This window comes from Nocardia altamirensis NBRC 108246, from assembly GCF_001612685.1.
Classification (GTDB): Bacteria; Actinomycetota; Actinomycetes; order Mycobacteriales; family Mycobacteriaceae; genus Nocardia; species Nocardia altamirensis.
Window position 1 is genome coordinate 1 of the sequence record NZ_BDAY01000088.1, and the last position, 52,935, is coordinate 52,935.

Annotated in this window: 55 protein-coding genes, 1 tRNA gene and 1 pseudogene; 24 read left to right on the forward strand and 33 right to left on the reverse strand. The window is 64.4% G+C overall.

Annotated features, from left to right (window positions below; translation table 11 throughout):
- The 3 genes from NA11_RS35545 to NA11_RS35555 form a co-directional block, all read left to right on the forward strand.
- Window positions 1–1,021, forward strand: a 1,021-nt coding sequence (locus NA11_RS35545) for a sensor histidine kinase (RefSeq protein WP_141718028.1), incomplete at its 5' end; no start/stop codon positions are given.
- Window positions 1,018–1,452, forward strand: a complete 435-nt coding sequence (locus tag NA11_RS35550; protein ID WP_084655335.1) for a DUF742 domain-containing protein — start codon at window positions 1,018–1,020, stop codon at window positions 1,450–1,452. The genes NA11_RS35545 and NA11_RS35550, both read left to right, overlap by 4 nt.
- A 100-nt stretch (window positions 1,453–1,552) precedes the next feature.
- On the forward strand, window positions 1,553–2,809 hold the full coding sequence (locus tag NA11_RS35555) for a cytochrome P450 family protein (RefSeq protein WP_245746434.1): 1,257 nt from the start codon (window positions 1,553–1,555) through the stop codon (window positions 2,807–2,809).
- Between the two features lie 12 nt (window positions 2,810–2,821).
- Here the strand turns inward: NA11_RS35555 and NA11_RS35560 are convergent, their stop codons facing one another.
- Entirely contained in the window at window positions 2,822–3,730 is a 909-nt protein-coding gene (locus NA11_RS35560) for a PI-PLC domain-containing protein (protein WP_218023439.1), read from the reverse strand.
- A 281-nt stretch (window positions 3,731–4,011) separates the two neighbouring features.
- On the opposite strand from NA11_RS35560, the gene NA11_RS35565 reads away from it, so the two are divergent.
- A complete protein-coding gene (locus NA11_RS35565) occupies window positions 4,012–4,926 on the forward strand; it encodes a hypothetical protein (RefSeq protein ID WP_069166468.1) in 915 nt (304 codons plus the stop codon).
- 20 nt (window positions 4,927–4,946) lie between these two features.
- On the opposite strand, the gene xylA is transcribed toward NA11_RS35565, so the two are convergent.
- Together xylA and NA11_RS35575 are read right to left on the reverse strand one after the other, a co-directional pair.
- Window positions 4,947–6,125, reverse strand: a complete 1,179-nt coding sequence (gene xylA / locus NA11_RS35570; protein WP_069166469.1) for a xylose isomerase — start codon at window positions 6,123–6,125, stop codon at window positions 4,947–4,949.
- Between the two features lie 87 nt (window positions 6,126–6,212).
- A complete protein-coding gene (locus tag NA11_RS35575) occupies window positions 6,213–6,431 on the reverse strand; it encodes a hypothetical protein (RefSeq protein WP_069166470.1) in 219 nt (72 codons plus the stop codon).
- 944 nt (window positions 6,432–7,375) lie between these two features.
- Here NA11_RS35575 and NA11_RS35580 point away from each other — a divergent pair.
- Together NA11_RS35580 and NA11_RS35585 are read left to right on the forward strand one after the other, a co-directional pair.
- Window positions 7,376–8,800, forward strand: a complete 1,425-nt coding sequence (locus tag NA11_RS35580) for a vWA domain-containing protein (RefSeq protein WP_069166471.1) — start codon at window positions 7,376–7,378, stop codon at window positions 8,798–8,800.
- 13 nt (window positions 8,801–8,813) lie between these two features.
- Entirely contained in the window at window positions 8,814–11,900 is a 3,087-nt protein-coding gene (locus NA11_RS35585; RefSeq protein ID WP_069166472.1) for a tubulin-like doman-containing protein, read from the forward strand.
- Here NA11_RS35585 and NA11_RS35590 read toward each other — a convergent pair.
- Window positions 11,875–12,501, reverse strand: a complete 627-nt coding sequence (locus NA11_RS35590) for a TetR/AcrR family transcriptional regulator (protein ID WP_069166473.1) — start codon at window positions 12,499–12,501, stop codon at window positions 11,875–11,877. The two genes, NA11_RS35585 and NA11_RS35590, sit on opposite strands and share 26 nt — an antisense overlap.
- Before the next feature lie 95 nt (window positions 12,502–12,596).
- Here NA11_RS35590 and NA11_RS35595 point away from each other — a divergent pair, with 95 nt between their 5' ends.
- Window positions 12,597–13,130 carry a GNAT family N-acetyltransferase gene (locus NA11_RS35595; RefSeq protein WP_084655337.1) on the forward strand — a complete coding sequence of 178 codons (534 nt, stop codon included), beginning with the start codon at window positions 12,597–12,599 and terminating at the stop codon, window positions 13,128–13,130.
- A 22-nt stretch (window positions 13,131–13,152) separates the two neighbouring features.
- Here the strand turns inward: NA11_RS35595 and NA11_RS35600 are convergent, their stop codons facing one another.
- On the reverse strand, window positions 13,153–14,829 hold the full coding sequence (locus NA11_RS35600) for a hypothetical protein (RefSeq protein ID WP_069166474.1): 1,677 nt from the start codon (window positions 14,827–14,829) through the stop codon (window positions 13,153–13,155).
- Between the two features lie 329 nt (window positions 14,830–15,158).
- Between NA11_RS35600 and NA11_RS35605 the strand changes: the two genes are divergently transcribed.
- Entirely contained in the window at window positions 15,159–16,112 is a 954-nt protein-coding gene (locus tag NA11_RS35605) for an LLM class flavin-dependent oxidoreductase (protein WP_069166514.1), read from the forward strand.
- A 9-nt stretch (window positions 16,113–16,121) separates the two neighbouring features.
- On the opposite strand, the gene NA11_RS35610 is transcribed toward NA11_RS35605, so the two are convergent.
- The 8 genes from NA11_RS35610 to NA11_RS35645 all read right to left on the reverse strand — a co-directional run bounded on the left by NA11_RS35610 (window position 16,122) and on the right by NA11_RS35645 (window position 23,149).
- Entirely contained in the window at window positions 16,122–16,472 is a 351-nt protein-coding gene (locus tag NA11_RS35610; RefSeq protein ID WP_069166475.1) for a hypothetical protein, read from the reverse strand.
- Window position 16,473: 1 nt separating this feature from the next.
- Window positions 16,474–16,938: a hypothetical protein gene (locus tag NA11_RS35615; protein ID WP_084655338.1), complete on the reverse strand. Its 465-nt coding sequence runs from the start codon at window positions 16,936–16,938 to the stop codon at window positions 16,474–16,476.
- Complete coding sequence (locus NA11_RS35620) at window positions 16,935–18,266, reverse strand: hypothetical protein (protein ID WP_069166476.1); 1,332 nt, start codon at window positions 18,264–18,266, stop codon at window positions 16,935–16,937. The genes NA11_RS35615 and NA11_RS35620 overlap by 4 nt, the downstream gene beginning before the upstream one ends.
- The gene (locus tag NA11_RS35625) at window positions 18,263–18,559 is read right to left on the reverse strand and encodes a hypothetical protein (protein ID WP_069166477.1); all 297 of its coding nucleotides are present in this window, start codon (window positions 18,557–18,559) and stop codon (window positions 18,263–18,265) included. Before NA11_RS35625 ends, NA11_RS35620 begins: the two co-directional genes overlap by 4 nt.
- Window positions 18,560–18,689: 130 nt before the next feature.
- Window positions 18,690–19,910 (reverse strand): family 2 encapsulin nanocompartment cargo protein terpene cyclase, encoded by a 1,221-nt coding sequence (locus NA11_RS35630; protein ID WP_069166478.1) that lies wholly within the window; start codon window positions 19,908–19,910, stop codon window positions 18,690–18,692.
- A 184-nt stretch (window positions 19,911–20,094) separates the two neighbouring features.
- The gene (locus NA11_RS35635) at window positions 20,095–21,231 is read right to left on the reverse strand and encodes a 2Fe-2S iron-sulfur cluster-binding protein (protein WP_069166479.1); all 1,137 of its coding nucleotides are present in this window, start codon (window positions 21,229–21,231) and stop codon (window positions 20,095–20,097) included.
- Window positions 21,232–21,248: 17 nt separating this feature from the next.
- On the reverse strand, window positions 21,249–22,736 hold the full coding sequence (locus NA11_RS35640; RefSeq protein WP_069166480.1) for a phytoene desaturase family protein: 1,488 nt from the start codon (window positions 22,734–22,736) through the stop codon (window positions 21,249–21,251).
- The gene (locus NA11_RS35645) at window positions 22,733–23,149 is read right to left on the reverse strand and encodes a nuclear transport factor 2 family protein (RefSeq protein WP_069166481.1); all 417 of its coding nucleotides are present in this window, start codon (window positions 23,147–23,149) and stop codon (window positions 22,733–22,735) included. Before NA11_RS35645 ends, NA11_RS35640 begins: the two co-directional genes overlap by 4 nt.
- A 122-nt stretch (window positions 23,150–23,271) precedes the next feature.
- On the opposite strand from NA11_RS35645, the gene NA11_RS35650 reads away from it, so the two are divergent.
- From NA11_RS35650 to NA11_RS35660, 3 genes are all read left to right on the forward strand, one after another.
- A complete protein-coding gene (locus tag NA11_RS35650; RefSeq protein ID WP_069166482.1) occupies window positions 23,272–23,835 on the forward strand; it encodes a PadR family transcriptional regulator in 564 nt (187 codons plus the stop codon).
- Between the two features lie 172 nt (window positions 23,836–24,007).
- Window positions 24,008–24,433 (forward strand): pyridoxamine 5'-phosphate oxidase family protein, encoded by a 426-nt coding sequence (locus NA11_RS35655; RefSeq protein WP_069166483.1) that lies wholly within the window; start codon window positions 24,008–24,010, stop codon window positions 24,431–24,433.
- A gap of 173 nt (window positions 24,434–24,606) precedes the next feature.
- Complete coding sequence (locus NA11_RS35660) at window positions 24,607–24,918, forward strand: hypothetical protein (protein WP_069166484.1); 312 nt, start codon at window positions 24,607–24,609, stop codon at window positions 24,916–24,918.
- 213 nt (window positions 24,919–25,131) lie between these two features.
- On the opposite strand, the gene NA11_RS35665 is transcribed toward NA11_RS35660, so the two are convergent.
- The 3 genes from NA11_RS35665 to NA11_RS35675 all read right to left on the reverse strand — a co-directional run bounded on the left by NA11_RS35665 (window position 25,132) and on the right by NA11_RS35675 (window position 27,846).
- The gene (locus tag NA11_RS35665) at window positions 25,132–25,803 is read right to left on the reverse strand and encodes a response regulator (RefSeq protein WP_069166485.1); all 672 of its coding nucleotides are present in this window, start codon (window positions 25,801–25,803) and stop codon (window positions 25,132–25,134) included.
- On the reverse strand, window positions 25,800–27,014 hold the full coding sequence (locus tag NA11_RS35670; protein WP_141718029.1) for a sensor histidine kinase: 1,215 nt from the start codon (window positions 27,012–27,014) through the stop codon (window positions 25,800–25,802). The genes NA11_RS35665 and NA11_RS35670 overlap by 4 nt, the downstream gene beginning before the upstream one ends.
- 79 nt (window positions 27,015–27,093) lie before the next feature.
- A complete protein-coding gene (locus tag NA11_RS35675) occupies window positions 27,094–27,846 on the reverse strand; it encodes a hypothetical protein (RefSeq protein ID WP_218023440.1) in 753 nt (250 codons plus the stop codon).
- 362 nt (window positions 27,847–28,208) lie between these two features.
- Between NA11_RS35675 and NA11_RS35680 the strand changes: the two genes are divergently transcribed.
- From NA11_RS35680 to NA11_RS35690, 3 genes are all read left to right on the forward strand, one after another.
- A complete protein-coding gene (locus NA11_RS35680; protein WP_069166487.1) occupies window positions 28,209–29,009 on the forward strand; it encodes an MBL fold metallo-hydrolase in 801 nt (266 codons plus the stop codon).
- Window positions 29,010–29,019: 10 nt separating this feature from the next.
- A complete protein-coding gene (locus NA11_RS35685) occupies window positions 29,020–29,916 on the forward strand; it encodes an NmrA/HSCARG family protein (RefSeq protein ID WP_069166488.1) in 897 nt (298 codons plus the stop codon).
- Window positions 29,917–30,090: 174 nt separating this feature from the next.
- The gene (locus tag NA11_RS35690; RefSeq protein ID WP_069166489.1) at window positions 30,091–30,810 is read left to right on the forward strand and encodes a hypothetical protein; all 720 of its coding nucleotides are present in this window, start codon (window positions 30,091–30,093) and stop codon (window positions 30,808–30,810) included.
- Window positions 30,811–30,864: 54 nt separating this feature from the next.
- Here NA11_RS35690 and NA11_RS35695 read toward each other — a convergent pair whose 3' ends face one another.
- From NA11_RS35695 to NA11_RS35705, 3 genes are all read right to left on the reverse strand, one after another.
- The gene (locus tag NA11_RS35695) at window positions 30,865–31,278 is read right to left on the reverse strand and encodes a hypothetical protein (protein ID WP_069166490.1); all 414 of its coding nucleotides are present in this window, start codon (window positions 31,276–31,278) and stop codon (window positions 30,865–30,867) included.
- 206 nt (window positions 31,279–31,484) lie between these two features.
- Window positions 31,485–32,888 carry a cellulase family glycosylhydrolase gene (locus NA11_RS35700; RefSeq protein ID WP_167837798.1) on the reverse strand — a complete coding sequence of 468 codons (1,404 nt, stop codon included), beginning with the start codon at window positions 32,886–32,888 and terminating at the stop codon, window positions 31,485–31,487.
- Between the two features lie 208 nt (window positions 32,889–33,096).
- The gene (locus NA11_RS35705; protein ID WP_218023441.1) at window positions 33,097–33,645 is read right to left on the reverse strand and encodes a type III PLP-dependent enzyme domain-containing protein; all 549 of its coding nucleotides are present in this window, start codon (window positions 33,643–33,645) and stop codon (window positions 33,097–33,099) included.
- Window positions 33,646–33,962: 317 nt separating this feature from the next.
- On the opposite strand from NA11_RS35705, the gene NA11_RS35710 reads away from it, so the two are divergent.
- The 3 genes from NA11_RS35710 (at window position 33,963) to NA11_RS35720 (ending at window position 37,777) form a co-directional block, all read left to right on the forward strand.
- Window positions 33,963–34,907 carry a GlxA family transcriptional regulator gene (locus NA11_RS35710; RefSeq protein ID WP_069166493.1) on the forward strand — a complete coding sequence of 315 codons (945 nt, stop codon included), beginning with the start codon at window positions 33,963–33,965 and terminating at the stop codon, window positions 34,905–34,907.
- Window positions 34,908–35,208: 301 nt separating this feature from the next.
- Window positions 35,209–36,012 carry an acyl-CoA thioesterase gene (locus NA11_RS35715; RefSeq protein ID WP_084655340.1) on the forward strand — a complete coding sequence of 268 codons (804 nt, stop codon included), beginning with the start codon at window positions 35,209–35,211 and terminating at the stop codon, window positions 36,010–36,012.
- A 166-nt stretch (window positions 36,013–36,178) separates the two neighbouring features.
- Window positions 36,179–37,777 carry a hypothetical protein gene (locus NA11_RS35720; protein WP_069166494.1) on the forward strand — a complete coding sequence of 533 codons (1,599 nt, stop codon included), beginning with the start codon at window positions 36,179–36,181 and terminating at the stop codon, window positions 37,775–37,777.
- Window positions 37,778–37,843: 66 nt separating this feature from the next.
- Here the strand turns inward: NA11_RS35720 and NA11_RS35725 are convergent, their stop codons facing one another.
- Window positions 37,844–38,077, reverse strand: coding sequence for a hypothetical protein (locus NA11_RS35725; RefSeq protein ID WP_141718030.1), 234 nt, complete (start codon window positions 38,075–38,077; stop codon window positions 37,844–37,846).
- 259 nt (window positions 38,078–38,336) lie between these two features.
- Window positions 38,337–38,696: a winged helix-turn-helix transcriptional regulator gene (locus NA11_RS35730; RefSeq protein WP_069166496.1), complete on the reverse strand. Its 360-nt coding sequence runs from the start codon at window positions 38,694–38,696 to the stop codon at window positions 38,337–38,339.
- 145 nt (window positions 38,697–38,841) lie between these two features.
- Here NA11_RS35730 and NA11_RS35735 point away from each other — a divergent pair, with 145 nt between their 5' ends.
- Complete coding sequence (locus tag NA11_RS35735) at window positions 38,842–39,711, forward strand: NAD(P)-dependent oxidoreductase (RefSeq protein ID WP_069166497.1); 870 nt, start codon at window positions 38,842–38,844, stop codon at window positions 39,709–39,711.
- Between the two features lie 138 nt (window positions 39,712–39,849).
- A tRNA-Leu gene (locus NA11_RS35740) sits at window positions 39,850–39,934 on the forward strand.
- Window positions 39,935–40,137: 203 nt separating this feature from the next.
- On the opposite strand, the gene NA11_RS35745 is transcribed toward NA11_RS35740, so the two are convergent.
- Window positions 40,138–40,668 carry a hypothetical protein gene (locus tag NA11_RS35745; RefSeq protein WP_141718031.1) on the reverse strand — a complete coding sequence of 177 codons (531 nt, stop codon included), beginning with the start codon at window positions 40,666–40,668 and terminating at the stop codon, window positions 40,138–40,140.
- Window positions 40,669–40,749: 81 nt separating this feature from the next.
- Window positions 40,750–41,046, reverse strand: a complete 297-nt coding sequence (locus NA11_RS35750; protein WP_069166499.1) for an MTH1187 family thiamine-binding protein — start codon at window positions 41,044–41,046, stop codon at window positions 40,750–40,752.
- A 239-nt stretch (window positions 41,047–41,285) separates the two neighbouring features.
- Between NA11_RS35750 and NA11_RS35755 the strand changes: the two genes are divergently transcribed.
- On the forward strand, window positions 41,286–42,158 hold the full coding sequence (locus tag NA11_RS35755; protein WP_069166500.1) for a glycosyltransferase family 2 protein: 873 nt from the start codon (window positions 41,286–41,288) through the stop codon (window positions 42,156–42,158).
- Between the two features lie 573 nt (window positions 42,159–42,731).
- Here NA11_RS35755 and NA11_RS35765 read toward each other — a convergent pair.
- The 3 genes from NA11_RS35765 to NA11_RS47250 form a co-directional block, all read right to left on the reverse strand.
- Window positions 42,732–43,391 carry an ABC transporter ATP-binding protein gene (locus tag NA11_RS35765; RefSeq protein WP_069166502.1) on the reverse strand — a complete coding sequence of 220 codons (660 nt, stop codon included), beginning with the start codon at window positions 43,389–43,391 and terminating at the stop codon, window positions 42,732–42,734.
- Between the two features lie 66 nt (window positions 43,392–43,457).
- Window positions 43,458–45,596: a bacteriocin-associated integral membrane family protein gene (locus NA11_RS35770; protein WP_141718032.1), complete on the reverse strand. Its 2,139-nt coding sequence runs from the start codon at window positions 45,594–45,596 to the stop codon at window positions 43,458–43,460.
- 191 nt (window positions 45,597–45,787) lie between these two features.
- Window positions 45,788–46,225, reverse strand: a complete 438-nt coding sequence (locus NA11_RS47250; protein WP_084655341.1) for a lactococcin 972 family bacteriocin — start codon at window positions 46,223–46,225, stop codon at window positions 45,788–45,790.
- 261 nt (window positions 46,226–46,486) lie between these two features.
- Here NA11_RS47250 and NA11_RS45215 point away from each other — a divergent pair.
- Window positions 46,487–46,576 (forward strand): annotated as a pseudogene (locus tag NA11_RS45215) (HNH endonuclease); the annotation flags it as partial.
- Between the two features lie 145 nt (window positions 46,577–46,721).
- Here NA11_RS45215 and NA11_RS35775 read toward each other — a convergent pair.
- Genes NA11_RS35775 through NA11_RS45970 form a run of 4 tightly spaced genes read right to left on the reverse strand, consistent with a single transcriptional unit; the run spans window position 46,722 to window position 49,002 of the window.
- Entirely contained in the window at window positions 46,722–47,114 is a 393-nt protein-coding gene (locus NA11_RS35775; RefSeq protein ID WP_141718033.1) for a DUF6188 family protein, read from the reverse strand.
- Window positions 47,115–47,117: 3 nt separating this feature from the next.
- The gene (locus tag NA11_RS35780) at window positions 47,118–48,371 is read right to left on the reverse strand and encodes a hypothetical protein (RefSeq protein WP_069166505.1); all 1,254 of its coding nucleotides are present in this window, start codon (window positions 48,369–48,371) and stop codon (window positions 47,118–47,120) included.
- 8 nt (window positions 48,372–48,379) lie between these two features.
- Window positions 48,380–48,682 carry a WXG100 family type VII secretion target gene (locus NA11_RS35785; RefSeq protein WP_069166506.1) on the reverse strand — a complete coding sequence of 101 codons (303 nt, stop codon included), beginning with the start codon at window positions 48,680–48,682 and terminating at the stop codon, window positions 48,380–48,382.
- An 8-nt stretch (window positions 48,683–48,690) separates the two neighbouring features.
- Window positions 48,691–49,002, reverse strand: a complete 312-nt coding sequence (locus NA11_RS45970) for a WXG100 family type VII secretion target (protein WP_167837800.1) — start codon at window positions 49,000–49,002, stop codon at window positions 48,691–48,693.
- A 99-nt stretch (window positions 49,003–49,101) separates the two neighbouring features.
- Between NA11_RS45970 and NA11_RS35795 the strand changes: the two genes are divergently transcribed.
- The 3 genes from NA11_RS35795 (at window position 49,102) to NA11_RS45220 (ending at window position 51,162) form a co-directional block, all read left to right on the forward strand.
- Window positions 49,102–49,848: a hypothetical protein gene (locus NA11_RS35795; protein ID WP_174567781.1), complete on the forward strand. Its 747-nt coding sequence runs from the start codon at window positions 49,102–49,104 to the stop codon at window positions 49,846–49,848.
- A 157-nt stretch (window positions 49,849–50,005) separates the two neighbouring features.
- Complete coding sequence (locus NA11_RS35800; RefSeq protein WP_245746436.1) at window positions 50,006–50,650, forward strand: SDR family NAD(P)-dependent oxidoreductase; 645 nt, start codon at window positions 50,006–50,008, stop codon at window positions 50,648–50,650.
- Between the two features lie 272 nt (window positions 50,651–50,922).
- Window positions 50,923–51,162 (forward strand): hypothetical protein, encoded by a 240-nt coding sequence (locus NA11_RS45220; RefSeq protein WP_141718035.1) that lies wholly within the window; start codon window positions 50,923–50,925, stop codon window positions 51,160–51,162.
- A gap of 92 nt (window positions 51,163–51,254) precedes the next feature.
- Here the strand turns inward: NA11_RS45220 and NA11_RS35810 are convergent, their stop codons facing one another.
- From NA11_RS35810 to NA11_RS46430, 3 genes are all read right to left on the reverse strand, one after another.
- Window positions 51,255–52,373: an epoxide hydrolase family protein gene (locus tag NA11_RS35810; protein ID WP_069166509.1), complete on the reverse strand. Its 1,119-nt coding sequence runs from the start codon at window positions 52,371–52,373 to the stop codon at window positions 51,255–51,257.
- A 64-nt stretch (window positions 52,374–52,437) separates the two neighbouring features.
- A complete protein-coding gene (locus NA11_RS47370) occupies window positions 52,438–52,692 on the reverse strand; it encodes a winged helix-turn-helix transcriptional regulator (protein ID WP_218023442.1) in 255 nt (84 codons plus the stop codon).
- A gap of 17 nt (window positions 52,693–52,709) precedes the next feature.
- On the reverse strand, window positions 52,710–52,935 hold a 226-nt coding region (locus tag NA11_RS46430), incomplete at its 5' end, for a hypothetical protein (protein WP_218023443.1).

Sequence of the window (52,935 nt, forward strand, 5' to 3'; positions counted from 1 at the left end):
GTCGGCCGACAGTGAGGGCCGCCGGGTCGCGGCGATGGCCGCCTTCGCCGTCGCGGCGGGCCGCCTGCAGGCGATGACCACCAGCATGCTTGCGGAGTTGCGGGAGATGGAAGACCGGCACGCCGAACCGAGCATGCTCGCCGACCTGTTTCTGCTCGACCATCGCTCCGCGCAGGCAGGCAGGCTCGCCGACAGCCTCGCCGTCCTCAGCGGGGGCAGGTCGGGGCGCCGGTGGGCCAATCCGATTTCCGTCGAGTCGATCCTGCGCGGCGCCATGGGGCGCATAGCCGGGTATCAACGGGTCCGGCTGCGAGTCGTGATCGATGTCGCGGTCGCCGGTCATGCGGCGGAAGGCATCATGCACACCGTCGCCGAACTACTCGACAATGCCTGCAACTTCTCGCCGCCGACCACCGAGGTGCAGGTGTACACGGCCGAGATTCCCGCCGGTCTGGTGATCACCATCGAGGACAGCGGACTGGTCATGAGCGAATCCGCGCTGCGGCGGGCCGAGCTGCTCGTCTCGGGTACGGACCCGGACGACAGCGGGCACGGTTCCGCGGCGGATCCCGCCCCGGTGATCGGCACCCGGCTCGGCCTCGCGGTGGTGGGATCGCTGGCACGCAAGCATGGGCTCACGGTGTCGTTCCGCCCCTCTGCCATCGGTGGGACGGCGGCAGTGCTGCTGGTGCCGCGGGATCTGACCACCCCGCTGAATCGCGCGCCCGCGTCGATCCCTGCGGCCGCCGCGTCGGAGTCGCTGCCGTCGATCGTCCCGCCGTACGCGGCGACCGAAGACGAACCCGAGGAAACCGATTCGAAGCAGCGGCGCGGTCGCACGCTGGTCGGGCTCAAGCCCGTAACCGCGGACGACGTGCCGAACCATCTCGCACCGAACCAGGCTGCGACGAACAAGCCCGCGGCGCCACCTGCAGAGTGGGGTGCCCTCCAGCGCCTGGTGGCCAGTCGTGAAAAGGGCGGCGCCCCTTCGCACGTCGGAAACGGGGAGGTTTCGCCATGACCGAACACGCGATAGAAACCGTCCCCGAGCCACGCTACGTCGAGCGCCCGCTCGGGCAAGAGGCGCGCAGGACCGTCCGCAATGATGTCCCCGACCGGCTGTATGTCCTGACGGGCGGACGGAGCACCCCGGACTCCACTGCCTTCGATCCGGCCACCCTCGTGGTCAGCATGGTCGAATCGGCGCCGGACATGCCGACCGAGCAGGTGGCGATCCTCGATATGTGCCAGACTCCGACCGTCGTTGCCGATATCGCGACCAATCTGAGGCTGCCGATCGGCGTCACCACGATCCTGCTCTCGGACCTGTTGCGCGCGTCGAAGATCACCATGCGCCAACCGCAGACTGCCCCGAACACTCTTGGTGCGCGGCGTAATACCCAGCGCGCCGCCGCTCCCGAGGAGGTGCCCAGTGGACTCCGCAACGTTTGATTCGCGAGCTATCCCACGCGATACCGCCACCCAGCAACGTCCGGCATGGGCTGACGACAGCGCGGCGCCAAGCGGGTGCCCAGTCCACCGGTCGACGCTGGTGTCATTGAGCGACAACGAGTTCCGCCCCGGCCACCACGATCGGTATCAGCAGATTCGCCGCGAGCACGGGCCGGTGGTCGGCGTCGAACTGCCAGGCGGCATTCCGGCCTGGTTGGTCATCGGCTACATCGAACTGCATCAGGTCACCAGCGATCCCGTGCTGTTCCCCCGGGACAGCGGTCTGTGGAACCAGTGGGCGAACATACCCAAGGACTGGCCTCTGCTTCCGATGGTCGGCAGGCCGAATCCGTCGATCATTTCCACCGCAGGCGCGGCGCAGCGCAGTCACGTTGCGACCGTGGAGCCCGCGCTGGAGTCGGTCGACCTCATCCGATTGCGACAGACCTGCGAACGCCTCGCCGACCGCCTCATCGACGGCTTCTGCGGCAGGGGCACAGCCGATCTCGTCGCGGACTTCACGGCACCGCTGCCGATGTTGGCGCTGGCCTGGATCTTCGGCTTCGCCGACGAGGAAGAGTCGCAATTCGTCGACATGATGAAGATGCTGGCCACCAGCGGTCCCGACGCAGAATCCCAGTACGCGAACGTCCTCAGGCGGATGGAGCAGTTGCTCGCCGCCAAAAGGACCAAGCCCGGCGCCGATCTGGTATCGCGGATGCTGACCCAGCCCACCCCGTTCAGCGACCCGGAGTATGCGCGAGACTTGTTGGCAGTCATCACCGCCGGGTATCTGCCGACCGTCGACTGGATCGGTAACTCGGTGCGGCTGATGCGCACCGACGAGCGATTCGCCGCGGCACTCGGCGGTGGCCAGCACAGCATCGAGCAGGCGATGATCGAGGTGCTCTGGGAAGACACCCCGATCCAGATCTTCCCCGGTCGCTGGGCAGCGTCCGATACCAGGCTCGGCGACAAGGACATTCGAGCAGGCGACATGCTGCTGCTCGGATTGGCCGCCGCCAACACCGACCCGCACGTCGGCCGCAATCTCACCGGAAGCGTCGAAACAGCCGGAAACAGTGCGCATTTCGCCTTCGGCTACGGCGAGTACCGGTGCCCGTTCGCAGCGCAGCAGATCGGCGAGATCATTGTGCGGTCCGGCATCGAAGTACTCCTTGACCGGCTGCCCGATCTCGATCTGGCCGTGCCCGCGGAGAGCCTGGTCCGGCGTCCGTCTCCGTTCGTGCGCGGGATCGCTTCGATGCCGGTCCGTTTCACGCCCGTACGCCCGGCCGGCTCCACCCCGGTGGCGAACGCCGCGCGCACATCGAGGCTGTGGAGGTCTGCCAAATAGCTCGGGCTCGGCCTAACTCGGTCGCTGGCGGAGGTACTCGGCGAGGTCGCTGAGGTGGTCGGTGGCGATGCGGTCTGCTCCGGTGTCGTACTGCACGTCCCACAAGGCTTTTCGGGCGGCACCTGGCTGATCCGGCACGCCCCAGAAACGTATCCGCTTGCCTTCTCGATGGGCGCGGTCGACCAGTTCGGTGAGCGTGCGCCGTTCGGCGTCCGGCATCGCGCCTTCGCCGCGCCAGCGGAACAGCTTGGCCCAGTCGGCGTTGATCTCCGGCATCAATGTCGCAGGGATGCCGGTGCCGAGGTCGTTGGGTGCGCCGACCACGAAAGCGCTGCGAGTGTTCTGCGCGGCCAAGGTCGCCCGTAGCTCGGTGCCGTCGGTGAAGGCAGTCAACAGGCCGATGGTGACGGGGCCGCGGACCACGCGGCCGTCCACGTAGCGGGTGAACAACCCGGCGTACCGCGGGTCCCGCACGAGGTCGTCCAGCACCCGATAGGCCGCTGGCGCATCCCATTTCATCTCGATCAGCAGCTGGAACTCGCCGCGGTAGCCGGGGAGCACCGTGCCGCCGTTCGCCGCGACCACCTGCTGTAGCGGATCCAAGTAGAGCGAGCGCAGCGTGCGCCCTGGACGAATCTCCCACGGTGTATGCGCCACCGACAGGTCGCTCGACTGCAGTCCCGGATACACATCGGCCTCTACACTCGTGAAGCCTTGCGCCAGAGCGTCATACAGCGGTCGATCATGCAGGTAGTCGTTGTGTGCATGCGCGCGCGGCAACGCCGCCGCCGAAGGCGCGGCCGCCGCAACCCCTGTTTGCGGGGCAATGAGCAGTACGGCGAACATGATCCACGCCGCCACTGTCCGCGCGAGCCCGCGCTTGCCGGGATTCTCCGAGAGATATCGATCGACACTGTGCATGCCGCTGAGCAAACCGCCGACTGTTGATCTTCGCAACACCAGCCGTCCGGACTTCACCGGTTGTTCGCGCAGCAGTTCCAGCCGAGGCTCTGGTTATCGTTGGTGCGGGACCATCTCGCTCCGGCCAAACGCCGGAACCACCGTTGCCCGGCGCGGTCAGCAACCGTAGGGCGGCGCACCACGGGTGAATCCCCCATCGGCTGGTTAGGCGGCGTAAGGATCAGTGACACCGGAACATTGGTGGTGGATGATCAGGGGGCATTCTGCGGGAGGGTGACATCATGCAAGACGAGTCGATTGCTTCGGCCGAAATCAATTATGCGGATTCGGTTTCCGAGAGTGAACGAGACAATATTCAGCGGTCGATAGCAACTCTCGTCGAGCGGTCCCGAAAGAGGACTGCCCGCGAACGCGCTCTCGCTGCGCAACGGACGCAGATCCGATCCGCTGCGAAGGAGGCGTACGGCAAACTATTAGAGCCTGCGACACCCCTGCCGAATATTGCACTCGATGAAGGCCTGTCCGAGCCTCCCGATTGGCAAGCGGAGATACCCGGCACTCCCGCGCTCACCGAACAGACGGCACGCGAGATCAGCGAACTCCGATTCGGTAACGCGACAAGGATCTTCGGTCCGCCCTTCCACTACGACTGGCGGTGGTCGAACGGAGGTGGGACATACGCGGTCACCAACGATGCGAGCAAAGCGGGCAGCGCTGGCTCATGGGCGGCCGTGAAGAAGGACGACGCCTGGGCCGACGTGCACGCAGGCGTCGGCGTAGTGATCTCGACCGAGACCGTGAACGCCACCGGCCCCGTGCTGGTGATGGGCCGCTCACTCAGCCACTCGTACAATTCCTGGGGCGTGCATGCGTCGATCAACAACGGCGATGGCACGAGCGAGGGCAGGGTCGAGCTCACGGTCATGGAGAACGGCAATTTTCTCACGGCCGCGTCGACCAGAATCTGGCGATGCAGGCTCAGCGACTCCGAACTCGACTCGCACTACGACCCCGACAGTGGCTACGCCCTCGACACGACTCCCGAAGTTGTGTGGACCATGCATCCCGGCCGCAGCTACACCCTCAACATCGGCGCCTGGGTTTACGTCGAATGCCACGACGGTTGGTGGGGAACGGACAGCAGCGCAAGTGGACTGCTCCAACTCGATATCAATCTATTGACCCTCTTCAAGTAGATCGGACACTCGGCAGGGTCTCAGCCGAGGAGATGCTCGACGGCCAACTGTTGTAGAGCGACGAATCCGAAGTCACGTTCGGCAGCTTTCTCCGGATCGAAATCGTCGGTGGCGGCCAGGAATTCCGCGACCGACTCGCCTGCGCCGAGAGTGGGCTCGGCGAGATCGAGCACGCCGGAGTAGATCAGCGCCTCTTGCACTCGCGGATCGGCGCGGAACGCGCGGGCTTTGTCGGCCAGCGCCAGGTAGGTAGCCATGCATGCCGCTGCCGACTCCCACACGCCGACCAAATGCTCTGTGCGAGACGGCTTGTAGTCGAAATGTCGCGGCCCGGTGTACCGGGGTGCGTCCGGGTGTCCGGGAAAGCCGTTCTCGAGGAGGTCGACGGTGAAGAAGGCCGACATCAGGTCGCCATGACCGAAGACCAAGTCCTGGTCGTACTTCAGACCGCGCTGACCATTCAGGTCGATGTGGAAAAGCTTGCCGCTCCACAGCGCCTGAGCCAGGGCATGGGTGTAGTTCAGGTTCGCCATCTGCTCGTGACCGGTCTCCGGGTTGAGGCCGACGATATCGCCGTGCTCCAGTTCGGCGATCAACGCGAGGGCGTGCCCGACCGTCGGCAGGAAGATATCGCCGCGCGGCTCATTGGGTTTGGGCTCCAACGCGATTCGAAGGTCGTAACCCTGCGCCTTGATGTGGGCAGCGACGGTATCCAGGCCCTCGCGGTAGCGCTCGAACGCGGCGTAAACATCTTTCGAGCCGTCGTACTCGCTACCTTCACGCCCACCCCACATCACGAAGGTGGATGCGCCGACCTGCGCGGCCAAATCCACGGCGCGCAGGATCTTCCGCAGGCCGAAGCGCCGCACCGACCGATCGTTGGAGGTCAGCCCGCCGTCCTTGAACACAGGGTGCGTGAAGGTATTCGTGGTCACCATCTCGACGGTCAGTCCCGCTTTGCCGGTGGCCGCCAGCAAGCGTCCGACAATCCGGTCTTTGGTGGCTTCGTCGGCGTCGAAGGGGAATACGTCGTTGTCGTGGAAGGTGATTCCCCACGCGCCGAGTTCGGCCAGGCGGTCGGCATACTCCCACGGTTCGAGGGCGGGGCGGGTGGCGTTCCCGAACGGATCGATCCCGGTCCATCCGACCGTCCACAGACCGAAGGAGAACTTGTCATCGGGGGTGGGTAGTCGTGTCATCGTGCTGCTCCTGATGCGCTGCTTCGGGTCCGGCGCCCGGGGACACAATCGTTGCTGCCCCGGCGCCACTCCAGCCCATCCTCGTCGTCAATCGACGTCCGCAGCACCCGATCCGCGTATTCGCCCTGCCGGTTGGCGTAGGTACCCCACCAGCGCGCCGAGCAGTGGTAGCTGGGTGAAGCCGTAGATGACGTGAAAGGCGTAGTGGTACAGCGTCTGTTCTGGATCGAAGGGCAGTATCGACAGCGGAAGGACACTCACCACAGCGCCGCCGAGTAGATGCAGCAGCCCCCAACCGAGAAGCACCCATGCCGTAACCCGCCGATACCGGCGCACGCACCAGAGAGCGCCCAGGAAGAGGTAAACAGCGGTGGGATAGGCAGATTCGGGACTGAGAAGCGTTTGCCCCGGCAGATCCGCGACATTGTGTACGAAGAACCCCAGCCAAGACAGTGCGAGCGCACCCGAGACGACGAGTGTGGTTATTTCACCCTCATACGGTCGGAAACTACTGTTGCGCATGGTTCTCTCACCGCCGTCGACATCGTTGCCGCCGATCAGTGTGCCGGAACGCGCACTGGCAGCGGTAACAACAGTTCGCTCAATGGACCGAGCTGACCGGAGGCAGCGCCGGTCAGCAGTGAGACGGCGAGGTCCGTGTCGCACCATCGGCGAGCCTTGCCGCATTCACGACCGAGCTGCTTCAGTCGGCAATCGAGACGCGGGACCGGTTGTCCTGCAAGCTGATCTGACAGATGCCCGAGCTGGATCAAGCACCGTCCTGATGCTGGATGACTGAGCCGGCCCAGCGAATCTCTATGTAGCCCAGTCAGTTCGCTCTGCCTCACAGAATCCGCTTACGCAAACGATGAGTGCCTTTGATGTCCGTTGTTCAGCCGACGCGTCGCGCACGAGGCGCTGGCTACACTCTCCTTGTAGAGATCGTGGTCAAACCTTCTCCTCGAAGCAGGAATTCATCGCGTGGGTGCGGCGCCATACCAACTAACCCCGTGTGCTCGTTTGGGTTTCGACCACCGGGTCCGCGCCTCCTTGCCAGCGTCGGCGTGCCCGGCTGATCAAATCGGCTGACGGCCATCAGGAAAGGCGCTTTCTCCGGTTATACAAAGGTTTGTCTTCTGCTCGATCGGAGAAATGTGCTTTGCCTGGTATTGAGGCTCTTGCTTGTCGGTCTCGGAGTCATGTGCACCGTCTGCCCGAGCATGCCGCTCGCTTCGGCAGCCGCTTGTAGCGTGCCACAAACTCGCCTGCCAACGGTCGTCGAGGAACTACAGCTCGACGCCGTATCGATCGACTATGTGGTGGTGGTCGACACTTCCGGCTCAATGCAGGAATCGGGTTTGTATCCGAGAGTAACGGGTGCGCTGCGCACGTTCTTTGCGGCAATGAAACCGTCAGATCACTTGTCGATCTTGACGTTTGACACCGCTCCCACGTTGCGTTACTCGGATCGTGTCGGCCCTGACCCCTCGACCGCCATCGGACAGCTGCCGCCCGTCGCCGATGGCCGAGGTACAGACATCGGCGCGGGCATCGCGGCCGGCCTAGCCGAGTTGGAACGCCCGGGCCGCGGCCAGGTCGGAGCTATCGTGCTCGTCACCGACGGCCAGATCCAGGCGGACGGATCCCCTTATGCCACTGCAGAGTCGCGGGCCTGGAATTCGCTTACCGACCGTGCAAACCGTCTAACCGCGAATCACCACATCGCGTCCTATGCTTACGCGCTTGCACCGACGACCGACGCCGCCCTGTTGAAGAAGGTCTTCCACGACACGGTGGTGGTGGCGATTCCACCCGCGCAGGTCGAGGGCTACCTGAATCGGGTAACCGAGGAGACCGTCCGGCACAAAGCAACTGGGGCACTGCAACGGGATGCACAGGCAGGAGTGGAAGCAACCTGGGGCACGGATGTTGCTCAGTTGAATCTGGGCGACGGCGAGGCCGACTTCCCCGTTGTCTTGCGCTCGACATTCTCCCGCGTCCCCATTGTCGTCTGCGACTTCAGTATCGAGATCAAGGGATTCGATGCACACGTCTCGGGAGCCGAGCAGCCGATAGACCTGCGGCCCGGCGAGTCGAAGGAGGTCCACGTTCATCTGTCCGTTGACAGCATGGGCGGGTTCGGCTTCGGCAAGAGAACAGAGACTCGAAGCGGCACTGTCGCATTCACAGGAACGGTCGGTACGCCGTGGTCTCACGCCATTACCGAGGATCTCGGCGTGCCGTTCGCGCCGAAGCTGACCAGCCCACCCGGTCCCATCAGCGTCGTTGGCACCACGGGCTGGAGTTGGGTGACGCTGGTATCCATCCCGTTAGCGGCCCTGCTGCTCGGAATTGCGCTGTGGACGGCTCGGCGGCTGAGGATGCCGAAGCTCACCGGCGCGCTGGAGCTGATGGACGAAGGCAGACCAGTCACCGAATTCGCGCTCGGCGGCAAGGTTTACGCGTTCGGCAAAGGAAAACACGCAATTCCGGGAAAGAACCTCGTCGGCAACGTCCGCGCTGTCCATCGGACAGACGACTACCAGGGCGGTCTCGAGCATGGTGTGCTTGTTGCTGCCAAGCTCGGCACCACACGTCGCAGTGCCCGGCTCTTCAGTGGTGATTCGCTGGACATCGACAGCGTAACAATCACTTACACGAATTATCGAAAGTAGAAGGGAGTCGGGCATGTACACCGCTGCCTTGGTAATTGGTGTCGGAGGAACTGGCCGGTGGGTGTTGACCCACTTGCGGTCGAGGCTGCTGGCCGACAACGGTCGGTTGGACGGTGCGGATCCTTCGACACTCGGCGCCGTCAAACTGCTCGGCTTCGATATCGACAGCCAGAACGTCTACGAGTTCGCCGGACACTCGCTCGCCGACTCGGAGCTGCAGTATTCGACGCCTGAGCTCGCCGAGGTCGTCCATAACATTCGAGATGAACGAGACAACGATCCGAGGGCACGCTACCAAGAGATCAGGGAATGGATCAGCCAGGAAGACGCCCAGGCATACGACCTTGCCCTGCTCAACGATTTCATGGCGTCGGGCGCCGGGCAGATGCGCCAGTGGGGGCGGCTCGGCGTCGTATTGGCTCAAGGCCTGTACGAACGTATCAGGACAATTGTCGGCGGCCTCGCTGCAGGCGGGCAGGTCAACGTCTTCGTCACCGGTTCGCTCTGTGGCGGAACCGGTTCCGCAACGCTGTTCGATGTGGGCGCGATCGTCCACGATGTTCTCCACTACGTAGCACCTGGCACGCCACGAAGTATGTGCGGTGTCTTCCTCCTGCCCGCCGGAATGACGAACACGGTGAGCGCAGCCGAGTTCCCGTGGCTCGAAGCTTGCGCGTACGCGTCGCTGCGCGAACTCGACCGATTCCAGCGCAGTTCGCTGCACAACACGCTCAAACACAATGGGCGCGAGATCACGCTGAGAACCCGATTGTTCTCGCCCTGCTTCCTGCTCGACGGCGTGCGGGAACAAATAGGCAACACGGTGCAAGACGTCATCAACACCCAGGCCAACCTCGGCGTCGATGCCGCCATGGGCGACTTCATCTACAGCTATCTGAACCCGGCCTCTGGTAGGCGCCTGGAATCGGACGCACCCAACGCGGTGACACACACGGGGGGAAACCACCCCTTCAAATACAGCAAGTTCGGTGTCCACACCCTGTGGTCACCCCTGCCGCTGGTGCAGCGGGCACTTGCGATCGACGATGCACTCGAGGTACTCGACACACTCATGGCGCCGGCGGCGCAGAAGGGTAGCGCGGGCTTGATCGCCACGCCGGAGATCAGCTTCGACGGGAAAAGCGGCAAACGCACCGTATTCAATGCCCAGGTCTTTCAAGCGACAGGTGCCTATCTCGGGAAGCAGGCTGCGCGCGCACCACGCTGGCCGGAAATCCTTCCCTGGCTGTTGCCAGCTGATCCGCAGCAGAAGCCGAAGATTCCGTCGAAGCCGGACTTTACCTACGAGTTTCCAAACATCCGCCGGGTCAAGACCCCGTATGAGAACGCGACGGTCAAGGAGCGGGTTGATCGCCTGTATCACAGGCATCTCGATGAGATCCGCGGCCTCACAGGGGAACACCGAGGGCCGCTCATCCGCGATTTCCGCACATATCTGCTGGTGCAGTGTCAACGGATCGCCAACGAGCCGTCTCGAAGAGGCGGTTTGGCGCGGGCACGCGCCGCACTGGTGGAGATGGAGACAGCGGCCAGGGCGCTGCGTGAGCGTTTCACCCGGCTCAATGAAATCGAGGCACAGGCCGGACGTTTGTCCGCGCTCCGGCTCTCTTACGCCGACGCTCGAACTGCCCTCGACAGCAGCAGCGCGCGGCGAGACGCGTCCAATCAGAAAGAACTGTTCGAGGCAACGTCCCGCTTGATCGACGCCGAGCTGGACGCTCAAACCCGCTCAGCTCTCATCGAATTCATGGAGGAACTCGAGCGCATCATCGCGACTGTGTGCGATGAGGAGATCAATACATGGCAGTGGAAGCTGGAGGAGCTCAACGCGTTCACCAGACAGGCATCGAGCGAACTCGATCGAATCTGGGCCGAGCACAAAGCCGTCGTGGTACGAACCGTCCTGTTGGACCGGCACTCTGGATTGGAACGCGAGGTACGCCAGAAGTTGACCGAGCAGATCCTCGATCGAGTGCCACAGGACCAGAGGAGCACGATAACTTCGCCAGCCACCGCGTTTGCCGAAGAACAGACGAACTGGACGGTGACGCTACACCCGCACCGCGGCACCGAGACCATCATGCTCCGCGGACCGTGGCGCCTCGAGTCCGGACGCAGGATCGAGCTGGTGGACCTGATCGCGGCGCTCGAAGCGCAATACGCCTTCGTTTTGGAGACACCCTTCGGCAAGGCACTCGATCATTCGGCAAAGTCGGTGGAATCATTGGCTTCTGAGCTGCGCGACAAATCGAGCCTGCTCGCTTCGGTTGCGCAGGAAGCGAAGCGACCGCCCGATCCGCTGCCGATCGACGATATCGAGCTGTTCGGACCGTGGGGCGATGGGACGCCGGCGATGAGCCTGCTTCGGACTGAGCTGGTCTCTCGCGGCGTTCCGGCTGCCGCATTCGATGATGTGTTGTCGCTGGGCGCCGGTGATCCCGAAGCCGCCCGCGGTGTGCCGTTGAACCAGAGTCTTTGGGCGCTACGCAGTTACCACGGCGTCAGTATCGACGGCTTCGGCAAGACAGACGGACTCCGCCGCCGCTACCTCGAGCTGCGCGGTGGCGAGAAGCCACTGCACATCTTCCCGGAAGAACGCGCTGCGGTGCTGTTGGAAAAGGAGATGCACGAGCTTGTCCGCAACGGCGAACTGTCATGGGACGGTGGACTGCTCGGCCCCGAGGCAGCCAGTCTTGCCAAGGGCAGACGCCTGTTGCGGCAGGTCGTATTGGTGCTCGCCAGCAACATGCTCAGATGGGTCTACGACCGCGTAGACGATATCGGCGAATGGCGACTCTACCGGACAGAAACCACACCACTCGTCGTTGCGCGGGGGTCGAAGGCTTCTATGCTGATTCCCACTCTGCTCGAACACGCCAGCGATCCGTCTCCGATGAATCAACGGGTGGTCGAGGCGATGGACTTGGCCGCGAAAGCCGCTCAGCAGCACCACGATGACAACACGACGGCCGCTATCGAGCACATCGCAGCCGGGAACGTCGCCAAATTCGGTCTCGACGGACTGAGCGACGACGTCGCTCTCATGCTGCGGATCACGGCGGCCGCACTGCTCCGGTGACCGCGCGGTCGAGGTCTGTGCTGCGAGTTGGGTAGCTGACCGCCCAGGCCGCCTCGATCATCCGGAAGATCTCGTCCACTGCGGCCGCTGGCTCATCCGCCTCGCGGGCGAGCGAAAAGGCGTCGACGACGAACCTCGCGAGCGCCCGGCACGCTGTCGTGCTCGGTGCCGGGACGAGAGCTGCGGCGATGGCCGCTGCCAGCGAGTCCGCATAGCGCAGCCGCATCGACTCCTCGTACTCGCGGAGGGCGGGCGTTTGGTTGATCATGCGCCAGATCGGCGTGCCGCTGTCGGCCGCGCAGTGTCGCACCATGGCGTGGATCTCGTGGCGCAGCGCGGGGATGAGGGGTTCGTCGGCCGCCCGGTCGGTGACCGCCCGGGTAAGGCGCTGCTCGAAGTTCTCGTCCTGCTCGAAGACCAGGGCCTCTTTCGAGGCGAAGTGGGAAAAGACCGTGGTGACAGCCACATCCGCTTCCGCGGCCACATCACGGATGCCCACCGCGTCGTATCCGCGGGCCAAGAACAGTCGCAAAGCGGTGTCGGCGATGTTCTGGCGGGTCGCGGCCTTCTTCCGCTCGCGACGCCCGGTCGGCACGGTCATGCGCTGATGCTATCAGGCACAAATAAGTACCTGTTCGGAAACCCTAACTGTTATGTTCCGAGCACGCTCCGCCACTACCGATCGGAACACCGCGCATGGCCGCACACTCGCGATACCAGCTAGATCTGCCCGGCGACGCGCTGTCGGATGTGCTCGCCGATGCCACGCTGTCCACCTTCGGCCCCGACGATCTCGCCGAACTCGTTGTCCTGCAACGCTGCTGCTGGGTGCCGGAGGCCGTGCTCAACAACATGCTCGACCTTCCCGCGCTGCGGGAAACACACGACGAGGTGCTGGCGTGGGCGACAGCATCGACGACTCTCGTTGTGCGGCAACGCGGACGTCTGGTGGCGGCGGTCCGCGGCCAGAGCCGCGACACCGACTGGCATATCGGCCGGCTCATGGTCGCACCCGACCTTGCCGGCCGCGGCCTCGGTTCGCAGCTACTACGCTTGATCGAAAGTCTCGCTCCCCCACATATCGAACAACTCGTCCTGTTCACCGGCGCCAACAGTGCACGCAACATCCGCATGTACCAGAACGCAGGCTATCGACTTCTTCCCACACCGGACCCGCTCTCGCCCAACTACATCAGCGGCGTCGTTCATCTGGCCAAGCCTCGGAGCTGAGCAACGATCGTGAGCAGGTGAGCTACTCCGGTGCCGGGGATCTCTGTTGTGCCAATACTGCTTCCACCGGAATGGCGACGAAACCGCCGCCGATCACGACGATTCGATCGGCGGCCCGGCTCCAGTACAGGGCCGAGTAGCTGTCCCTGTCGTCGAACAGTTCCGGCGGCAGCGGGATGTAGGTGCGGCTCTCCGGGAAGTAGAGCACGCCGACGTGGCCCTCGTCGTTGCCACCGAACTTCAGCAGCAGACCGCCATCCGGTCCCGGACGCACCGCCATCACATTCGTCCATGCCTCGACATGCCGGATCGGTGCGCCGCCTCGATGGATCTCGTGCAGGTCCCGATTCGACAGGTAGAAGAATCCGTCGTCTCCTGCAGGCACCGAGGTGTACTCCACGGACGACCTCCGTGCACCCATCTCGAACGCAAGCACGCAGCCGGTGCCCGCCGCGTCGAGCTCGTAACCGTTTCCGTCCCAGATCAATACGGTGCTACCGTCCGCAAGCCGCGCGGCCCCGGTCATCGGACGCGCGGCGTCGCCGAGCACGCTTTTCACCACGGCAGCATCCGGGATGCCCGGAATCTGCTCCCACGCACCGGATTCCGTGAGCCACAACGGACCGGGCAGCGGGTCGCCGACGTTCATGCCGCCGAATCGCAGCAGGTGCGTCTTCACCTCGTGCAGCACCACGGGACGTGCTCCGAAGAAGTAGCACTCGTGCGCGTAGAGATCGGCCGCACCCGGCCCCTTGGGCGGCAGGACTCGTGGCGCGTCGTCGTTGCCGTCCACCAGGATCGGCCCGAACAACCGCGGACGCGCCTTGGTGTCGACGGTGGACTGCGCGAGCCACCCACCCGTTGGCGACTGCGCCGCCGCTACCCAGAATTCGTTGCGCTGCAAGGACAAGCGTGGCGGCCACGCCTCGAGGTCCCACAGCTCCACCCGCGGGTTCTTGCCATCGCTGTGCGACAACAGGAATCCGTCGACAATGTCATCGAGGACGCTCGCGATCGGCGAGGCCGGTGCGGTCTCCACCGCGGCGGCCGGAGTTCCGTCGTTGCCCAGGTACTGCGCCCACATCAGGTCCGGGTCGCCAGGGAACTCCCCCGCCGCGGGCACCGCGAGATCGGTTGCCTCCCAATACCCGAGCTTGCGATCGACGGCCGCCCGCAGGGTGGCCACGATCCCACGGTACTTACGCTGCTCGCCTTTCGGCATCGGCGCGAGCTGCTCGTCCACCCACGCCAGCACCTCCGCCACATGATCGGCGGGCACATAGAGGCCGGTCGAGTAGTTCCCACTGAACCATCCCGACGAGAACCGCCCACCCAGTTGCGGATGTGCCGCAACAACTTCGGTGAACAACCCGTCCGGCGCATATTCGGCCTTCGGCACGAACACCGCGTCAGGGAACACCCGGCCCGCTTCGAACGCCAGGCTCAACGCCAGTCCCCGCTCGTACCGGTACGGCAGCATCGACGCGCTGAACATGACCGCCGCGACGGATACGGCCGCCGCCGCGGCGTGCCCGTCCGCCCCGGCCAGCAGCTCCCGCACCTGCCGCCAGAGGTCCTCGGCTCCAGGCCGCACCCGATCCAACGCCGTTGGCTCGGCGGAACTCCCGAGCAGCCGGGGCACGAACTGCTCCCGGATCGCGTCCTCGTCCACCAGATGCAATGTGCAGTCGTATCCCATGACCCTCCGCCTCGTCCTGCGTCCCCCTATGCAATCACGGGTACGACAGCGGCTCCCCTCGAGCATCCCCAGGCACGCGAACTCCGAGGTTGCTGCATCAGTTCCACGTCACAGCGCCATCAACCAGCCTGCCGGACCCCGAAGCTGCTACCTACTGAGAGCGTCGCCCAGGCCCAGCTCCGGGACAGTAAGTGCGCGAAAGTTGCCGTAGCGTAAACCCATTGATCATCGGTGCACCGAAACCGTCGTCGGACTCGCCTCCCGACTACGATTCCGGCTGCATGGAAGGTGCGCACGGCGAGTCGGCCTGCGCAGAAAGGCAGATCTTCATGGTTTCCACTGTCCCTGTCGGCATTGCGATATTCCCGCCGCCGGTACGCCCTGTGCTGGATGCGATTACCCGGGCGGAGGAAGCAGGCGTCAGCATGGCCTGGGTGCCGACGTGGCCGGTCGGCCCGGACGGGTTGAGCATTGTCACCGCGGCGGCCGCTCGTACCAGCAGCATCGGACTGGCAAGCGGCATCGCGATCACCTACCCCACTCATCCGCTGGCCAGGGCGAACGAGGCGCTGGTCGCGGCCGAGCTCGCGCCGGGGCGGTTTCGACTAGGCGTCGGAGCCAGCCACAAGGTAGCGATCGAAGGTATCTACGGTCTGCCCTACGGCAAGCCGCTCGGCCATTTGCGCGAATACATCGCGGTGCTGCGTGGCATGTTGTGGGACGGGCACATCGACCTGGACGGCGAGTACTACCAGGTGCACGCCAGCCTGCCTGCCGAGCTCACGCCGCCGCAGCCGCCGATTGTCCTGGCCGCTGTGCGCCAGAACATGATTCGCTTGGCGGGCGAGATCTCCGACGGCGCAATGCTCACCTGGGCGGGCCCGTCCTACGTGCGCTCGATCGCCAGGCCTGCACTGGAAGCGGGAGCACAACTCGCTCAGCGCCCGTGCCCACCGCTGATCGTCAGCGCACCCATCGTGCTCACCGACGATTTCGCCATCGTCCGCGAGGTGGCGCAGGGCGTCTTCTCCGCCTATCGGACCTTCCCCACGTACGCGAAGATGTTCCGCGAGGCGGGCTTTCCGCTCACCGAGGAGGGCTGGTTGAGCGACGAGCTCATCCGCGAAACCTTCGTCTACGGCGATGAGGAAACAATTCATCAGCGCCTGCGCGACCTGCACAAGGCAGGCGCCGACGAAATCGTCGCGATGATCTGCCCGCTGACCGACCCCGTCGGCGAAGAAGCCGCCATCCTGAAAATCATCACTCAGGTCACCGCGTAGCGGCCGATCTCACCAACTGCTTTCGAAGAAGCGGCCGGACGAACTCCTGGTGTCCTCTTGTGCGAGCCGCTCGGCCTCGTGCCGTGCGGTGTTCGCCTCGGCGAAGGCCTGGACCGACTGCACCTGCGGGTCGTCGGACAACTCCTGCATAGCCGCAACGACCTGCGGCTCCTTGTCGGCCAGCGCGGCCTGGTACGCGGCAAGGATCGCCGCGGAGTTGGACACGTCGACGGCAAGGAGGCGGTTCTCGGCGTCGACTTCGACGGTCACGCCGTCGACCGTCGCGACGCCCCGGATCCGCGTCAACTCATATTGCGCCCGTTGCACTTTCAGCCCGAGCTCGTCGTAGTGACTTGGCACGTCAGCCGCCGGTCCTGCCTAGCAATACCAGCAGCGGCCGGTCCCGATGCAGATAGCCGTTGGCACCGCCACCCCATTCCGGGGAGCTGCGCAACGCCACGTCGAGGTCATGACCGGTCAGGTACGGTCCGCTGGGCACCGCAGACTGCAATGGCCCGTCGAGCGGGGGCCGGTCCACCGGTTCCGCAGGCGCATAGGTGGCCCGCAGCACCGCGGCGGTATCCGGCGCGAGCTCGATGACCGCGTCGATCCAGTAGGTGCTCGGTCCCGGCGCCCGGCTGCCGGAGTTGTCCCGGGTCACCCAGGACACCGCGACCGGCGTTCCGATGACCGGAAAATACTTCACCAGCGGCTCGGTGTCGTGCCGCACGGTCACCTCGGGCGCCTTGCTCGTGGTGCAGCCGAGCGGCGCAAGCAGGGCAATGGTGACCGCGACAGCCGTACTCAGTCGTGCTTTCAGCGTCATTTCGGGCGCGCTCCCCCTGTGTCTCTGTTGTTGTCCGGGTAGCGCTTTCCTTCGCCGGAATCCCTGTTGTCGGTGCGATCTTCGCGGCCGGGATTGCGTTCCGGCTCCGAGGTTCCCGCGCTGTCCGGCGAGGTGGGCGGGTGGCCGAGCTCCCAGGACACGGTCCGCGTCACGTTGCCGTGCGACTCGAACGGCTTCGCCCAGCCTATCTCGGCGAAGCGGCCGTTGGCCGAGTCGGGGGCGCCGGTGGCGATATCGGCCTTGCCATTGTCGAAGTTGTAGTAGTCCTGGGCATTGACGCTGACATCCATGTAGACGCGGTTGCCCTCGACTCGGACGTTGGCGTTGCTCCACTGCTGGTAGTTGCCGACCGTCTTGGTCCAGTTCTCGGTGTCCGGACCGGGGCTGTCGACACCGACGGTGGTCGGCTTACCGGTGATCTGGAAGTTCTTGTTGCCTGCGCGGGCGAACAGGTCGGCCGCCGCGGCGGCCTGACTGATCTCCTTGTCGACGGCGCCCTTGATGTTCTTGTCCTCGCGATAGGCCTCGCTGTAGTCGAAGGCGATGGGCTTGCCGTCGTTGTCCCAGTAGTGCCGGTACAACGCGGTCGCATCGTCGAGGTCCGAACGGAACATCTCGCCGCCGAACAACTGGCCCTTCCATTTCGCCTTGGCGAGCCAGTCGCTGAATCCGCTCTCCTTCGAGTTGTAGACGAAGGTGTCGTCGTGCTTCAGGTCGGGCCGTTCCGGCGCGCCGATCTTGTAGCGGCCGTCCGGGGACACCAGCGGCGTCGTCGGCGCCTTCTTCAGCACCTTCAGGAAGCCGGCACCCTGCTTCAACATGCCTGCGGCCTGCTGTTCGTCTTCACCGAACTTCTTCAGCAGATCCTTGATCTTGGTCTGAAAGTCCTTGGCCTGCTGATCGAGTCGAGCTTGCAGGACTCGGCCGACGAAGCCGCCGTTGTCCGGATAGGTCGGCGCGGTCACCGAGCCGTCGTCGGTCACCTTCATGCCCGCGCCGGCCGCCTCCTTGTCCACGACGTCGAGCAGGCTGGTCCTGGTGCCGTCCAGCTGCTTGCCGTACTTGTCGAACAAGCTCACCAGGCCGACGGCGACCTCATCGATGTTGGTGGCCGACATCCGCTCGCCGAGCGCACGAGCCGAGGCCGCGGTCGCGGCCGCGCCCTTCCAGTTCTTCATCGTGCCTGCGACGTCGCGGCCCATCTGGTCGACGTGCTTGACGAAATCGCCGTTCTTGGCACCGAGTTCGGTGCCGAAGGTCACCATCGTCGCGGGTGCGCACCCGCGAACATGACTGATCGTCGTCACGACGGCAGCTCACCCTGCAGCCGCTTGAAGTGGTCACTGAACAGGCGCTCGACGTCTTCGTATGCCTTCGCACCGGAGGTGGTGACCTGTGACATCTGCACGATGTTCTGGCCGAGCGCCTGGAATGCCGCAACCGCGCCCTCGCGAATATCCTTGGTGACCTCGAGGATTGGTGAACCAGGCATCGTCACGTCGGCGCCGATCACCAGCTTGTTGATGACGTCGGCGTGGCCGGTCAGATCCTTGCCTAGCGCCCGCAAGGCATCGTTGTCCGCTTGGAGAATATCGGTCACGATCTCCCCTCCCTCATCTCCCGGAGAATCCTAACTCTCCCTTAACATTTCCACAGCAGGAAACGCCGCCCCCAGCCCCTGAAAGTATGGTCCTTCCGCGCATTGTGCCCGTGGGATCGCGCAGGCGGTGTCAGACTCGCTCGTCGACCTCCGACTTGTATCGGCTGGTGGCACTGTGCCATTCGAGTCCGCCTGCCATCCAGGCCTGCGCGCCGCGCAGAAACCGGTGCAGCTCGAGCGAGGGAACGGCAGCGAGCTCTCGTTGGGCGGTCTCGAATCCTCTGACGAAGTCGTTGTGCAGCGCGACCGTTCGCTCGATCGCGTCGTCGAGCGAACAGTTCTCTTCTGCCGCGATCAACAGCACCAGGTTGGAGTCGGGCAGTTCGTCGGCCGCCTCTTTCTCCGCCGAGTAGAGGTCGTTGACGAGGACCGATGCGGTGCCCGCCTGCATGAGGGCGCGATGGAAACGCTTGTCGTAGAAGAGATTTCCGGTGAGCTCGTAGCTGCCTACGACGTCGATCAGGGTCATCGATGTGTAGAAGCTGTCGTGCTGGCGCGCCGCGAGGTAACGCCATGCGGCAGGGGGTGTTTCGAGATATCGCCAGGCCGCATAGGCGGTCCAGCTCACATACATCTGGAAGGTGGTGTTGCACGCGCGCATCACCTGTGAAGGCGTTGCGTGGCTGGTCAGGTGTGCGGTCGCGGACCGCAGCGCGACAAGCACAGGATCGGCGGTCACCGCCTCCTCGAGTTGCTCGGTGTAGCTCCCGGCATACGGCGGCGGGTCCATCGCAGACATCACCAGTGCGAGGCGCGGGGGCAGCTCCGTCGGTGTTGCGCCCAACGGCGTCTCGTCGGCGTAGTAGTCGTCGGCCGCCCACCATGCGGCGTTCATCTGCGCGGCGACGAGCAGCCGGTCCGGGTCGTCGCTGTCGGGATGGGTCAGCATGGCCAATCGCCCGAAACCGGTGTCGCGGAACTTGTCCATGCGGCCCTCGTGAATACCGACGCGCTCGGCCCACGCCACCAACCGGCGATTGACTTCCTCGCCTAGATCCTCGTCGATGCGCGCGGTCGCCGGGCAGTAGAGGGGCGAGTGGGAACCATCACCCCAAGCCCGCTCCAGATACGGCAGCGGCGCATAGGTGTCCCTGCGCGCGAATCCGAGGCCGGACGGCACCCGGCCGATCTCACCGCCGGACGCTAGTTCCCGTGTCTGGCCGGTGGGATCGCAAGCGGTGTAGGCATTTTCGCCGAGCTCGACCGTGGCCTGCCCGGACGCGCCGGGGATATGGAACGCCGAGGTCCCCAAACCCAACGGTGCGGCCAATAACTGCTGGAGCTGATGCATCACGTTCGTTCCTCCCCTGACCAAGGGTGAGCGTCGATCAAACAGTGACTTGCGCAGCGTGCGTGGAGCTTTTCGCGACAAATAGATGGTAGTGCCAACATTCGTCGGTCGTCAGCGGAATCCAGGAATGAGCTCGTGGTCGATGTCGGCCGCGTCGCCCGCGGCCGACTGCGTCAGACGGCGCTCACACCTCGAGTTCCACATCGCTGATCGGATAGGCGACACAGGAATGTGTGTAACCGAACTGCTCATCGGAGAGGCGCAACTTGGCTTCCGCGGCGGTGTGCACCTGTCCCTTCACGACGCGCACCCGGCACAGACTGCACTCACCCGAGCGGCATGCGGCCTCTGGTCGAATTCCCCTGTCCTCCAGCGCGTCCAGGAGCGGGCGGTCGCGCGGGGTGCGGAAGGAGGCGCCGCCGACGGTCACGGTCACCTCCTCGCCAGGTTCGGCATCGGCAGGCCAGTGCGGCTGCGCGGCGGGCGCGGCAGGCGCGCCGTTGGCCTCGAAGCGAATCCGTTTGCGTGCGTGGCCGAGCGCGGTCAACTGCTCGAGCGCGTACGGGTACAGCGCCTGCGGCCCGCAGACGTACACCATGCGCCGATTCAGATCACCGGCGAGCGCGGCGATGACGTCGGAGGACAGGAATCCGGTCGCGCCGTTCCAGTCGGCGTCGGGCTCGGCGATGACGTGATCGACCGAGATGCCGGGATGTGCGGCGGCCAACGCGTCGAGCTCGGCGCGGAAGATGATGTCGGAAGCGTTGCGGGAACCGTAGATCAGCTGGAACCGCCGGTCCAAGCCGAGTTCGATCACCTCGCGGATCATGCTCATCGCCGGGACCACGCCGGAACCACCGGCCAGGAATACCAGATCGTCGCCGTGGAACAGCGGATTGTGATGGAAGGTGCCTATCGGCCCGGTCGTGGTGACTATCTGTCCGGCCTCGACCGTGTCGAGCAGGAGATTGCTGATCCGCCCGCCGGGAACCCGGCGCACGGTGAGGTCGTAGTGGCCGAGCCGGGTCGGGCTGGAGGAGATGGCGTACGGACGGCTCGTCCCGTCGACGAAGGCGTTGACGTACTGCCCGGCGAGGAACGGCGGGAGTTCTTCCCGGTCAAGGCTTTCCATCCGAAAGGTCTTGGTGGTCGCGGTCTCGTCGATGACCTCGGCGACGATCAGCCGCAGCCGCTTGGGGTGGTACGCGTCGATGGTGCCGCGCGTTTCGGCGAGGTGATCGCGGGTGTCGGCGGCGCGGGCATCGAGCTCCGCAAGCACCGCCCCGGCACCCTCGTACCGTTCGGCGAGTGGGTGTTTCATGTGTCGTCCTTCGGTTTTCAGGCGGCCTTGGCGCGCAGCAGTCGACGGGCCACGCGGGCGCCCGCTTCCAGGGTGGGCTGGAAGCCACCCATACCGGCCCATGAACCCGCCAGATGCAGTCCGGGAACATGGGTTTCGCGCTCGCTGTTGCGGAACAGCCAGCCCTCGCCCGCATCCTGGTCGTAGCCGTAGATGGCGCCGCCGGGATGGCCGAGATAGCGCATCATGGTCAGCGGAGTAGCGACGTCGACCTCTTCGATGGCGTCCCGGATGCCGGGGGTGACGGTCTCGCAGAGATCGAGAAGCGTGTCGGCATAGGCGAATTTGGTGCGCGCGTAATCCCGGGGCGACACGTCGCGCCAGATGTCGGCGTATTGCAGGGTGATGAGGCTGACATGGGTGGCTCCGGCCGGCGCGAAGCCGATCGGGGCGACATCGTAAGAGCTGACACAGATTCCGCGAGCGGGCGCGAAGGAGCGCCAGCCACCGTAGGTGTGGTCGTCGTCGAGATCGGCGTTGACAAAGGTGGTGCTCGTGGTGAATCCGAGTTCGGCCGGTGTCGCGTCCAAGCCCATGTGCAGGGCGAAGCCGGAGACGCCGACGCGGCGAGTGGCCAGGTCGTCGCGGACCGCCGCGGGCACGTCGATGCCCTCGAGCATCCCATAGGTGCTCGGCAGCGACGCATTGGACACCACATCGAGTGCGGTCACCTCGGTGCCGTCGTCCAGACGCACGCCGATGGCCCGCCCGGCCGAGGTGAGCACGGCCTCGACGCCGGTATTGAATCGGACGTCACCACCCGCGGACAGGAACGTATCGAGGATGGCCGTCGACATCGCCTGCGATCCGCCGCGCACATGCCACGGCTTGAATTCGAAGTAGGCGAACAACATCAACGCAAGATCCTGGAACGGCAGCTTGGATGGCGGCTGACCGAGATAGGTCCAGTACATGCCGAGGGCAGCCTTGATGCGGTCATCCTCGAAGTACTCGTCGAAGACGGCCTTGGCCGGTCGCAGACCGTACTCGAACAGCAGCGGGCCGAGCTGGTCCGCTGGCATCCCGCGCATGGCGGCGATCTGCCAGAACGTCACCTGCTTGACCAGTTCGAAGAAGCGCGCGGTGCGGTCACGGTTGCCGGGAAACTCGGCCTCGATGGCATCGATGGCGCCGTCCCAGTCGGCGGGCAGGGTCAGATCCAGCCGGCCAGGCACCACCGCCCGGTAGAGGTCGTGCTCCTGCACGAACTCCAGCTTGTCGGCGATGCCGAGCTGCCGGAACAGTCCCTCCCGCAAGGAGATCGACTGCCCCTCGACGCCGACCCCGGACAACTGGTGCAGGGCCACCTCGAATTCGAAACGTCCACGGCGGAAGGAGGTTCCGCAGCCGCCGGGGATATTGTGGCGCTCCAGCAACAAGGTTCGGGCACCGCCGCGCTGCAGGGTCGCGGCCGCGGTGAGTCCTGCGTTGCCCGCGCCGATGACGATGGCGTCGTAATCGGTCACGCCTCGCCCGCCGCACGCTCGAGCTGCGCGGTCGCCTCCGCCTTGATCTGTTCGAACTGCTCGCCCATCCGCACGGACAACGCCTGCGCGGCCGACAGCGGCCGCACCATCACCATGAAGTCGTCGATCCTGCCGTCGGCGTCGAAGTGCAGGAAGTCGCAACCGGTGACCTGCTTGCCGTCCACGGTGGCCTCGAACACCAAGGCATGGTCGCGCCCACCGACGTCGGCGATCTCACGCACATAGTGGAAGTCCTCGAAGACCCGGATGACCGCCCGCAAAATCGCGGCGGTGATCGCCTTGCCCGGATAGGGCCGGAAGGCCACCGGGCTGGTGAAGACGACATTGTCTGCCAGCAGCGCCTCGATGGCAGCGTCGTCGCGGGCCTCCACGGCTGCTCGGAACGGATGCATGTCCGACCTTTCTAGTAAATTTATTGAGTAGGTCAACGCACAGTATCGTGGATCACAAGAGCTGTCCATCAGGGATAGTGGACAACAAATTGATTAGTCATCATGACTGCTAGGCTGACCGAATGGCATTACGCGACGCCGTGCTGGCCGCCCTGCTCGAGGGCGAGGCATCCGGCTACGACCTGGCCAAAGGCTTCGACGCCTCGGTGGCCAACTTCTGGATGACCACGCCCCAGCAGCTCTACAAGGAACTGGACCGCATGGCCGCCGATGGGCTCATCGACACCCGCGTCGTGGAACAGGAGCGGCGCCCCAACAAGCGACTGCACTCGATCACCCCCGCGGGCCGAACGGCCTTGCGCGAGTTCGTCACCGCACCGGCCAAGCCGACCACCATCCGCGACGAACTGCTCGTGCAGGTGCAGGGCATGCAGAACGAGGACGCCCCTGCCATGCGCGGCACCCTCGCCGAGCGACTGGAATGGTCAACGGCGAAGCTCGCCAGATACGAGCGCCTGCGCGCCCGGCTGCTGAACGGCCGCAGCGAACACGCCTACCTCGAGGAGGCCGAGCGCATCGGCCCGTATCTCACACTGCTGCGCGGAATTTCGTTCGAACAGGAGAACATTCGCTGGATCGAGTTCACACTGGCGACACTCGGTCGGCGCCTCGCGGCGGACGCCTAGCCGTCCTACCTCGACGCTCCGGGGATCCGCCCGGATGAGGATTCGGCTGGTCCGACCGAGCCAGGACATTCCAACCGGAACGACTTCCAGTGGTCTCGGAAGGCCGATCGCGCGATGATAGTCAGACTCGGACAACGCATCCAGCGGTCGGCCAGTGCTGCGAAGGGTGGCTATGACAGCACCGGAAATCCTTACCACGCACCCGCTCTCGGATGCGGAATGTCTGCTGCTGCTGGCCAAGGTCCGATTCGGTCGGATCGTGTTCACCCGCCACGCACTACCGACGATCCGGCCGGTCAATCACCTCGTCGACGACGAGATGATCGTCGTCGCCAGCGGCTCCGGCATCGGCATTCCGCCATACGAGCAGGTGGTCACCTACCAAGCCGACACCCTCCACCCGGACACCCAGCTCGGCTGGTTCATCATTGTCACCGGCACCGCGGAACCGATCACCGATCCGTCCGATCTCACCCGCTACCACGCCATGCTACGGCCGAAACTGCCGGGCAGCCACGACCGCATCCTGCGGATCCACCCCGAGATCATCACCGGCATCCAATACCGCGAAGCGACCGCACCCGAACCGCCGCAGTAATTCCGGTGGGCAACAGCCGAGCGTGGCTATCCGACCATCAGCCCTGGTTCCCGCTCGAGGATCGACGTACACTCGTCGAATAACGCACGTACCAGGGTAGACGTGTTGCGAGATCACGATATTCACCTCCGGCAGTGACACTCCGCGTTGAACCCAGAGGCAAGGTCACGCTCATGAGATCGAGCTGGAACCCGGACGCGGCGCTGGACCACATCCAACTGGCTCACCGCGCTGCCGACCTGCGTGCGACCACGAGTCCGGCACAGCTCGCCGCGCGAGCCCAGTACTTTGCCACCGCACTGGAATTCGCCGCCGAACGGCCCGAGGCCATGTCCCGGCTGCACGGGCTGACCGCCCAACTGCGCACCCGCTCCACGGTGAACGTGCTGCTGCCGCAGGTGTTGGAAACCGCGATGGATGTTCGACGTCGGGCTTCAATTGCACACGCTCCGAGCCGTATTCGATCAGGCCGACACGACACCTGAGAATATCCGGGCCGCCAGCGACGCCGTCGGCGGCGTGCTGGAGGACCTGGACATGCTCACTCACGACACCGGGCTGGCCATGCTTGCCCTGGCCCGCGACCACGACGACGCCCCCTGCGCCATTCGACGCAGACGCCGCCGATAGGGACTTGCTGCACGAGATCCCGGTGACGCTGAAAGATCTTGCAGGCCTGGCATTTCCAGGTGCAACGCTCAGTTGTCGACCGCGCCCGGGGTCACCAGTCCTGCCGAATAGGCAGCCGCGACGATCTGCGCCCTCGATGACAGCTCCAGCTTGACCATGGCGCGGTTGAGATGGGTCTTGGCGGTGGATTCAGAGATGAACAGCTGGCGCGCGATCTGCTTGTTGTCCAAGCCTTGTCCTACCATCATCACGACTTCCAACTCCCGCTCGGTCAGCTCCGCAAGCCGCGACGTGGCCTGGCCCACCGCCCGTTGGTTGGCGGCGAACCGCCCGATCAGCCGCTTTGTAATGTGCGGCGCGATCAGCGCGTCGCCACGAGCGACCACCCGCACCGCGGCGATAAGTTCTTCCGGCGGAGCATCTTTCAGCAGGAATCCCGATGCGCCCGCGGTCAGCGCCGCGTAGACATGCTCGTCGAGATCGAAGGTCGTCAAGATCAGGACTGCCGACTGCCCTCCGCTTTCGGTCACGATCAGCCCACCGGCCTCCACCCCGCTCATCCCGGGCATGCTGATATCCATCAAGACCACGTCCGGCCGCAGCGCCCGCGCACTCGCCACGGCAACCACGCCGTCCGCGGCCTCGCCGACGACTTCGATATCGGGCTCAGCATTGAGCAATGCCGCGAGACCGGCCCGAATCAGAGCCTGATCGTCGACCAGCAACACCCGAATGGTCATCCGGTGCTCCTCCCAGCCGCATTCCCGTGCGTTGTTTCGGCAGGCAGCATCGCCCACACCCGGAATCCACCGCCCGGCAGCGGCCCCACCTCCAGCGCGCCGCCGAACATCGCCAGTCGCTCCCGCATCCCCATCAATCCCTGACCGCCCGAAGGCAACCGAGCGCCGAACGTGGCCCGAGGCGCAGCAGGTGGATCATTGATCACCTCGATCTCCAGCCCAGCCGACTGATACCGCAGGATTACTCGGGTGCGGACCGCGCCCGCGTGTTTGAGCACGTTGGTCAGCGCTTCCTGCACGATCCGATACCCGGCCACCTCCTCGCAGGACGGCAGGGCATAGCGCTCACCCTGCTGGATCAACTCGACCGGAAACTCGGACTGAGGCAGCGCCATGATCAGCTCCGTGACGTTGTCCATTCGGGCCCGAGACGACTCCCCTTCCGGCTCGTCCTCCGCGCTGCGGAGCATGGTCAACAGGTGCCGCATCTCGACGAGTGCCGACCGGCTCGTCGTCTCGATGACCGCCAACGACTCGATCGCCTGCGCGTTGTCGGCGGCGGCGAGCCTGCGCCCGACGCCGGACCGAACGACGATCACGCCGAGACTGTGCGCCACCACGTCATGCAGTTCGCGGGCAATGCGGACGCGTTCCCGCACGACGGCCTCGTCGGCGAGCTGCCGCTGCACCTCGGCCAGCTCGACCGCTCGTCGTCGGCTCTGCCGGACCGCCTGTCCGAAGAAGACGGTGATCATGGCGATGAGCGTCGGATTGAGCCATCGGTCAACGCCGGCCGACACCGGCGGACCCTCGGGGCGCAAGTACCACAGTTGCCACACGAACAGGGGAAACAACGCGGCGGCCAGCGTCGACACCCAGCGTCGCGTCGAGGTGCCGACCGTGTACAGGGCAGTCATGATGGCCACATTCACCAGGGGGTCGTAGGAACCCGAGTGATAGAGCCACGCAGCGGGTGGCAGCTGAGCGAGGTACACCGGCAGCGGCCACCGCCGCCGCAACGCCAGTGCACCGAAGATCACCGCCGTGGCGAGCAGGTCGCGCCAGCTGTTGATCTGGGACTGCGCCGGCCGCCACGGATCGGAGACGAGATCGGCCGCCACGAGGCCGACCGCGAGCGCGCTGTCGGCCACCAGCGGCTTGGATCCGAGCCAACCGATGATCCGCTCCATCGTTGTGCGGCGTCCCTTCATGTCGGCGACTAACAGTCCCGGGCGCACAGGTCGACGGGCGACCTTGCTGCACCCTATCGGAGAAATCGCCCTCACCTGGCTATTCGGTCGGCCGACCGGCCACCGCGTTGTACACGGCAATGCGCAGTCGCCTCATCCATCCGCCGCGCTGTTCGCGATGCGCTGCTCGGATCGCCTCGCGAGATCCCGGCGGGTAGGCCGACCGCGCCCACGGCGAACCAGGGCGAGCGAGGCGCACCGCGCCGACCAACGCGACGATCGGGATGAACAATCCGACCAGGCCCGTCCAGATCTTGCCTTTGAGCAGCGTCACCAGGGCGAGCACCGCATTGACCAGGATCACGCCGACGAACTGCCAGCCGGTCAACGGCGTATCGGCCACCCCGAACGGTGCGGCTCCGAGCAACAGCAGCCCACAGATCGCCGCACCGATGAACACCGCGTCGACCGACAGCCTGCCCTGCTCGGCCCAGTAGACGTCCCGTAGATGCAGGATCAACGCGAATTCGTCGAGGACGAGGGCCGCACCGACACCGAACAGCCCAGCGAAGATCTCCATCCACGGCGAGCGGGGGCCGATGGGGCTGAAGCCGCCGAAGCCAGCGACGAGCATGAAGCCAACACCGAAGACCACATGATGGATATGCAGGCCTCCCGGTGTGATGTTGCGCGGCCACCACGCCACCTCGGCGCGGATCATCCGGACGCTCAATCGGATAAACAGAAAGGCGGCCAAGAACGCGACCAGCAGGACGGCGAGAGGTTGTTTGCCGGTCAGCACGATGGCCCGTTCGTACCATCCCATCGCGATGATGTCGGCAACCGAGGTCACTCGGCACCTGCTCGGCCGTTTTCGAAAGGGCGAGGTATTCCGTACTGCCGCACGATGATTCTCCCGATTTGCGATGAGTGCATGTCACCCCCGCTCAGTAGGCTGCCGCACAGTCGGCGGCACTGCGAATTGTCAGCAATGCCTGTCCTACCTATGGGCAAATCCTAGGGAGGTGGACCGTCCGGCGAAATACCGTGCACGATGCGTGGATTCATACCGCAGGTGGCCGATCGGGCCACTTTTGTAGACCTGTGCGGTAGTCGACTGTCGCGCCGAGCGGTATTGCCCGAAGGTAGCTGCTCGACGAGGCTTAAAACCGTTCGGCGCAGAGCGCGCAGTTACCGAAACGTCGGGGTATCCACATGACAACTACCCACCAGGCACCAGTGACGTCAGTACGCGCGGAGATCGCCGCGCTGCTGGTCGGCGGCCCGACCTTATGGTTCAGGTACCGCGGACTGAGCATCCTCACCGATCCGACCTTCGATCCGCCAGGCATGTATCCGGGCGAGGCCACGCTTCGTAAACTCTCCGGGCCCGCCGTGCATCCGGACATTCTCGGCCCCGTCGATATCGTGCTCCTCTCGCACGACCAGCACGCCGACAATCTGGACCGCTCCGGCCGGGCCTATCTCAGCACCGCAGGCACCGTACTCTCCACGACCGATGCCGCCGCACGCATCAATTACGTTCACGGACTGGAGAATTGGGAAAGCGTGGTGATCGAGACGCCCGACGACGGCTGGGTCGTTGTCACCGGCGTCCCTGCGCGGCCGGGCCCAGCGCGATCGGAGTCGGTCACCGGCTTGGTCACCGGATTCGTCGTGCAGTCGAGCGGCTGGCCGACGGTGTACATCTCCGGTGACAACACCTCGCTCACCGCGGTCGAGCGGGTCGCCGAACACTTCGTCCAGATCGACGTCGCGGTGTTGTACACCGGCGCGGCGAACACCGGTCGGTTCGGCGACCTCGATTCCACCTTCAACGCCCGAACCGCCCTACTGGCGGCCGAACTGCTCGCCGACGCGGTGATCGTCCCGATCCATGCCGAAGGGTGGTCGCACTATTCCGAAACCCTCGATCGACTGACCAGAGAATTCGAGTACGGCAGAGAAGCACGCCGGCTCCGTATCCCGCAGCCGGGCAGGCTGTTCAATGTCTAGGAGACAGACCATGACAAGACGGAGCGACAACGTCATCCTGGTGGTCGGAGCCACCGGGCGACAAGGCAGAGCGACGGCGGCCGAACTGCTCGCCGACGGCTGGCAGGTGCGGGCGCTGACCCGGAACCCGGAAAGCCCTACCGCACAGGCACTTCGGACGGTCGGCGCGGAACTGATAGTCGGCGACCTGGACGATCGCGCTTCCTTGGAGGTTGCCGTCAAAGGCGCCCATGGGGTGTTCCACGCCCAGGCGGTGCGCGGCTTCGCGTCGGAATTCGTTGTCGCGGAGGAGATTCGACAAGGGAAGAACCTCATCGACGCGGCGGTGGCCGCTGATGTCGAGCACCTCGTGTATTCCGCCGCAGCCGACCTCGATGTGGAGCACGACAACGGAATTCACTCGTACCTGGCCAAAAGGGAGATCGAGCGATACCTCCACGAGAGCGGTTTACCCGCCACCGTGCTGCTCGCGACGATGTTCATGGAGAACATCGGCACCTCGGGGCCGATCAACGGCCGAGCGAACGGCACGTTCTCCCATGTGTTCTCGCCCGATCAACCCGTCCAGCTGTTCGCGGTCCAGGACATCGGCGCCTTCGCCACGGTGGCGTTCGGCAACCCCTACTGGTACGTCGGCACTCGTCTGACGTTGGCGGGTGACGAACTCTCCATGACGCAGGTCGCCACCGCCATCAGCGCCGCGACCCACAGGTGGATCGAGTACCGCCAGCTGCCACCCACCGCCCTCGACAGCCGCGACACCTGGCACCCCAACCTCGATGCCGCAGGCCGAACCCGACGGGCAGACATCAAGGCACTGCGCGGCATGTACCCCGAACTCCAGACCTTCGACACCTGGCTACGCGGCAACACCGGCATCTTTCAGCCCGACCTCCGCTGCGCCTGACCCGCTTCGACGTCCGGTGACCAACTCCTTGGCAGCTTCGAATGCCTGGGCGGAATCAAACCAAACTCTAATTAACTGCACGTTAGCTCAGCGATACGATCAGAGGGCACCTTCGGCCGGGAGGCTGGACAGGGTGGCGCATGTACTCGACCATTCCTCATCGAAGGAGCGTTGATGACAGATCGCGGACACATCACCACGCTGTTGGCCATCGGCGCCGCGGGGATCCTGCTCGCCGGCTGCTCGAGCGAATCGAAGCCTGCGCAGAAACCAACGGACCCCGGCACGGCGGTCGGCCCGCAGGCACAGGTCGTCGACTGTGCAGGCCGACCGTCCAGCCGTCCCGAACGGATCGATATCACCTGCGCCGACGCGAATCTGTCTGTCAGCGCCATCATTTGGGAAGCGTGGACGGCCACCGCCGCACGCGGCAACGCCACCGAGAACCGCAACATCTGCGAACCCAGTTGCGCCGAAGGCGAACACAAGACCACACCCGCCACCGTCGAGTTGACCAACCCGGTCGACGGCATGTTCACCCGGATCACCGTCAGCCCGGTCGGCGGCAAGTCCGAAACCTCCACACTGCCCAGCCTGAACGGGCCGGCGAAATCGCAGCGCACCGAGACTGCGGACGAGTTCGTCTACTGCGGCAGCGGAACCAAAGGTCTCGCGGTGTTCGTGTCCGCACCCGACGGCGTCGGAGCGTGCGCCAAAGCCATGGCGGTAACCAACGCCTATGGCGAACAGGACAATTGGAGCGAGAGCAAAGCCGTCACGGTGACCGTGGACGGCACTCCGTGGAGCTGTCAGCAGAAATCGGGAAACCCGAATCCGTACCAAGAGTGCGTGAACCAGCACGACCCACGCGAGAAGGCGAGGCTGTCCTCGTAACCAGCAGGGCGGCAAGTACTTGAACTCAACCCGCAAAGCAGCAGGCGCACTGGGTTATCCGAGGTGGAGGGCCACCTGCCCGGAATCGGTCTTCCAATACTTCCTGTTCAGCTGCGCGGTACCGGTGCCATCGGTGTAGGGCACCAATACCGGCTGTCCGTTGGACGGCTTCAGCACAACGGACCAGCTCTCGACCCGACCTGTGCATTGCAGCGTCACCCCCGGCGGGAAGCTGGTCAGCTGGATCGTGCCGCTGCCGCTGGTCTCCATCTTGGCGGAGACGTCGAGATAGCCGATACCGCCGTCACACCAATAGGTGCCGGTGGCCTGCAAGCCGTCAGGCGACGCGGTGACCACGGAATTCAACGTGATGAACTCGTCCTCGGGAGCGGCGCTCGCGGGAGTCGAGCACAGCATCATCGTCGCGGCTCCCGCCACCGCGATCAGCGCGCACTTCGTACCAAACATCGACGACCTCCTGACCATCCAACGCCACGAGAAATCGCCCTTGATGCTAGTTGGCCCCGCACGCCCTCCGGACCAATTCCGCAACTCCCATCACCCGGCCGGCAAGCACCTGCTGCCAGTTTGCGGCACCACGCAACGCTCTACTGTTCGTCGCTGCCACTACCAGCCGGACCCGCTACCCGAGCCATGAAGCTCCGGACAATTGCTCAGCACCCCTGCTGGGCAGGGCCGTCGCCGAGTTCGACGACGATCGATACCTCAGCCGCCCCCGGGCACGAGGCGACCTGCAGCTCGGCCGCATTCGCCGCCGAAACGACACGGCCACCGATGATTTGAGCGTGGTAGCCGCCGGGGTACGCCCGGGGCGGGGTCGAGATCGCCGTCACCGATCCGTCGGGGAATCGGCCGCCACGATCAGCACGCCGGGTGTCCCATCGAGAGGTGAACCGGTGCGCGGCGACGTCGTAATGCCATTCGATCGGGGTACCCGCGGTCAGTTTCGGATACGGGCGGACCAGCGCGTCGAGATTCGCTTCGCGCACGTTTGCTCCGCCTCGCGGCTGGTGCGCGTCCACCACGATGGCCTGGTCGTCCGGGTCCTTCGCCACCGTCGCGGGATCGCCGCCGAGGTAGGTCCAGTTGAACCAGCCGAGCCGGGCTTGATCGAACAGATCCACGTTCTCGATGAGCGCTGCCCGGTCACCGGTCGCGCCGAATTCCGTGACCACCGACGGGATCTGCACGGCATCGGTGTACACCTCGGCTTGATTGATATCGGACCTCCATTGCGGATCGCAGCCTGCGCTGCCGCCGCCCTGCAACGCCTGGACCACGCAGTACACGTTGAATCCGTATGCGGCGTTCGGCCCGGGCGGAGCGCCGAGATCCGCGCTGGTGCCGTAATTCGTGGTGACCAGCCCGGAGAACCAGATGGGTGTGTCGGGATCACCGGCCCGGATGGCGGCGTCGACATTGCGATTGAACGCCTGGAGTTGATCGATGACCACGGGCGGGCACACGTTGGCCAGGCATGGCAAGAAGGACGGGCCAGCGGGTGGCTGGTTCAGCGGCCCGTATCCGATGACTCCGGGTACGTCGCGGAAGTAGGCGGCCGTGTGCCGCCACATGTCCAGGAATCGAGTCTGAATGCCGATGCCGCCCGGTCCAGGCGCATTGGCGAAGAAGCTGGTGGTGGCCGCCCAGAAACCCGGGTTGGCCAGGTTCGCGGCGACCAGATCGTGGAAGGTATCCGGCATGCCGTTATCGATCGTTGCCCACAGTGGCGCACCTTCACCGCCGTATCTGCTCGACCACAGATCCTGGTGAAATTCGAGTTCGGTGGCAATGCCGTGATCGTGCAGCACGCGCACAGTGTTGGCGATATCGGCGAGGTAGCCGTCGTCGTATTGGCCAGGCTCCGGCTCCACCGCGGACCAGATGAGGGACATCCGGACCGCGTTGAACCCTTCCGCGGCAAGCAATTCGGCGTCCGGTTGGCCGAAGCCCTCCGCTGACGGAGTGTAGGGCGGGCGTTTGTTCGCGACGTTTTCACCGTGCAGGATCACGACGCGCCCTGCCGAGTCGGTGAACCATTTTCCTGCGGTCCGCATCGGCAAGGCGATGGTCGTCGGCCCCGTCGTTTCAGCAATGCTCGGGATGTTCGAAGAAGCAACCAAAAAGATGGTCGCGAGGGTGCCGAATACGAGCGTGCGTGCACAGCGTCGAGGCAGCATAGCAACAAAATAGCATCACCAAATCGGCCTCGAACGCATCCGACGTCCACACACGACCAGTCAATTCCGACCGCTCGAAAACTCGCTAGTTCGGAGACAACCAATCTGATTGTGGACGGGCGGTGATCCATTGTGCCGAATCGTCGACCACCCACGCGTCGCCTTCGATATCCGGGGCAATCATCGGCGGACCCTGCCGAAGGTAGCGAGCGGCCGCAGGGTCTGCGAGCCGATCAAGCTGGGGCAGAGGCTCTTTCGGGAGGTCGAGGGAGATGCGGACGAACCTGCCGTCCTTGACGAGGAAATGCGCGTGGAAGGTCGTCGTTCTGACCTGCCCCGGCACCAACGGTCCAGACGCCAACCGTTTCACGACTTCGAGGGCGACCAGCCGTTCCCTGACCCTGGCGTACACATCGCGACCGTTCGCGCTGATACGCAGATCGTCGACGAGCATGGTTTCGATCACTCCGTTGTGACTGTTCTGCAGCCACTGCAAGGTGTCCAACGCGCCACGGGTGAAGTTCACGCCGTAGATGTCGATCCGGATGTTCTCGTGGAAGTAGTCGTCCACGACATGGCGGTAGTTGCCGGAGTTGTACAGCGCCACGTATCGCGCGAACTCGTTTTCGTTCATCATTCCGTCCTCTTCGTGAGAGTGGACTGATCCACCGAAATCTGTTGTGCGTCCCCGACTACCGCCCACTCTGTGGCTCGATGAACACCTTCGATCGAAATCGGCCGCGACGATGTGGCCGCGGCAATAGCGCGAGAACCTACAGCGACGAAACGCTCGCTTACCCCTAACGCTTGCCCAGTTTGCTCTCGAGTTGCCAGACTCGTCAATCGGCAGCTGAGGCGCTATGACCGACGCCACACGGCGCAACTCGCCGCCACCGAGGCCGCAGCGGCGCGTTGGCCCCCACCGCCGACCTCTGACCATACGATGGCGAAATGCATGTCGTTGGCGCCGTGCTTCCTGACCGGGTCGAGGTGTTCGACCTGGTGATCGGCCTGCAGGTCTTCGCGGCAGCCCGCCTTGCCGACGGCACCAAGGCCTACGAGGTCCGGGTCTGCGGAAACGGGGCAACGACAGCCATGACTCGCGGGCAGCCGAGTTTCGGCATGCGACCGTCGTGGTCGCCTTCGGCGCTGGAGAATGCCGACACCGTGCTGGTCCCCGGCGGGCAACCACCGCACCACGCTGAGCAGTGGGTGCTCGATCGCGTGCGTCAGGCCGCCGAGCGTGGCGCCCGGATCGCCTCGTTGTGCACCGGTGCGTTCACGCTCGCGGAGACAGGGTTGCTGGACGGGCAACGCGCGACCACCCACTGGCTGGCCTGCGCTGAACTCGCCGAACGCTATCCGAATATCGACGTCGATCCGGCGGTGCTGTTCGTCGACCACGGTTCGGTGCTCACGTCCGCAGGATCGGCCGCGGTAATGGACATGTGCCTGCATATGGTCCGCAACGATTACGGTGCCGAGATCGCCGCCGACACCGCCCGATATCTGGTGATGCCCCTGCAGCGCGACGGCGGGCAAGCCCAATTCATCCCGCGCATTCCGCGCCCCACCGATCGGTCCGCGCTGCAACCGGTGCTGGAGTGGATCGAACACAATCTCGAACGTCCGCTGGCGCAGACCGAGATCGCCCGCGCGGCCGGGCTGTCCGTGCGCAGCTTGCAGCGACATTTCCAGGACCAACTCGGCACCACCGCCCAACAATGGCTGCTGCACGCCAGGCTCGACCGCGCGCGTCAACTCCTGGAAACCACCGAGTTGTCCATCGACCAGGTCGCGGAGGCATCCGGATTCGGTACTGCGGTGACCCTGCGACGTCATTTCACCAGCAACGTCGGAACGGCGCCTCGCGCCTACCGCAACGCTTTCCGCTGACCACACCATGAATAGCGCGAATATCGGCGCCGCTGCGCCGCGCCATTCGAGTGGCGCAATCCGATCGAATTTCGGCGCGACGAGTGGTGTTCGGATCAACGGCCCCGTCAGTACGCTGCAAAGCGGGCGAACTTCATGAAGCGGCATCGATCCTCCTGATCAGCTCTGCCGCTCCCCTATCTGGTCGAGTGTTCCGCAAGTATTCAAGAGTGGGTCCGAGCCGCCAGCACCTTCGGCACAAGGCAGTGAATGAGGCACCCGGCGTGCGACCACCCCGTGAAACTCAGGGCAGGAGCAGCACATGAACGCACCGAATCAGCTACTTCACAACGAGGTTCCTTCGGTACCCGGCGCGCAAAGCATTGTGACGGTCGACCGTTCACTCTGGTCGTACAAAGGAGCGCACGGCGGAACCGTTGCCGCATCGGGTTTAGCCGCGATGCAGGAACAGGTCGCCGAAAGTCACCGGGTACGCGCGCTGTCGGTGTCGTTCCTGGAACCGGTCGACGAACGTCCCCTGCTCATGGACGTGACTGTGAACCACGCGCGGCGCAGTTCGAGTGTGGTGTCATTGCAGGCCTATCAAGACGACGATGTGGCTTTGCTGGCCACCGCGACATTCGGCCGGCGCCATGACGGATGCCGGTACGAGGGACTCGTTATGCCGCGGGTTCCCGCGCCACAAGACTGCGAGGTGCTACCCGCACCGGCGTTTCCGATGCCCATCGCCGCGCACTTCGAACTTCGCACTGCGAGTCCGGTCCAACCGCTGGCAGGTGGGGACCGCGCTGAATTCCTGAACTGGGTACGGTTCACCGATCAACGCCCGACGGACGCGCAAGCGGTCGTCGCGCTGGCCGACACCGGATCACCCGCCCTGTATGGCGTGCTGACAACTCCGACACCGATCGTGACCGCCGAGTTGTCCCTGTATTTCACCGACGCCCTCGATGCCGAACCGGCCGACGAATGGGTGCTGGTGCACTCCCACACCGAGCACGCCGACGACGGATGGTCCATCGACACCGTCACGCTCTGGACGCCCGACGGGCAACTGCTCTGCAATTCGCACCAAACCCGCCGAATTCTGGGGTCGGCTCGCTGACCCGAGCCTCGGGTGTCGATCGAACGACGGTCCGCAGTGGAGGTGCGGTTCGGCTACCGGTCCGACTAAGTGCGGAAACGAAACGGCGGCGGGCATTGTGTCGATGATGAGGTAAGAGCATCACCGCAGGCCGGCGGCCCGCTACTGACCATATTCCGGGGGCGAGATGAATACGGCACAAGTCCAGCATCGACGGCTGATCGTCTATGTGCCTGGACTCGCCGAAAAGCCTGATGCGGTGGCGGGGCTGTTCGCCCGACTGCAACGGGAGCCTGGATACGGGACCGACGAGACGATCTACTGGCAGTTCCCTGATCCGATCCGCCGATTCAGTCGCGGCACCATGACGAACCGGTGCCGGGATCTCGCCGATCGGATCGACGCGTATTGGACGGGGCCACGCAAGACGCCGGAGATTGTGCTCATCGGGCACAGTGTCGGTGGACTCATGCACCGGTACGCGTATTTGCAGGCGTTGCGCGGGATCAACGGGCATCGGCTGGCGTGGGCGGAGGCGGTGAGCAGGATTGTGCTGCTGGCCGCACCCAATCGCGGGGTCGATCTCGGTCGGCTGCCGTGGTGGCAGCGGTATCCGGTGAAGGCGGCAGCGGTGCTGCTGCGGATGTTCACCGTGCTCGAATTGGTTTGTGGCGCACCGTTTATCACCAACTTGCGGATTCTGTGGTTGCGTGAGATCGCCGAGTTGGGCGATCGGGCGCCGATGGTGGTGCAGGTCAGCGGAAAGAAGGACAAGACTGTCGTGCGGGAGGACAGTCGCGATCTGGAGACGCTGCCTACCGGTGTGCAGAAGGTGGTGCCCGGTGCGACACACGCCGACATCATCAGTCTCGAACCTGGTCTGTCCGAAGACTATCCGGGTCAGCGCTTCGACATTCTGCGCGCGTCGATCATCGAACCGCTCAGTTCCAGCAATCCGGAAGCGCTCCCCGCGGGCGAGGCCGCGAAGACCTCGGTGGTTTTCGCACTGCACGGGATCCGATCCGGTAACGGCGAATGGCCGAGCGAGCTCGAGACCAAACTGCTCGACGCCGACAAGAATGTGCTCGTGGTAACGCCGTCCTACGGTCGGCTGTCGGCCTATGATTTCGCGCTGCCGTTCACCCGGCGGCGCAACCTGCGCTGGTTCGCCGACACCTACAGCTACCACCTCGCGCGGCATCCAGGTGTTCCGTTCCACTTCGTCGGGCACAGCAACGGCACGTACCTGTTCGGGCAGTCACTGAAACACATTCCGGCCCTGGAGTTTCAGAACGTCTTCCTCGCGGGCAGTGTGCTCCCCCGCGATTTCGACTGGATCCGCTGCGCCGACGACGGCCAGATCGGTTCCCTGGTCAACATCTGCGCCAGCGAGGACAAGCCGGTCGGCTGGTTGTGCAGCGGGCTGCGTGCGTTCCGGATGCGCGATGTCGGTGTCGGTGGATTCACCGGATTCGATTCGGTGCCACCAGGAACGCGCCAGATCCGGCATATCGAGGGCGGCCATGGCGCGGCGCTGGTGACCGAGCGTCTTTCGACCGTCGTCGACTATGTCCGTACCGGTGTGGCCAACGGCGAATCACTTATCGTCAAGCCCGGCAAGGGCTTCGACCTGATGTCGCGGGTCGCGCCCAGGCTGGCCTGGGTGGGGGTGGCGGCGCTCGCCGGACTGAGCTGGCTGGCGCTGTCCATGTTGGGCATTCTATTCGGCGCGGCAGTTGTCGCCGGGTCGCTCGCTCTCATCTACACGGCGCTGAAAGTCGCCTGACCCCAGTCGACAATGTCGCAGACGGTCCGAACTCGCCCGCACTGCACAGGGTTTCAATCGACGACGTCAGACGAGCACCGGCCCCTCATACAGCAGGGCGTCGCCGCTGTCGTACACCCGAGCTGTGAAGTGATCTATCGCCTCGAAGGCATATCCGCACTCACTGTGGAGATCGACTGCCACAGTGAATGATTGCCCCGCGATATCCGCCGCGTACACCGCGCCGCCCACACTGACCAGCTCCACTCGCGCGACCCCCGGAGCCAGCCAACCGCGCACCCCCGTCTCGATCACCGACACGATCAAGAACGGGCAATCAGCGAACCCGACGAGTTCACCCGACGACGCGACGAGCCGAAGATGTCGAGGTGCTATCGAACCATGAGTTCGCCGACGCGCCTGTGCGCCCCCAATAACCACGTGAATCTGCCTTACTACGATCCGATTTCGATCCGCAACACACGGACAACCTTCACATCGTCAGCAAGCGACGCAACGTTGCACAGATCCGTCATTTTTCGATCATTGTCCGAGCATCGCCACCCGGCTCAGCTGCGACTCATGCCGGCAACGGGTGTACGCGGGCCGCGCCGATGCGGTCGATGCGCTCGCGCCCCCACGCGCCGAGCGGTCCCAGCGCGTGATTGAGCGCGGACCCCAATTCGGTGAGCCGGTACTCGACCTTCGGTGGCACTTCGCGGTAGATCTCGCGCGAGACGATGCCGTCCTCCTCCAGCTCCCGCAGTTGCTGAATCAGCATCTTCTCCGAAACACCGGGCAGGCCGCGCCGAAGCTCACCGAAGCGACGCACACCGTGCGCCTCGAGCTCCCACAAGATCAGCGCTTTCCACTTCCCGCCGACCACGTCCATCGCCGCGTCGATGCCGCAGATGTATGGCCCCGATCGTTTTCCGCTCATCGCCCGACCTCTCTACCAGTTCACACACCTATCGGTAAGTACCCGACTAAATAGTAGGTACTTGTCGGCTCCGACGGCAAAGAGCACTGTTGGTTTCAGCGCGCTGACCACCACGTTCACGATCTACCAAGGAGTTGACCCCGCAATGGCGGATAGCACGAACACCACGGTGACGGTCCTCGGACTCGGCGCGATGGGCCAGGCGCTGGCCGCGGCGCTCCGCAAGGGCGACCGCCCGACCACCGTTTGGAACCGCACCCCCGGCAAGGACGCCGCCCTCGTCTCCGCAGGCGCAACCAGCGCTCCCTCGGCCCGCGCCGCCGTTCAGGCAAGCGACCTGATCATCGTCGTCCTCCTCGACCACGCCTCGGTGCACACCATCCTCGACCCCGTCGCCGCCGACCTGAAGGGCAAGCAGCTGCTCAACCTGACCAGCACCACCCCCGACGAGGCCCGCGAACTGGCCGTCTGGGCTGCCGAACACGGCATCGACTATCTCGACGGCGGCATCATGGCTGTTCCTCCGATGATCGGCCAGATCGGCGCGTCGATCCTGTACAGCGGCTCGCAACCGCTCTTCGAACAGCACCGCGAGACGCTCGAATTGTTTGCCGACACAGTCTATTTCGGCACCGACGCCGGCGTCGCATCCACCTACGACTTCGCCCTGCTCTCCGCCATGTACGCGATGTTCGGCGGCTTCATGCACGGCGCCGCCATGGTGCGCTCCGTCGGCGTCACGGCTGCCGACTTCGCCGAACGCGCCGTCGCCTGGATCACCGCCATGGCTCAGGTGCTCCCCGCCTTCGGCCGGATCATCGACTCGGGCGACTACACCAACCCCGTCCAATCCATCGCCTTCCACAAGGCCGCCCTCGACGCCATCAACCGCGCCAGCCGCGAAACCGGCACCGCAACCGACCTCGTGGCTCCCCTCAAAAACCTCCTCGACCGTCAGGTAGCCGACGGACACGGCGCCCTGGGTTTCGACCGCACCTTCGAGGAACTCGTCTGAATCACGGACAGGGCTTCCACCCCCACCGAAGCCCTCCCGCAACCTCGGTCATCCGACCAGCAACCCCCGCCAAAACACGCGGTCAACGCGCGATTTGGTCCACGCGCCGCCATCCTATAATCTTGCTGAGCACCACCGGTCCGGGTGGCGGAATGGCAGACGCGCTAGCTTGAGGTGCTAGTGCCCTTTAACGGGCGTGGGGGTTCAAGTCCCCCTCCGGACACAGTACGAGCCGAAATCCCTTGCACCGCAAGGGATTTCGGCTTTCTTGCATCTGTGGCCGACATGAACCCCATGAGACCGGACAACCATCGTTGAGTAAGTTTGAGGCGGATGCCGCGTTACCTGGTCGGTTCTTGTTCGATTGATGCCGGAATGGCCGCCGACGAAGCGAACGCATGCACTGCGTACGACGAATCCCGCTAGCTAGCGATCACCCGGAAGGTGGGAACGGAGCGACTCGACCTCGACGCCCTCACCGAGCACCGCGACCGCCAACTCGATCAAGCTAGCCAGCGAATGCTGGTCATCGAGGTCTCTCACATGCTCCTTGATCAGTCCACGTAGTTGCGGCCACCGCTTAACCCACTCCCGCAGGTGCCAGCGAATCGCATCGTCCAGATAGACAACAGCCGGGCTCGTCCCATTGAGCTTTCGCTGACCCACCAGGCTTCTTCGACCGACCAGAATCCCTTCGAAACACCACAACAGTGCGAAGTAGGTCGGCAGTATGTCCTTGGTATCTCGCCGACTTCGCTGCGCCGCACGGCGATACCCCTCCAAAGCATCGCGAACCTCACACATCTGCGCCGAGACGAGCGTGCCGTACAGCGACCGCGCCAGTTCGTAGCCCGCATGAAGCTTGACCCCACGCGCGTTTCGCCACGTAAGGCCCGCTCCTGCCAACGACACGGCGGCTGACAGAGCACCGATGATTGCCGGGTCTACCAGAGCCACAATCTGGCGACGCTACCTGACGATACAACTATGCGTCTACGCGATGACGTTGACATGCAACGAGATTCAAGCCGGTCGGCACTACTGCTGCGCAAGATGACGCTCGACCGACTTGAGCTTGGTGGTCAGCGTGTTGTTGTAACCGGGGCGAACGTCGGCCTTGATGACGATGCTGCACCTCGCGGAGACAGCCATGACGGCGTCGGTTGCCGCCTTGATGACCGCCATCACCTCGTCCCAGTCCCCTTCGATTTCGGTAAAGCTCGCCGCGGTCCGGTTTGGCAGCCCACTATCGCGGATGACCCGGACAGCCGCAGCCACCTGCTCGCCGACATCTTCGCCAACACTGACCGGGGTGATCGAGAACGCTGCGAGCATGACGTATTCCTCCTCTGTCGACACGAAATCTGTTACAGGACTACAGAGTACGCAGCATCTTGTCGGCCCTTGAGGAGGTTTCGGCACGTCGTACCTGCTCGGCCCGGGGTAAATCGCGGGTCCTCAACGATCGTGATCGGGCGTGGGCGCACAACGGCTGCCGGACTGCCTTGACGGCGAAGTTTTGTCGCAACGACCCAGGTTCCGATTGCGGTGCATCACCTGATAGGTTCGCGCGCATGTCTCGCCGCGACGACAAGACCGTCGGCCTCATTCTCGTGACGTATCAAAGCGCTGAAGATCTGCCGCCGTTCTTGGAATCACTACCGGCGGCGGTGGAGCCGCTCGCGCTCGACGTCGTCGGCGTCGACAACGTTTCGTCTGATCGAAGCGTCGAACTCGTCCAGGAATTCGGCGGAACCGTGATTCGCAACAGTGAGAACGTGGGGCTTGCTGCTGCGATCAACCAGGGGGCTGCCGCGACCGACGCTGAATGGATCTTGGTGGCCAACCCGGACACGAGGCTTGCGCCTGGATCGATAGCTGCGCTCGTCGAGACCGCGATGACCGACGACAGAATCGGCATGATCGGCCCGCAAGTGGCTCGGCTCGATGGGACGCCGTACCCGACTGGTCGCCGGTTCCCTTCGTTGGCGGTTGGAATTGTGCACGCGCTGCTCGGCGGGGTATGGCCGGGGAATCCTGCGACTCGCAGGTACTTCGGCGAGCCGGTGACTAGGGTCAGTGATGTCGACTGGATCTCGGGTTGCTGTATGTTGTTCCGCCGCAGTGCATTTGACTCAATTGGCGGGTTCGATACGCGGTACTTTCTTTACTTCGAGGAGACCAAAGCGGCATTGGACATGCACCGCGGCGGATGGCGGGTGGTCTTGGACCCCAGCGTTGAGATCCGCCACCGTCAGGGCGGGAGCATGCGGTCGGCGCCGTTCCGCAAGATCCGCAGCCACCACCGCAGCGCGTTTCGGTTCTACTGCGACTACCACCGGCGCTCTCCGTGGTTGGTATTCGCGCCGGTGGTAGCGGTTGGGCTGGTGGTGCGCGGGGCGATATCGGTACTGCGGACCGCGGTTACGCAGCGCACTGATCGCTAGGTAAACGGCTGCTCGTCGAGTTGAATCCCGGCGGCAAGGTCGTCAAGCAGCTTGTGCAGCATTCGGTTTCCTGTGCGTGAGCTGGGCATGCATTGCGTGCAGTCGTCGGAGATTCGCCGTTGCGAGGAAACTGCGACCACATCCAGCACACGGGAGCGCTTGATCGAGCCTCGGTCGTAGCCAGTTCGGGCGAAGCGTGGCTCAGCCTTGAGATCGCACGGCGACGACGCGGATATCGAGCAGGTGCTTGCTTTCCTGAGGTTGGTCATCGAGGTGAGGTCGCAATCCAGTGTCAGAGACGTGCCTTGCACCGGTGAATGCAATGTATTACGCGTGCACCGTCATCACCATCGGCCTCAATCCGGATCACCCGAATCGTGTGGTGGCTCACACCTTTCGGTCCGACGACGGCCCGACCGCACCGCCGGTAGCCCTGGCAGTGGCCGAACTGCGGGTTCGAGTGGGACATATCGAAAGCCTTGCTTCCCAACGGATGTGAGGCTATCGGCGTCGGGGTAGCGGGTGGTGAACATCCGCAAGCTGCGCAACGAAATACCTTGTGGTGCATAGAAGTCACCGGATGCGCTGTTCCTGTCCCGAACCGGACTGCACCGGGGTGAGCTCGTGTTCGATGTCGGCGTGGGCGCGAATGGCATCATTGTGAGTGGCGACGATGACGGTTGCGCCTGCGACGGCCAGCTCGCGCAGGATGTCGATGACTGTGTCAGCGTTGGCGTTGTCGAGGGATGCGGTTGGTTCGTCGGCGAGAACTATCGGCGGATTCTTGAGCAGTAACTGGGCCAGGGCGACGCGTTGCTGCTCTCCACCGCTGAGCTGGTAGACGTTGTCCTTGTCCCGTCCGGCCAGTCCGACTCGATCGAGGACCTCGTGGTAGCGAGTCGAGTGATTTCCTCGGGTCGTGAGTGCTAGACGCAGGTTGTCGGCGATGGTGGCGTCCTCGATGAGGGCGTAATGCTGGAACAGGTATCCGATGTTGTCGCGCCGATAGCGACGGCCACCACGGCGGCTGAGTGCGGTCATATCTGTCCGGTCGTGCAGGACTCGACCTTCCACGGGACGGTCGAGCAGACCGAGGCAGTTGAGCAGGGTGGTCTTGCCCGATCCGCTGGGGCCGGCAACAACCGCCAGCTGCCCATCACCGATGGTCATGTTCAGCCCTGACCACAAGGCCCGTCGGCCGAAAGACTTGCTCAGGTTCTCGATACGGATCATGAACCGATCTTTCGCAGCGGCTCGTGGTAGCTCATGGGTTTCTTCCTAAGTCGTGGGGTGGAGGGGCTATGTGTCGTTGATGCCGGTGGCGGTGATACGGCGGTGCGCGAGGGCCAAGGACGTGGCGAACACCGCGATCGCAACTACAGCTACGACTGTGGCGGGCATCAGCCGCCACCAGTCAGGTGCCTGAGTCAGTGGGGGTGCCGGAATTCCGAGGTCGGCGTAGATCGTGACGGCGCGCGCCCGTTGCCAGTTGTTCACGCATATCCACACGAAAGCCCCGATGGGAATGATGATTTCGAGCAGGAACATCCGCCGGTGGATGCGCCAGAAGGAACGGCCGACAACCTGACCGGCGTAGATGGTGCGCACCTGTTTGCGCGTGTACAGCACGCATGTAGTGACTGCGGCCAGGACCAGCACCGCGAGCGTCAATCCGAGTGTCACTCCAGCAGAGATCAAGCGACGGACGGCACTCGCGTGGTTGTCGGCGAGCAGCCCGGTGATCGGACGCATGCTCAGGATGTGATCGGCGGGCAGGTCCCGGTCCACAGCCGAAGTGATGTCCTCAGGTGAGAGGACGACACCGTATTGATTCGCCCATGCGGCGAGACGAATATCGCTGATCAATGGCGTTCCGTTGGGAATAGAGATGATCACCGGGTCATCAACCAGCGGCCGGGTCATCTGAGTACCCTCAGCATCTATTTCCTGGCCCTTGGTGGCATAGACGAAAACGGTTTGCCCGTCTGCGGCCGGCACCTGCTGTACGTGCGGTGGCGGCACTCCGGCGGGCAGGTTCTCCGGGGTGAAATTCTTGAGGACACTGGTCGTGATTGCTTCGGCATGCGTGCGTAGACGTTCGGGAATGATGATCCGAACAGTGTTCTCAGGCGCAGGCCCGTAGCGGGACCCGGCTGTATCCAACACCGGTTGGTCAGCGAGGAAGGTGTCGTTCACCCACAGCATTTCTCGAGTGACCGGCAAAGCCGGGGGCGGAAGATAGTCTCGCAACGCATCCCGTTTCATGACGGTAACCCGGCCACGGATGTCCAGCTGACGCAGCCACCGGCCGGTTTCCTCATCGTTTCGATCCATCGTCTCCCATATGCGATGGCCGGGGAAAGCAATGTTGACCGCGTCGCCCACGCGGGCAGCGTATGGGTGAGCGGCATTGCGATTGTCCAGATCCGCACAACCGGAGACTATCGCGGCCACGGCGGGCACAACCAGGAGGACGGCAAGGATCCGCAACGGGTACAACAGCGTCATCGCCGGCCCCAGCCTCAGTCTGCCCTTCAGTGTCTCCACCACCGGAGTCGCGAACACCGCGAGTAATGCGGTGCTGTAGGCCAACCCCACGACGAAGGCCATCAGTATCGCTGCGGTCGTGGCGACACGAGCGAACACAGCGAACTGAGCCCACCCGTTGTACCAGCGCAGGAAACCTGACACCGCAGCCCAGGCACCCACACTGGCGACCGCGCAGAACGGGGCCAGGCTGCGGATATCGCGCCACATCAGCTGAGGCACCGTCGCGCCGTGTAACCGCCACACCGCATACCGGCGGGCGCTCAGCAGCACCGTGCCTGAGGTGAGCGCGATCAACCCGCCAAGCAGCGCGGCGACCAGCACCCTCGAGCGCACTATGTACATCAGGGCCACCTGACCGAACGCCAAAGACGAACTCCGCGTACCGAATAGACCCAGCTCCTCGAAACGGGTCGTCAACTCCGCCGCTGCAGCCTCCGGCCCGCGCACCCGGTACGCAGCCCGGGGGTCGAGCCCGTCGCCTCGATCGAAGGGTTTGATGTCCAACCGCAGCGCCGGTGACCGCCCGAACGAGGTCAACAGTTCGCGGACCCTCGCCACACCATCTGATCGTGGATCACCGGCAGCAACATAGACATGATTGAGGTGATCGCCATCGTAGAAATCCTCGTCGACACGCAGGATCGTCGCGCGATGCCGCTGCGCGACGGCGGTGACCGTCTCCGTCACGTGCTCCCACGACACACCGCTCCGATTGTCTTCTACCTCCACGAGAAAGCCCCCCTGCCAGCCCGGATACTTATCCAGATCCTCGGCTATCAGGAACCCCAGCAACGACGCCGTAGCCAGCACGGAGCAGATAACGAACTTCAATCCAAGATGCCGCACACCAACCCTTTCGAACACACCCGCTTCAACGACAGACAACATCGACCAACGACCCACGATTGGATGCACAGCGAAAAGTGCTGGCGGGCAACATCTTACCGCCCACCAGCACTTCACACGAGGGACGCGCCTGCGACCCGGATCCGTCGCAGACTGCGACACCCCACCGATCATGACGCTCGCCAACGTGAACGCAGACCTAGCAACTCACGCTGTGCGCAACGCTTTTCAGATCAGTCGTTGACCCGCCAAAATGACTCCATCGTCCCGCCTCCGACTGCGCGATAGAGCGTCGTGTTCGCCCAAGCACCAGGTCCGACATCACGCCTATCTTGCGCACGCCCCTGTTTCGTGGTCGCGCCATGAGGCCTGCTGGCGTGGAAGTAATTCGACCAGCCCTTATCGAAATCTGTGCCGTAGTCCCAAACCCCGCCCTCCGGGTACTCTCGACCTCTCGGGCTGACACCTTTCATATTGACACCCTCGGTAAAGATCACCGATCCACCAACGACTTCACCAGCAGCGTTGAGCAGATCCGGACCCTTGATGACCCTGCTTTCCCCTGGTGACCTCGGGCTATCCGGCCCGTGAGCCCAAGCTGCTGATGCCCCCACAAATCCCGGGATAGCCACCGCTAGACAGCTGACAACCAGCGCGGTCTTCCATTTCATCGTCGAACAACTCCCCTTGTCAGATGTTTGCCCTCGCACAGTTCGGCCCCTCACCGGCGAGGTATGCGAGGGACCGAGGAGGACGCTACGTAACCCGTTACGGACTGTCGAGCGATCTTCGTTCCCACTCGAACGTCGTGCACGTAACGGGGAAATTCCCGATTCTGAGGGCTGATCCTGGGGCTGATCGTGTTGGTCATCGAGTGGGCGGCCGCGAACTGGCTACCAATCGCAGCGATCGTGACTGTCGCGCTCGGGACGTCCAAGGGCGGGTTCACAGCGCCCGACAACCTTCAGACCTTGTGCTGGCGGTGCAACCGCACCAAGTCGAACAAGGTCATTGCCAGCTGAACATCTATCGGCCCGGCGGGCGCGCTGACGCTTTGATCGTCTCGCGGCGCCAATTGTTCCACTTGTGCCGCCCGGCGCGGCGGGCGACGGCTGCCCGTCGGCCGGTCATTTAGGAGGAGGCTCGAAACTCGCATCTACTGCTGGCTCACTTGCCTTTTCGTGCAGACCAGATGGCGAACTCTCCGCCCGGCAGGCAAATGACTCGGGAGCCATCGACTCCGGCAAGCCCCCAAGCTTCATACTTTGGGTGGACGGGAACGTGGATCGCGGCACCGGAGTCGAATTCAAGACTCAAGCCGTCGACTTCACTGGCATCGGCTCTTGTCACGGTGGAGCCTACAATGGCTTCGAGGCCGGAACCGATCTCGGCATAACTTCCGGAAAGGGCGTTCAGCACGGCCCCAGCAGGTGTACGGAAGGACAGCTCGCCTTCGATTTGCAACTCGAACTCGGCCAGCGGGCCTATCTCCATCGTCACTGTGAATCCGGAAGTTACCTTCGAAATCTGCTGTCCGACAATTTTCAATTGCAGTTCCATTACTCACCAACCTGGAGGTTTCGGGTATGTTCCGTCCGGATTTTTTGGAAAATGAGTTTCAGAGGGAGCTCCTGGCTTTCCGTCCAGCTTCAAAGGTTGGCCCTGCTCATTGTAGAAGCGCACGTAACCGTTCGGGTATTCATCGTTGGGTAGCGCGTCGCGGAACATATTCTGATTCTTGACAGAGCCCGGCTTCTGCCACACCCACCCCTTCCCGTTGTCGGCGAGACGCACCTCCCAGTCCGCAGGGACATGACTTGGGCGCTCGGGCGAACCCAGCTGAACTGCCCTCTTGGCGAGGTCGATTATGCGTTGCAGCTTATCTCGGATTGTAGCGGGAGGCTTCTTTACCTTGATTGCTCGCAGCAGCTTGAAGGTGCTGTAAATGCCTTTGAGCCTGTCGGCGTATCTCTTGACCTTCTCCGCGATCTTGCCCGCCCGATAGGCGGCGACCGCTGCCGCACCGAACCCTGCCGTCAAGACTCCCGCGGCCGCGCTGATGACCAGGCCTACCGCAACGTCTTTCGCGATGTCGATCGCCAAGTCCTCGAGCAGCTTCGTCAGCTGGGCGCGCATGTCGTCGATAGCGGCCTTCTGCTCGCGACACGATTGCGCGAGATCGGCGAACAGGCCGAGGAGGTCTTCGGCCGCGGTCTTCATCTCCCGCAGGTCCTCGTCGATATAGGAGGCGTCCGGCGCGGTCACCGCCTCGAAACACTTCGCCTCTGCCTCGATTCGAGCAGGCAGATCCGCCGCTTTGCCATTGGTGGCCAACGCTTCCCACACTGCGGCGGCCGCGAGGAGCTTGTCGGGATCGCCATCCGGGATCGTCACCCCGGCAATGGCAGCAAGCCCGAAACCGTCATCGATCAACCCGTTGCCGGGCCCTCCGGCCGACGGCGGCGGAACGGGGCAGGTGCTCCACGCCGGGTAGAACGCTTTCGGTTGTCCCGGCTCCGCGCGGCCGGTGCCCTTCGCATAATCGGCGAGCGCGTAGTTGTAGCCCGCCTGTTGCAGAATGCCAGCGTAATTGTCGAGTGCCTGAACCAGGGAACTCGCCAGGCTGTAAGCCTCCGTGGCGTTAGTGTCGTACGAGGCGGCCCAGTCCTTGCATTCTCCCACGCTGCCACCCATGTCCTTGGTGTCACCCAAGGCCGCCATCTGGGCCTCGAAGTCCGCGTGAAAATCTACGGCCGCGGTGTGCAGATTGGTGGCGGAGCCGACGTAGACGAGCGGATCCACATTGAACTCGGTCACGGTGGTATCTACCCCCTGCCGAGCATCCGAAGATTCGTCGCCGCAGCGGAACTGTAGCGATCACGCGCGGCCTCAGCTGCCTGCTTCATCGCCGCGATCCCCTCGGCAACGTCTGTCGCGCCGGTCATCCACAGCCGGAACGCCTCTGCCTGCGCACCCGCAGCAGATCCCTGCCAACTCTGCTGTACCGTGTCGATCCTTTGCTGCAGCCCCGTCAAACTTTCGGACAGAAATCCGATGAATCCATCCAGCCGTGCTGAAATCTGCTCCAGCTCGGCTAATTTCACCTGAAAGGGCTGCGTGTTATCCATGCTTCCCCCTACGGCAGCTCGAGCGAGCTGGTCTGCTGTGCCCGCGATACGTCGTGATCCCCCAGCGTCTGGCTGGTCACCCCGAGCAGCTCCGCCATGGCGGACAACGCCTCGAGCACAGTGTTGGCACCATGCTTGGTCTCTGCCCATCCCGCACCGTAGGCATCGGCCGACGTGCCCTTCCATGACTCGAGCAATGCAGTGACGTCAGCACTCAACGATTGCAGCCCATTCGTCAGAGACTCGGCGGTCAACAGCACGAACCGGCCCGCATCGGACACCTCGGCGGGCACAACCGAGAACTCCGAAGATTCCGACACCGATGCTCCTCGCTCGTTCGAAGTGACCCCAGCCTGAGAAATAGCCCATCGTAAACGATAGACGCAGCGACCGATCGCAGCGGCTGCTCCCTGTACGTGTTGCCCGGCGGGCGCGCGGTGTTGTCCGGCGGTGTGTGGAACGCTCCCGAGCTGGACGCCGCATACAACGGCGGCGCCCCCTTGCCGAACCTGTTCGCAGGCGCCCCGGAATGGGTGACCGACCAGGTGCTGAATCTGCGCGCGACGCAAGGCTTGCTCTCGTTCTGCTACTGGTGGGACCACGGCGCTTGGTATCGCGGCGAATCGCCAGGAGCCGACCGGATCAGTGCGGCGGTGCCCGGGGTGTGGTCGTCGCGGATCGTCGCGGAGATCGTGTGTCAGGTCGCCGGCGACGCTTCGGCCGAGCGCCATCGGGAAGCGGCGGACACCCTGGTCGCCGCCGCCGAAGCCGGTGTGGTGACCCGCAATACGCTGTCCGCGGTGTTCGATGCTCCCGCAGACGACATCGACGGCGCCGTCTACCAGTTGTCGCTGGCCGGCCGGACGGCCACAGTCACCGCACCGCTGCCCCGCGATCGGGCGATCTCGCTGGTGCGCGCGTACATCCTCGGCCGCGACCTCGATACCACCGGCTATCCCCTCGACCAGCTCGCCGCCGAGCGACTCGAGGTCGGCTGGCTGGTCTTCGTGCCGACCGAGCCCGGCGAGCTCGCGATCGGGCGGGCCCTCTTCTATGTCGCCGACGATGGAGTGATCGAACAGTCCTCCTCGTCGACTCCCCCGTCGCTCTATACCGAAGGATTCGAATACCGTTTCCGACGGCGCGGATCGGCACCGGTTTCCTGAACCGACCAGCATCGCTCGGACCGCGGCGCCGCCACCAGTGACACAGCGTCAGGTCGTCACCCGAAGAATTGTCACTGCGCAATGCTGACGTGACTGCACTACTGGCGGCGCCCGCGCGGCACTGAGATCAACAAACATGTCAGAAGATCGTTGGGCCATGGTCACCGGCGCGGCGTGTGGTCTCGGGCGCGCGACCGCCCTTCGACTCGCCGAAGACGGGTACGCGGTCGTGCTCTGTGGTGACGACGGCGCCGAAGCCACCGAAACCCGCCAACTGATCGAATGGTCCGGCGGGCGAGCGAGACAGCTCATCGCCGATTTCCGCGACGCCGCAGCGTTACACGCCTTGATCGCCGCAACAACAGACGTGCTCGACGGCACCCCGTTAGACGTGCTGGTCAACAACACCTGCGCAATGGGTTGCGCGGAAACCACTGAGGCGCTGTTCGATACGGCATTCGACCTCATCGTAAAGGCCCCCCATATTTTGACCAGCGCCTTCGCTCCCACCATGGCCGACCGCGGCGGAGGAACGATCGTCAACGTCACCACCGGTGCAGGCACGATCGCCGCCCAAGCGGCCAAGGTAGCGCTCAACGCGCTGACCACCTCCTGGGCCGCCGAGTACGGCCCTCGTGGCGTGCGAGTGAATTCCGTGGACGCCGGCGCGGCGAGGCACATCGAAACGCCCGACGCAATCGCCGAAGCCATCCGCTTTCTCGTCTCACACCGCGCGTCCGCAATCCACGGTGCCGTACTGACTATCTCCGGCGCCAACAACGCGGCCGAGTTGCGCGCTTGACGCTCGGGTCTCGCCATCCAGGTTCTACGGGCCCCGATCACGAGGCTGGCGGCTCGAACGCGCTGCCATGTATCGCAATATGGCGGCCATCGGCGTCGACATCATCGCCTGGCGCCCGAACGTCCCACTCGGCCAAACGATGTCACTGCACGCCAGACGCCGGACCAGACGATGAAAGCGTCGCCGTCCGCGGCCGTATCTGGCACAGCGATGATCACTGCGGCGTTGATCGGCGTGCACACCTTGCTCTGCTCGCCGTCGGCGCACTCGGCTTGGCGCTGGCACTGGCGGGCCTGCGCCGCCGTCGTCGCGGGTCTGGCTGCCGCGAGGTATCTGACTGGCGTGCATGCGATCTGATCGCCGTCCGACATGGCATCGTCGATCCACCTGTTCTGATCGAAATCCGTACTCACGGCAAAATCACCGGCGAGGCGTGGCCGGGCCCGATCCAGGTCGGCAACCGCTTTCTGCCGCGGACCGCGCAGCAGCCGACCGGGTGGATCGAAACGTAGCACGGGGATTGCCCCGCATTCGGGCGGGTGAGAGCCTCATGCTGCCCAACCGCGATACGTACCCGGCCCGGACAGCGGAGAGCTGTGCCGGATCAGGCGAGCTTCGCGAAGAAGCCGCGGATGTCCTCGGCGAGGGTGTCGGGGACCTCGTAGGCGGCCCAGTGACCACCCTCGCTGTACTCGTTCCACTGGACGATGTTGGCGTGGTCGCGCTCGGCGAGGGCGCGCGGCGGCTTGTAGTCGTAGCCGAAGGACGCCAGGCCGATGGGGACGGTGGTGGGTTCTGTGGCGTGGGTGCCCTTGGCGTTCTCGTAGTAGAACCGGGCCGAGGAAGCGGCTGTGTTGGTGAACCAGTAGATCGCGACGTTGGTGATGATGTCGTCGGGATCGAGCGTGCCGATGAGCTGGCTGCTCCACGTCAGCTGGCCGACCGGGGAATCGGCCAGACCCGCGGCGATGGTCTGCGGCTGCGCGCGCTGGGAGAAGTCGTGGATGGAGTGCTCGAGGAACTTCTGACCGAACTCGATGAAGGCCCGATCCTGCTCGCTCAGGCTTGCCAGCTCGTCCGGGTCGCCGCTCGGGAAGGCGAAGATCTGGTTGACGTGCACGCCGATGACGTAGTCTGGGGCGAGCCGGCCCATCTCCGGGGCCACGATCGCACCCGCGTCGTTGCCGTGCACGCCGTAGCGCGGGTAGCCGAGGCGCCGCATCAGCTCGACGTACGCTGCGGCCATCCGCTCCGGGGTCCAGCCGATGTCGCCGGTGGGGCCGGAGAAGGCATAGCCAGGGTAGGACGGGATGACCAGATGGAACGCGTCGGTGAGCTTGTCGACCAAGCCCAGGTACTCGACGAATGAGCTCGGCCAGCCGTGGGTCAGCATCAACGGGGTGGCCGCCGGGTTGGCCGAGGGGATGTGCACGAAGTGAATCTGCTGTCCATCGATTTCGGTGCGGAAGTGCGGGAACGTGTTGAGCTTCGCCTCGACCGTGCGCCAGTCGAATTCGTTGCGCCACCGCTCGATCAGCGGGCGGGTGAACGAACCAGGCACTCCGTACTCGAAGCCGGGCGCCACCGGGATGCCGAGATCGACCTTGCCCGCGACCTTCTCGGCGGCCAGCTCGTCGGCGAACCGCGTGTGCGCGAGGCGGTAGTTCAGATCGTCGAGGTCGGCCTGAGAAATCTCGATGCGGAATGGGTGGATCTTGGTCATGGGATTCTCCTTGTTGATTAGAACGGAATGTTTCGTTCCGTTATGAAGAGTCTATCAGAACGGATCATTCCGTTTCAACCTCTTCTGCAAAATGGCCCTCTACCTGCACCAACACGCCGTCTCGACGCCGGACCCAAGTCCAACGTCCGCTCCAACCAGCCTGCACCCCCGGCCCCGTCGGCCACTCCCCAGCGCTGGGCATTGCGTGGCGGCGCCGTGCCACCCCGAGCGCCGAAGCCTCGCTCGGCGGCACCGTGGGGTGGACCTTCCGGTGCACCAAACCATCGGACTCGAGCGCACGAAGGACCCGGGTCAGCATGCGCTGGCTGATGCCTTCTACGGCGCAGTGCCCACCGCACCCTTCCGGTCGTCCCAGGTCTGGGGTAGCCAGATTCGACACTCTGGGAGTGCGGCGAGCAACCGGATCCCCCACTCCCCGATTCGGACAAGTCCGGCGCCGCGTTCTCTCGATCTGCTGGCCAGGAACGGACGGGTGGCGAGCCGATCAGGAAACGCGAGTGGGCCGGACACTGCCGACCACCAGCGCGTAAGCCGCCATCGC

What these genes read in the sequence shown, in the direction of transcription:
- NA11_RS35550 (WP_084655335.1), top strand. Translation starts at nt 1,018, where the DNA reads ATGACCGAACACGCGATAGAAACCGTCCCCGAGCCACGCTACGTCGAG.
- NA11_RS35560 (WP_218023439.1), bottom strand. Translation starts at nt 3,730, where the DNA reads ATGCACAGTGTCGATCGATATCTCTCGGAGAATCCCGGCAAGCGCGGG.
- NA11_RS35565 (WP_069166468.1), top strand. Translation starts at nt 4,012, where the DNA reads ATGCAAGACGAGTCGATTGCTTCGGCCGAAATCAATTATGCGGATTCG.
- xylA (WP_069166469.1), bottom strand. Translation starts at nt 6,125, where the DNA reads ATGACACGACTACCCACCCCCGATGACAAGTTCTCCTTCGGTCTGTGG.
- NA11_RS35585 (WP_069166472.1), top strand. Translation starts at nt 8,814, where the DNA reads ATGTACACCGCTGCCTTGGTAATTGGTGTCGGAGGAACTGGCCGGTGG.
- NA11_RS35590 (WP_069166473.1), bottom strand. Translation starts at nt 12,501, where the DNA reads ATGACCGTGCCGACCGGGCGTCGCGAGCGGAAGAAGGCCGCGACCCGC.
- NA11_RS35595 (WP_084655337.1), top strand. Translation starts at nt 12,597, where the DNA reads ATGGCCGCACACTCGCGATACCAGCTAGATCTGCCCGGCGACGCGCTG.
- NA11_RS35600 (WP_069166474.1), bottom strand. Translation starts at nt 14,829, where the DNA reads ATGGGATACGACTGCACATTGCATCTGGTGGACGAGGACGCGATCCGG.
- NA11_RS35605 (WP_069166514.1), top strand. Translation starts at nt 15,159, where the DNA reads ATGGTTTCCACTGTCCCTGTCGGCATTGCGATATTCCCGCCGCCGGTA.
- NA11_RS35615 (WP_084655338.1), bottom strand. Translation starts at nt 16,938, where the DNA reads ATGACGCTGAAAGCACGACTGAGTACGGCTGTCGCGGTCACCATTGCC.
- NA11_RS35630 (WP_069166478.1), bottom strand. Translation starts at nt 19,910, where the DNA reads ATGCATCAGCTCCAGCAGTTATTGGCCGCACCGTTGGGTTTGGGGACC.
- NA11_RS35635 (WP_069166479.1), bottom strand. Translation starts at nt 21,231, where the DNA reads ATGAAACACCCACTCGCCGAACGGTACGAGGGTGCCGGGGCGGTGCTT.
- NA11_RS35645 (WP_069166481.1), bottom strand. Translation starts at nt 23,149, where the DNA reads ATGCATCCGTTCCGAGCAGCCGTGGAGGCCCGCGACGACGCTGCCATC.
- NA11_RS35650 (WP_069166482.1), top strand. Translation starts at nt 23,272, where the DNA reads ATGGCATTACGCGACGCCGTGCTGGCCGCCCTGCTCGAGGGCGAGGCA.
- NA11_RS35655 (WP_069166483.1), top strand. Translation starts at nt 24,008, where the DNA reads ATGACAGCACCGGAAATCCTTACCACGCACCCGCTCTCGGATGCGGAA.
- NA11_RS35660 (WP_069166484.1), top strand. Translation starts at nt 24,607, where the DNA reads ATGAGATCGAGCTGGAACCCGGACGCGGCGCTGGACCACATCCAACTG.
- NA11_RS35665 (WP_069166485.1), bottom strand. Translation starts at nt 25,803, where the DNA reads ATGACCATTCGGGTGTTGCTGGTCGACGATCAGGCTCTGATTCGGGCC.
- NA11_RS35670 (WP_141718029.1), bottom strand. Translation starts at nt 27,014, where the DNA reads ATGAAGGGACGCCGCACAACGATGGAGCGGATCATCGGTTGGCTCGGA.
- NA11_RS35680 (WP_069166487.1), top strand. Translation starts at nt 28,209, where the DNA reads ATGACAACTACCCACCAGGCACCAGTGACGTCAGTACGCGCGGAGATC.
- NA11_RS35685 (WP_069166488.1), top strand. Translation starts at nt 29,020, where the DNA reads ATGACAAGACGGAGCGACAACGTCATCCTGGTGGTCGGAGCCACCGGG.
- NA11_RS35690 (WP_069166489.1), top strand. Translation starts at nt 30,091, where the DNA reads ATGACAGATCGCGGACACATCACCACGCTGTTGGCCATCGGCGCCGCG.
- NA11_RS35695 (WP_069166490.1), bottom strand. Translation starts at nt 31,278, where the DNA reads ATGTTTGGTACGAAGTGCGCGCTGATCGCGGTGGCGGGAGCCGCGACG.
- NA11_RS35700 (WP_167837798.1), bottom strand. Translation starts at nt 32,888, where the DNA reads ATGCGGACCGCAGGAAAATGGTTCACCGACTCGGCAGGGCGCGTCGTG.
- NA11_RS35705 (WP_218023441.1), bottom strand. Translation starts at nt 33,645, where the DNA reads ATGAACGAAAACGAGTTCGCGCGATACGTGGCGCTGTACAACTCCGGC.
- NA11_RS35710 (WP_069166493.1), top strand. Translation starts at nt 33,963, where the DNA reads ATGCATGTCGTTGGCGCCGTGCTTCCTGACCGGGTCGAGGTGTTCGAC.
- NA11_RS35715 (WP_084655340.1), top strand. Translation starts at nt 35,209, where the DNA reads ATGAACGCACCGAATCAGCTACTTCACAACGAGGTTCCTTCGGTACCC.
- NA11_RS35720 (WP_069166494.1), top strand. Translation starts at nt 36,179, where the DNA reads ATGAATACGGCACAAGTCCAGCATCGACGGCTGATCGTCTATGTGCCT.
- NA11_RS35730 (WP_069166496.1), bottom strand. Translation starts at nt 38,696, where the DNA reads ATGAGCGGAAAACGATCGGGGCCATACATCTGCGGCATCGACGCGGCG.
- NA11_RS35735 (WP_069166497.1), top strand. Translation starts at nt 38,842, where the DNA reads ATGGCGGATAGCACGAACACCACGGTGACGGTCCTCGGACTCGGCGCG.
- NA11_RS35750 (WP_069166499.1), bottom strand. Translation starts at nt 41,046, where the DNA reads ATGCTCGCAGCGTTCTCGATCACCCCGGTCAGTGTTGGCGAAGATGTC.
- NA11_RS35755 (WP_069166500.1), top strand. Translation starts at nt 41,286, where the DNA reads ATGTCTCGCCGCGACGACAAGACCGTCGGCCTCATTCTCGTGACGTAT.
- NA11_RS35765 (WP_069166502.1), bottom strand. Translation starts at nt 43,391, where the DNA reads ATGATCCGTATCGAGAACCTGAGCAAGTCTTTCGGCCGACGGGCCTTG.
- NA11_RS35770 (WP_141718032.1), bottom strand. Translation starts at nt 45,596, where the DNA reads ATGTTGTCTGTCGTTGAAGCGGGTGTGTTCGAAAGGGTTGGTGTGCGG.
- NA11_RS47250 (WP_084655341.1), bottom strand. Translation starts at nt 46,225, where the DNA reads ATGAAATGGAAGACCGCGCTGGTTGTCAGCTGTCTAGCGGTGGCTATC.
- NA11_RS35775 (WP_141718033.1), bottom strand. Translation starts at nt 47,114, where the DNA reads ATGGAACTGCAATTGAAAATTGTCGGACAGCAGATTTCGAAGGTAACT.
- NA11_RS35785 (WP_069166506.1), bottom strand. Translation starts at nt 48,682, where the DNA reads ATGGATAACACGCAGCCCTTTCAGGTGAAATTAGCCGAGCTGGAGCAG.
- NA11_RS35800 (WP_245746436.1), top strand. Translation starts at nt 50,006, where the DNA reads ATGGTCACCGGCGCGGCGTGTGGTCTCGGGCGCGCGACCGCCCTTCGA.
- NA11_RS35810 (WP_069166509.1), bottom strand. Translation starts at nt 52,373, where the DNA reads ATGACCAAGATCCACCCATTCCGCATCGAGATTTCTCAGGCCGACCTC.
- NA11_RS47370 (WP_218023442.1), bottom strand. Translation starts at nt 52,692, where the DNA reads ATGCTGACCCGGGTCCTTCGTGCGCTCGAGTCCGATGGTTTGGTGCAC.